This is a genomic window from Psittacicella melopsittaci, from assembly GCF_003585925.1.
Lineage (GTDB): Bacteria > Pseudomonadota > Gammaproteobacteria > Enterobacterales > Psittacicellaceae > Psittacicella > Psittacicella melopsittaci.
Window position 1 is genome coordinate 1 of record NZ_NRJH01000001.1, and the last position, 55,712, is coordinate 55,712.

Below are 55,712 nucleotides of genomic sequence, written 5' to 3' on the forward strand. Positions count from 1 at the left end.
TTTGCTTTGTTTTGCTTAGCTTAGCTTAGATTAGCTATGCTTAACAGCAGTAGGCATAAGGCTTAACCTCTGCCTTAAGAGCAATCTGACTTTGTTTACCTAAGTAAAAAACCTACCTTATCTCGATAAATTAACTCTAGATTTGAGCTGTTTCTCGCAATACTTTTGCTGAGTTAAAAGCTTAACTACACCTCGATAGCATATTAAAAAAATAACTTTGGTTGTGAGCAGGTTTTTTGCTCGTAGTTTTACTCAATTCTATTTTTTTTTAAGAAAAAAAATCTATGCGTTTATCTTGGCTCAAACAATTATTTTGGGGGCTAAGTATCGGGTGTTTGCTTTTAACGGGAGTACAAGCTAACCCCACAGCTCAAGCCCAAAAGATCTTACAAGCGGGAAATAATCCTAACTCTCCCGAGTATCAAAGCTATTTAGCTTTGCGTAACGATCCTAAATTCATGCAGTTAATTACTCAACTCAATTGGCAAAACTTGCAAGATTTTAATTTTGCTAAGCTCACAAGTGCCCAACAACAGCAACTGGTTAAGCTAGTAGCAAGTATGCTCCAAGCTCCGCCAACTATAGTTGATCCTAGTCAACAAGCTACTTGGGATGCTAGCAAAGACTATGCCGAACAGGCTTCGGGAATAGCTTCACGCAGTCTTGCCCAAATGCCAAATCTGCAAATTACCCCAGAGCTTACCTCAGGCTTAGAACCTGGGCAAACCGCCCAAGTTAGCAAGCCTTGCTTTAAACAAACTAATAGTCAGGTTTCTTGTACGCAACCGCGCATTATTGTAGGTAAATGCATAGTACGTCCTACTTGGCAAGGGAGTAATACAGGCACTGGGGATATAGAGCAAACCCCAGCCTTTGCTAAGAATAATAAATCCTGTGGCAAAAATTGCTTTAGTACGCAAATTACGCTCACAGGCAAAGCTCGCTTTTATGAACAAAGCTTGGTAGTGTTACATGCCCTAGAAAAAATGCGTTTCACTGTCCGCCTTGTCGAGGGAGATGTTCCTGTGATTTACCAAGGACAGCAACTAAAGCAAAACGAAATTGATGTAAGTGAACATTATCAAGCTCGCAGTAAAACTCTGAGCCTAAAACTCACTAAACGTATAACACGAAATAGAAATCAAGATGTAACTTTAGAAGTACGAGGTTACTTTACGCGTGACTTAAAACCCACGCACATAGATTGGAACCTTGAATCCTGTCCATGGCAAAGATTAACCCAAGAGTTTAAACGTGGGCAGTTAAACGAGACAACCCATCTAGCTTCACTAAATATTGTCCCAGCATGGCTTATGCTCACGGGCATGGCACGTCAAGTTACGCCGCAAAATCTCGCCCAAGTGCCTTTAGTAGCTAGCACAAAACTTTATACAGCGCGTTGTTTAGTTAAACCAGTTGCTTTACCTACAGATAAAAAATCTTGCGTAAAAATTAATGGCAAAACCTATTGTCGGATAGCTAATCCTTACAACCCATATCTCGAAGCCAATGCTTTTTGTGAGCAAATCGAAATCACTTGGCAATACCCAACGCAAGTTAAAGCTAGTTGTAAAGATGCCTTAGCTCAAGCTCTCAAAGACAATCCACAGGGCAAATGCCAGTTAAAACAAACTACGTCTATTTACCAAACTAATCAAGTAGTAGCACAAGAACAAGATCCGTATAACTTGCAATATGCTCAAATAGAAAAGAACTATGCCAATAAAGGGCAAAGAGTTAGAGGAATTGTTGGTTATACCTACGAGTACCAGTGTAGTAAGATAACGCGCCAAGCTAATTGTGCCCAAGGAGTAGTGAGCAATACCGCTTATGACAATTGTCCTCTGGAAGTAAATGTAGAGGAGCTACAAAAAAATTACCGCATCTGGCGTACTGAAGTATGTGCCATGGGAAGAAATTGCCCGAGCTTTATAGTTTACGCCAACGCCAGTAAAAAACCTAAAGCTCAAGCTGCCAGTGCTACTTTTAAGCTCGAAGACTATTTGAGTAAACCAAGTTCGAGCTCAGGCACAGGTAAGGTAGTTTCTCTGCATAAAAACTGCCAAATTAGCCAACAAGATAATGACCTAATAAGCTATCGCTGTTGGCAACAGCAAAGCTTTACTACCTCGGTAGTTAAAACTCAAAGTAAATGTGCCAAATACACTTGTTCTCCTGGTGATATAGGCTGTGATCGCTTAACCCAAGCCCATGATGTAAGCAAGGCTTTAGCCTCATTTTCTCTACTTACGGGTTTACAAGAAGAAACTTCTTGTGATCCACGCACAGGCGTTTGTAGGCTCTTTGCGGGCAAGGCACACAGCTGTCGCTGTAGTGGCAAGGGCTTGGTTGATTGTTGTAATTTACCAACCCAAGCCTCACTCAATGACTATTTGAGTTTGGGATTTAAGTTAACTCAACTCAATGAGTATGCTTCGCGCTCTTTTGGTTATGAAAATCCTCTTGGCTCTTGGTCAAATTTAGGGGATCTAGTAAACCAAGGCTTTAGTAAAGCCTACCAGTTTAGTAAAAACAACCTCACTTCGCTTTATGAGAATTTTGTGGGTAATAGTGCAGCTACAAGTACTACTTTGGCTACTGCACCACAACAACCTCTGAGTCAACAGCAAGTGAAGTTCATGCAAAGACTATTAAACGGCGTTTACGCTTGGATAAAAGACAATCTGGGGGCTGAAGTAGCAGGACGCGTTTTTACTACTCAAGGTGCTAATGTAACTATTAACCCTAAAGTAACGCAAGCTTTTAACTATGCCATGTTTGTTTACACTTCCTACACCTTTGTCAAAAACTCCATGGAGTTAGCTTACGCTTGCGAGGAAAGAGAAGTAGAACTAGCCAATAAACGTAAACTGCGTTCGTGTACCACTGTAGGTACTTACTGCAGTCAACGCATTATGGGTTCGTGTATTCAAACTACCACTACCAGTTGCTGTTACTCTAGTCCTTTAGCCCGCATTCTCCAAGAGCAAATTCGTGCTCAATTAAATTTAGGTTTTGGTAGTGCTCAAGTACCTAATTGTGCCCCTCTTACTGATGCCGAACTAGAAAAAGTAGATTGGGACAAAATCAATCTCGATGAATGGATTGGCATAATGCTGGCTAACCCAGAGTTTGCAGCCTTAGGAGCAAAACTTGCAGATCAACGTACTCTCTTAAGTCGTACTACGCAACAAGGAATTTACGATCAACGTGAGGCAGGACAAAGAAACTCCGATCGTCTTTCCCATTTAGGCACTAATTTAACCCTAGATGCCTTTGTGAGTCGGGCGATAGAGTTTTTAATTAACCAACGTCCGTAAACCTAGAGAAGCTGGGGAGCGAGAGAAAACACTAACTCGAGTTCCCCATGTGTAAGCAAGTTAAATTAAGCCCAAGAGGCAAAGAACAAAAAAATCCTTCTAGTAAAACTACAAGTAGAAGGACAAAAAACAAAAAATCCTTCTAGCTAAACCACAAGCATAAGGACAAAAAACAAAAAAATCCTTCTAGCAAAAATACAAGCAGAAGGACAAAAAACAAAAAATCCTTCTGAGCAAATCAGCAGAAGGACAAAAAGTAAAAGATTAAACAGGCAAAAGCCAAAATAAAAAACTCTTTTGCCTAATCCAACATAACAGCCAGAATTACAAAATTCTTCTGGTTGATACAACCAGAAAAACAAAAAACACTTCTGGCTTATACCACAACCAGAACTTAAAAACTCTCAATAAACAACTTTCTCTAAGCCTCACTCTTCTTAGTGAGGATAAGAGAGGAGCACATGAAATACCTTTTTTCTCTTTTTTTTCTAATAAGCAGTCTAGCTTGGGGACAAACACCCCCAGCTGCTAACCTTATCTCTCCTCCAGGCCTTGTCTCTCCTCCAGGGTACGCTTACCCGCAAGGCAATGCCTACTTGCCAGGTCAGCCTTATCCTCAAGGTTATGGCTACCCTCAGGGCTATGCGTATCCGCCTAGCCATACTTACCCGCAAGGGTACGCTTTGCCACCTGGCTACCTTTTTTCTCCAGGCTATGCCTATCCTCCAGGATACGGCTATGCCCCAGGTTATCCTTATGTGCCACCCCAACCAAATGGCAATAACTTTTCTTATCAACCGCAAGATCAAGGTTGGTTCTACTACAACTGGGAACTCGAAGAAGATAAGCCCTTAAGCGAACTCCCTCAAGCTCTTCCCCAAGGCAAAATGACCTTGGAGCAACTACCCCCAGTTCCCGAACAAATAAGCGTCGCTTGGTTACGCACCAATTTACCAAAATACCTCGAGTTTGCTATGGACAATCCTAGCCAAGAAAATGTTCTTGCTTACTTGTACTTACAAACCTACGCTTCCCAGCAAGCTTCGGTGTTTAGTGAGCAAGCGCAACTGGTAACCCAAGGTAATGCCATTTTAGATAACAATGCCGTATTTCCGCAAAATGCCGTTGCCCGCCAATATCGCGAGCAACTAGCTGCTCAAATTCGTCGTGAGTTAATTCGTACCCATGCAGCCCAGTTAACCATGATCTTTACTATTTCAGGTGACTATGAAAGCAGGAACTTTACGGCCTTGGCAGCCAAGGCTGCCTCGAATCTGGGCATTAAAGTGCAAATTTACGAAGTAAATGCCCAAGTCTATCCCGAGCTTGCCCAATACTGGCATATGACCGATCTAAAAAGAATCAATGAGTTTATTAACTCCGCCCCAATCGAAATGGTACCTACGGTTAATCTCTTTAGCCCCACTGGGGGAGTTTTCTTAGTCGAAGGAGCTACGGATTTACAAGAATTTGAAATGCGCATTGTGCACTACCTCTATAAACAGCAGTTCATTAGTCGCGAGCAGTTTAATTTGGCACGGGGAATTATGAGCGAACGCTTACAAGACCCAGCTAAAGTAAGTGAGTTTATTAACCGTACTCTATTACAGCGAGAGTAATTATGAAGCACCTGCGTATATTTTTTCTCCTAATACTCCTGAGCACTAAAGCTCTAGCTCATCCTGGCAATCTTTACTACCTTTGGGCAAGCCAACCCCAAGAGTTTGTTTTAGTTAACTCCCCTTTGTTGCTGAGTGTAGAGCAAGAGCGTCAACTTTTAGCTGAGTATTATCAGCAACGTCAGGTAGAGCTAACACTTCTTAGCCAACTTGAACCTAAAATTGCCAAGCAAACTCAGCTTTGGCAAAGCTGGGTGCAAGAGCAAGATCCTCAAGCTCAGCACTTTGCTTTGTATAAGATATTTTCTTGGTACTACTTTAATTGGCAACTGCAAGCGCAAGTACTAGATAAGCATCCTAGCCCAAGTCAAGAGCTTGCTTCCTTACCGCCTGTCCTCGAACAAACTTGGCTTATTACCCATTTGCCAAGTTACTTTGAGGCAAGTATGCGTAGTCTGGCTCTAGACGATCTTATACGTACTTGGTATCTGCTCTGGGCAAGTGCTTATTTAGATGAGCAACCTGAGCTAGTACGTTTAACCTCGTTAGGCTTAATTGAGCAAGCTCTACGCCAAGCTGTATTAGAAAAAGCCTGCCAACATGTGCATTTAAGTTGGCAAGGTAAAGTAGAGCGCGAACAAATAGCTTTAGTGCAAGAGATCCAGAGTCAAGCTCAAGCTCTGGGCTGTAAGTTCGAATTAGTTGCCGAGGCAAGCCCTGCTTGGGGAAGACTCGATAAACTGCAAGTGCAATTAGGGCAAGCCCAACAAAGCTATAATCCGCAATTTTACAAACGCTCACTCGGCATGCGTTCTTACCAAGGACAAATGCAAGTTTTTTATACTCAAGCCCTGGAAATTATCTTGCTCGATTTTCTTTATAACCAAGGCCTCTTAGGCGCCTCACAAGTAAAAATTCTCTTAGGGCAAGGACAAAAGGTTGATCTCCTAGCCTTGTCCGCAGAGTTAGAGGAGGTTAAATAAATGTATAAAACTCTTTTTTGTTGTTCATTGTGGGCTCTGAGTTTAGGAGCCCTTGCCAATAACTTTAACAACTCCTTAAATCGCCATCTCAATAGTACTAGCAATACCACCAACCCCGCCCGCATTCAAGCCCTAGATCGCAATGTCTATTACGGAGGCAGTTTTATGCTCCGCAATCAACTGTTTAATACCCAATTAATCAACTTTGATGCCCCTTATATAAATGCTGGCTGTGGGGGCATAGACCTCTATGGCGGAAGCCTGAGTTTTATTAGTAAAGAGCAATTCAATTTGCTCTTAAAGTCCATTGCCTCAAATGCCGTGGGCTATAGCTTTAATCTAGCTTTAACCCATGTTTGCCCTACTTGCAGTCAAGTTACCGAGTCCTTACAACGCAAAGTACAAATGCTCAATCAGTACCTAGGCAACTCTTGTGCTTTGGCACAAGGGATAGTTAACGATACAGTTTCGGCCATAACTGGCTCTACGAACAATAAACTCAGCCTCATGGCCAATATCAAAGGCTTTGGGGATAGTTTTGCTAGTTTTTCTGGGCAAGCAGTACAAGCTAAACAAGAGGTAATCAAAGACAATAAAGTTAAACAAAACTTTTATGGCAATTTACTTATGCAAGCCATGCGAAAAGTTTACAAAAACGAGTTTAGTCAAGAAAAAATTCTTAGCATGATTTCCTTAACGGGAACGGTAATTGCCTTACCGCAAGCCAAGGGAAAAACTAGCGAAGACAACCTCAAGGTTTATGCAGGGCAATTAATTTCTTTTAGTCAAGTGCTCAATGGCGGAGCTATTTCCCAATATGCTTGTAGTGACAGTAAATGCGAGAACTTAAAAATAGTTACCGTGAGCCAAGAAAGTATTGCCCAACAAGTTAAAAAACTCTACCTTGGCGGAGCAGAAAATAGCCCTGACTTTTATGGGCAAGGGGTAATAGGCATGTACGAAAGTAATCGGGGTAGTTTAAGTGCAAGTCAAAAACGCCAACTTTTACTAATTGGTGAGGGAATTAATAGCCAAATTAAAACCCTAGCTTTACAAAGTCCAGCTGCTGCCCGTGATTTTGTTAACTATGCTGCCAGCTATATTGCCTACAAGTATGCCGTACAAGAAATAGAGTACACTTTTAGGGTGGTAATTACGGCCATGGAAGTTATGAACCAAAACCCTGCTTACCAACGCTTGCTCGAAGTAGTACAACGCAGTTACCAAGCCTATGCCGATGTAATTGCTACTTACTCAGAATTAGCAGATCCTAAAGCCGTAGTCGAGTACTACAATAACTTGCAACTGCAACTTAATCCGCATTATGGGCGTATTACCCCGAAATAACGAGGAGTTTTTATGTGGGATATTTATGTAATTGGCGATGTAAGGTTCTTAGGAGCAATCCTCAATGGCATAGCCATGATCTTTGCGGGAGATAGTATTTGGGTAGCTGCCAAAATCTTCTTGCTTTTAAGTGTGTTACATCTGGGCATTAATGCGGTGTTACAAAACTCATTTATGCAAGTACAGTATTTAGCTATTAGCTGGATGCTGTTAAGTGCTTTATTTGTGCCGCGTGTAGTAGTTAATCTACACGATCGCGAGAGTTTACTGAGTCGACAAGTGGCAGGCGTACCCATTGGCTTGGCAGTTTTTGCTAGTTTTACTAGCAGCATGGGCAAGCAAATGGCACAGATAATGGAGCAAGCTTTTACCACTCCGCAAGCTAACTCAACTACCCCCGCCGTAACCCAAAGTTTTGAGCAACTTTTACAACTGCGAGCTCGGGTGTTAGAGTCCATGCTCAGTAGCGGGAAAAAACCGCATTTGTACTATAGTTGGAATCAATATCTCGAACATTGCACTAATGTTGCCCTTGATTTACCAAGTAATGCCCAAGGAGCACAAAATTTAGCAAGCTTGCTAGGCAAAAGCCTGCCTGAAGCTTTGCGTCTTAATTCGGAAATTTATTATGTGCGAATTCGCAATAACGACGGACGCGAACAAGTGCTCAGTTGCAATGCAGCCTTTAATTACCTCAAACAACAAACGCTAGATCTAAGCCGGAGCTTAAGTCGGCAAGATCGCCAGAAAAGCTATAATCTGACCAGCTTAAATCGCGATATTACCAGCTTGTCAAATGGTCATCTCGATGCACAAAAATACATTATGGCTCTTTCTATGGCACAAATTATGGCACAACAACCTGATTACACTAATCTAGGGGCAGCTGTACTCAGCCAAAGTCTAGCCGACCTCTATAGTCAATGGAGTTTACAAGGGAATATTTTTACGAATACCGTAAAACCCTTACTCACGTTTTTAGAAGGCTTTTTCTATGCCATAGTCCCTTTTGTTTTTTTATTACTCATGCTAGGGCAATTTGGTTATCGCATGCTCGGTAAGTTTATTATGCTTTTGGTATGGTTACAAATGTGGCAACCCATTATTAGTGTAATCAACCTATATTACCAACAGAGTATAAGTCGCTCAATGCTCGAGTTAGAAAACTCTTATATCGCCGTAGACAGTTTTTGGGGTATAACTCTGTTCAATCAAAAGCTCGAAGCCTACTTGTCTACTTCAGGTATGCTTTTATCTTCGGTTGGCAGTCTAGCTCTCTTTCTCGTTTACGGTGGTGCCGTTGCGGCTACGAGCTTGGCAAGTAAACTTGCCCCAGCCGTACCTAGTGCCTCGGCAACTTTAACCCCAAGTGTAGTGCAAAGTGCTCCCGTAGTACAAGCGAGCTCAAGTTATACCTCGAGTGCTTATGAAGGAACACATAGATCTGGGGCTCAAGCTGCCGTTGGGGTCATTGGTATAGAGAGCTCACGCACGTTATTACAAAATGCCCAAGAGACCTTAACGCAAATGTCACGCTCCAGTTTACAAACTAGCAGTAGCCAATCGCAAAACTTTAGTCAAACGGCGAGTAGTTACAGCTATCAAGAGCAAGGGCAAGGCTCGCTCTATCAAGAAAGTAGCAATAAACAAGAGAGTATGAGCCAACAAACTACCCTAGGCTCTAACTCGGGCTATAGTTCGAGTACGAGTCATACAACCAGCAATAATCTGGGCTTAAGTGGCGGAGCGGGTCTAGGGAGCATGGGTGGCGGTAGTGGCGGCAAAGGTGGCGTAAGTGCAGGCATGAGTCAAGTTGGAAGCAAGGCAACTGCACATACAAGTGTTGAGACAAATACTAACAACCTGAGTAAACGCCAAGAACAAAGCACAGGACAAACTACTACTTCTCAAAGTCAAACTAGTTCGGGCACTAGTGCTAATCAAGGACAAGAGTCTCGCACGCAAGCAAGTCATGGACAAACCTATTTGACCGATACCAGCAGTCAATATGCTCAACAAGCGCAAAACTTGCAACAAACGCTTGACCGCCTTGGAGCTAATCAAAATCTTTCGGTGCTATCTCTTGCCCAAAACCTGAGCCAAAGTCCGCAAGCGGCTGCCTTTGTGCAAGAGTTAGTGGCAAGTAACGCGAGTTTGGCACATACCGCTCTGGCAAATCAACAAGCATTACGTCAACTGGTACCAGATAGCCAACAAAGACAACAGGCTGCCAACCTACAGGCAATCTTTGCTGATCGCTCAGAGCAAGGGGAGTATTATCGTGCCGTAGCTCTTTATACCGCTCTGAATGGGCAAGCGCCAACTGGGCAAATGCTTACGGCAATTCGTCAAGCAAGCAACCTTTACGAGCAAACTTCGCAAACCTTTAGTCAAGTTTGGCAAGGACAAAGTGAAGTAGGAGCCCAAGCCCAAACTAAACCGCAAGCTCCCCCTGCTTCTGATAACAGTGTTTATTATGTTAACCAAACCTCAGCAGAGAATACTGCTAAGCGAGGAAGAAAATAATGTTTAAAAGTACTTGGCAAACTCTCACAGGTACCTTGCCTCATACTTGGGATGAGGCAAGGGCAACCTTGTTTATTCTCCCTGAACAGCTTCCCCTTGAAAGGCAACTGCCTAAAATTATTGCTGCTGTGCTCGTTACTTGTTCTTTTTCTTTAAGGGTTTACCTCAAGCAAGAGCAACGCCAAGCCGTTTATGCTTATTTAAGTTGCTATTACTCAAGTCAGGCTTTTAGGGTACAAGGGAACCTCAAGGATCTAACTTGGTATCAACTTTTAACCCCCGAGCAAGTGCTTTGTAGAGTAGGAGAGCAAGAGTTAGAGAATAGCTTTGATAGCTCGGAGCAAGTAATTTGTTTAGCCGAACAACTTGCAAGTTTTAAGCAGATTCCAGCTAAGCTAGTAGTTTTTGTTAGAAAGCAAGAACTTGTACAAGTGCAAGAACTCCTAAGCGCACAAGGCATGCCTTTTAGAGTAGAAAACTGGGACGCCAGAGAAGCTAATCGCTTTTGGCAAGAGGTATATGCTCAACAAGCCAATCTCCTTGGCTACAAAGCAAAACAACTTCTTGCCCAAGTGAGTGAAGCTCAACCTGGCTATTTACTTCCTGCTTATTTACCTCTGGGACAAGAGTATTTACCCGCGGTTCCTGCTCAACTTGAACTTCTTGCCTTACCTAGCTGGGGACAAATGCGAGCTTTGCGTTTTAATCTCTTGCCAAGTTTTAATTTAGCGACTTTAGCTCCCAGTGAACTAGCTCTTGCCCATCAAACGCTAGGCAACCTCTTGGCATTAGAGTATAACCAGCAAGTGGTCAATCTCTATTGCTATAGCTCAGTGCCAACGCAGGAAACAAGGCAAGATAAGCCTGAGCAAGAAAGGCAAGGTGAAGGAGAAAGGAAAATAAAAGCAGAGCTCAAACTCGAACCCCAAGAAAAAACCGAGCTCAAACTCGAACCCCAAGAAAAAACCGAGTTTGAACTTGAACCTAAAGGAAAAACTGAACTCAAACTCGAACCGCAAGAAAAAACTGACTTCGAACTCGAACCCCAAGAAAAAACAGAACTCAAACTAAATAACTCAAGCGAGCCTGAGCTCGAACAAGTAAACAACCCAAAACTCAAGGCACCAAGCCAATCCCAAGTACAAGCTGAACCTCTAACAACGAACCCAAGCCAAGGCAAGACTTTTGCTGGCAAAGCGCAATTGTCGGAGCAAGATCCTCGTGTCCAACTTTTATTGCAAATAAAACAGCAAACTTGGCTAGGGCATCAACAAGCCCATTGGCAACAGGTTTACCAAGTATTGGAAAGATGGCAACAACAGCAAAGCAATAAACTCATAATAACCGCTCGAGTGCCTGATCTCCTAGACCTTACCATCTGGCAAGAGTTGCCTCTAGACTTTGTCCCGCAGCAACTCAAACTACATTGGTGGCAAGGGCAATTACTTCTCCCTGAGCAAGAGGAGCAAGATTGGTTACATCCTCAAGCCCCAGCTCGCACTTGGCACTGGCATCTCAGTCAAGAACTCTATTTAGATACTTTAGTAACTCAGTTGCTCACCGATTATGCTCAAGAGCTAGTTCCCTTGCTTTTAGCTGAACTATATCAGAGTCAAGAGCAAGCCTATTTAAAAACTCTCAGCTCTTGCTTAGCTCCACAAAACCTTGCTCAGGTTTTTTCGCATCAAGAAGAGTTGAGCCAAGAGCTTTGGCAAACGCCTTTGTTTTATGTAAATTGGGGCACGAGCATTGGGCAAAGAGTGGTTAACTATTTAAAAGCGCATGGCATTGCTTATCAGGATTTAGCTTTAGATTTTAGTTTACAACGCAAAAACTGGCCAGAGTACTCGACCCTAAGTAAAGACAAGACAGAGCAAGATCATTTATCTTCGCCCCTAGCCTGTCCATATACTCAGCACGAACTGCAAAACTCTCTTAGTGCCACTTGCTTCATGCCCCAACTCTGGCAACAACTTGAATCTAGTCATCTCGTACCCGCTTGGGGACAAGTCGAAGTCTACTTACCAAGTGCAAGTTTATTAGCCTTGTTTCCCGAGTTATTAGCAGCTTGCCCTTATCCTCAACTTGCACAAAACTTTATTGCTGTGTGGGATAGGTTCAAGCAACTGCTTAAACAACAAGCTTGGCAACAAGACTTTGCCCAACAATTGCAATCTCAGGCTACTTGGGTTGTACTTGGCAAAACGCCTTGGCTCAGTACCACTTGGCAACAGCATTTTCTTGCAGATTCCCAGCGTGCCCACAAGAACTTGCAGTTAAGTTCTGCCTATAACCAAGAGTTTGCCCTCTTGGGCTTAGAGTTATTAGAGCTTTTTCACAAAGTAAAACCACAGCTTTACAGCCCAGCCAAAGTAAACCTAGCCCAAGCTCTTGCTTATGAGCCTCTCGAGTTGTTTAATTTGGCTTTAGCCCAGTTACTCCAAGGGAAAAAAGCATCTCAATCTTCTTCAGGACAAGTAAGCTGGCAAGAGGTAATTAACCAACTCGAACAAGGAATTAGTTTACCTTGCAAGCAAGGCAAATACACCAGCTATGCTCTTTCCCATTGTTCCCCTGAGCTAATGGCAGGTAAAACTATTCTCTATCAAGAGGACTTTTTTACTAGTACTGCCTCAGTGCCTTTAACGCCATTACCTAGTTTAGTGTTACGCTGGCTAGACTTTAAGCTGGCGCATAGCTATCCGCAATACTTTCCTCAGTATATTCATCTCAGTCAGGTTGCTAGTTCCTTTGAGGTAAAGTACAGAGCTTGGCAAGCTCCGCTTGCCATGCTCCAACAAAGCCAACATCTTTGGCAACTAGCAAGGATAAAGCATTTTAGTCTCGAGCAGGTTAAGCCCAGTTTTATTACTTGGGTACATCTTATACAAAAACTGCAAGAGCTAGGGCGCGATCCTTGGCAAGCTCAACTTTTACTAAGTGCTTTAGAGCAAGAGAAAAGAGTTTGTTCTTGGTCGGCATGGGGACAAAAGTTCTTTGCCAAACCAGAGACTGAAAGTTTAGAACAAAAGTTGTTGTTTTATTTAATGCAATATCTTGAGGCTATTTTTCCCAGTAACTTTACAAGTTGGTTGGAAAACTACTGTAATGAACTGACAATTGCTTGGCAAAAGCAAGATATAACCTTGACCTTTACGAGCCCAAGCTTGCCCGAGCCTAACCAAAACACTATGCCCTTTACGCAACGGCATACTTGGCAAGAGCAACGCAAAGCTTGGGCACGTGAGCAAAGCCAACAAGTTTTACGCCAGTTACTTGATTGGGATAAGGTCTTTAATAGTGCTCAACTTTGCCAAGCTTGGCAAAAAGAACAAGTAAGGCAAGATATAGACCTCAAGGCTTGGCAAGCATGGCAAGGTACGCAGTTATATGCTCAGCTTGCTCCCTTGAACATAGATCTGTTAGCTTGGCAACAACTTTATCAAGACTTTTTTCTCTATCGCAAGCTTTTACTGCGTTTTCTTAAAGCCAAGCAAATTAGCTTAGCTCGGGGAGAGCATCTAGCTTGTTTAAGTTGGCAAGATAGCCACAGCCAACTACTTTCTTTACCTTGTCAATGGCTCGTCTACGATCCGCAAAAACTCGAACCCTTTGCTTATTGTGCCGAGCAACAACTTTGCCCCCAGCAAATTTGGGCATACTTTCTTTGGTGGCAAAGAAAGCGAGCTAAGTTAGAGCAAGATTGGAGTTTAAGAGAGCAAGCTCCTCGTGCTTTTGTGCAACAAGAGTTAGGCATCTACTCTCTTTCTCAGATTCATGCTCAGCTAACCCAAAGCTATTATCGCCGGGTACATCACCGCAGTAAAAGTCTAGCTCGAAGTTTTTTTACTAGTAAAAACTGGGTGGATTATCTGTACCAACAAAATAATTTAGCTAGCTTGCCTGTAAGTCAACTCTATCCTGAACATGACTTTGCTCAAGTTAGTAAGTACTTTACTAAGGAACCTGAACAAGGTTCACTTTGGCAAAGGTATGCAGGAATTGCCGAACACCTTGCTCAAGCTCCTCAAGTTCAACACCAAGTAGCAGGGATAAAGGACAACTTTCTCTGGTGGGCTTGGCAAGAACGTAATTACGCTAAGCTAGCTTGGCTTAACCCACAAAAGCTTCGCACCAACTTTGTGAGTTGCTTAGTTAAAGTCCAAGCCGAGCAACTAAAACAAGAACCTTTGCTAAGGCAAGAGCTAGAAGCTCAGTTCCTTACTCCACAAGCTTTACCTCGTCTTCTCAGTTTTACAGCCATTCAATGGCAGTATAAATACGCATTATTAAAAATTCATCACGAGCGTAATTTACTTCCTCTTGAGGTTTTACAACCTCACTATGACCGTTTAGTTGCAAACTATGGCTTGGGTTCAGAACCTAGCTTGATTGCACAAATTCGTACGGGCTTAAGTCGGGAAGGGTTACGTTGGTATAAGCAAGAGCAAACTCTAGCCGAAGCTGATTTAGAGCGAAGCAAAACTCCAGCCGAGACTGATTTTATGCGTGCTCAAACCACAGCCGAAGCTGATTTAATGCAAGCTCAAACTCCAGCCGAAGCTGATTTAGTGCGTAGCAAAACCCCAGCCGAAGTTGATTTAGTGCGTAGCAAAACCACAGCCGAGGTTGATTTAGTGCGTAGCAAAACCCCAGCCGAAGTTGATTTAGTGCGTAGCAAAACCACAGCCGAAGTTGATTTAGTGCGTAGCAAAACCACAGCCGAGGTTGATTTGGAGCAAGGTAAAACTCCAGCCGAAGCTGATTTGGAGCGTAGCAAAACCACAGCCGAAGCTGATTTGGAGCGTAGCAAAACTCTAGCCGAGACTGATTTAATGCGTGCTCAAACTCTAGCCGAGGTTGATTTAGTGCGTAGTAAAACCACAGCCGAGGTTGATTTAATGCGTAGCAAAACCTCAGCCGAAGCTGATTTGGAGCGTAGCAAAACTCTAGCCGAGACTGGTTTAATGCAAGCACAAACTCCAGCCGAAGTTGATTTGGAGCAAGGCAAAACCACAGCTGAAGATAATTTGGAGCGTGTTCAAACCACAGCCGAAGTTGATTTAATGCGTAGCAAAACCACAGCCGAAACTGATTCAGTGCGTGCTCAAACCACAGCCGAAGCAGATTTAATGCAAGCTCAAACTCCAGCTGAATCTGATTTAGAGCAAAGCAAAACTCCAGCCGAAGTTAATTTAGAGCAAGTCAAAACCACAGCCGAAGGTGATTTAGAGCGTAGCAAAACTCCAGCCGAAGTTGGTTTAGTGCAAGCTAAAACTCCAGCCGAGGTTAATTTGGAGCGTAGCAAAACCCCAGCCGAAGCTGATTTAGTGCAAGCTCTAACCCCAGCCGAAGCTAATTTGGAGCAAGACAAAAACTCAGCCGAAGCTAATTTAATGCGTGCTCAAACCACAGCCGAAGTTTATTTGGAGCAAAGCAAAACCCCAGCCGAAGATAATTTAGAGCGTAGCAGAACCCCAGCCGAAGCTAATTTAATGCGTAGCAAAACCACAGCCGAGACTGATTCAGTGCGTGCTCAAACCACAGCCGAAGCTGATTTAGAGCGTAGCAAAACCACAGTAGAGGTTGATTCAGTGCGTGCTCAAACTCCAGCCGAAGCTGATTCAGTGCGTAGCAAAACTCCAGCAGAAGCAGATTTAGAGCAAGCTAAAACCACAGCCCAAGCTAATTTCGAGCCTGACAAAACCTCAGCCTCAACAAATTTACCTCTTTCTTCTCAATCTCATAAAACAACCAAGCTAGCAGAACCTCGGCAAGGCTTTTGGCAAAGAGTTCTCCTCAAAGCAAAAAGCCTCTTCCCCCAAAAAGTAAAAGCTAGCTATCCTACTTCTACGCCAATAGAGCCCAGAGCTCTAGCTCATTATTGGTATGACTTGCGTGAAGATACTTATCTTACTTATTTACGTTTACAAGAACTAACGCCAGTCAAACAAATAAAGCTAGAGTTGGATTTAACTAATGACACTTCCCCTTGGCAATTACAAAACTCACAAGGCTTAGTTACCAGTTTAGCTTGCTTGCAAGTAAAAGAAGATCTTACCGAAGAGCAAGCCATAGCTCAAGCCTTTGCTCATATTTATAGTCCAGCTCAGATTCTTGCAAGCCAAGGTATTAGCCAAGAGCAGGTTCCAGCTCGCACCCCTGTCAGCTTAATTAGCCAAGATCTCTTAGCCTCAGGAGTTTATCTCGAACAAGTACAAACTCTCGAGCCTGAGAACTTGTCTCTGGCTAATACTTATTTAGAGCAAGAGCAAGAAGTATTAGCACCAGATTGGTTTTTTACGCAAATGGGAAGTGCTTTGCCAGAGCATGCAACTAATTGTCCCCCTGGTATTTACCTCAATGCTTTTGAGGGGAAACAAATAGCTTACAGCTATTTGTTTGGTCAAGCTTGTTACTCTATGCAGTTTGGTTATGAGAATAAGCATTTTATGCAAGCTTTGGCAGATGCTTATATAGATCCTCAGCTGGTGCAAACAAATTTTTGGGGAAAAGAGCAACAAGAGTACTTGCAAGTGCTTACGCCAGAAAAAGATCCGCAAGAGAGTTTTGCTTTTTATCCCCAAAGAGCAAGTCAAACGCGAGCCATGTATCAAGTGCAGGCTCAGGCATTAACTTCTGAAGTTAAAGTCCCCTTAAAAAGCGAACTGCCTTTGAGTGTAGACATGCACTTTGCTCGCTATCGCGTCAGCCATTTAGATTTGCATCTTGCCAAACAAAAACCTGAGCTCGAAGTTAATCAGCTCATGAGTAGAGCAAGGTTCTATTATCTCTTTTGGACTGATTTGCTCCCTCGCTTAAAAAACTATCATGCTTGTTTGGTGGGAAATATGGACTGGCAGTTTTTTGCTCCAAGTTCGGCACAACAACTTTCCCAGCTCTATATGTCCACCTACAGTGTGTATCATCTCAGTGCTGAGCAAGCAGAGCTTGCCCAGCAGTTAAGTCAAACTAGTCAAGCTTATGCTCAGTACTATTACCACTGGCGCTTAAGTCAAGTATTAGTACAACGCGAATAAGGAGGTTTCCTTGAGTGAGAAAAATATTTATCTCGATTTCTTTGCTTTAGATAATTTAGCCTTACACAATCCTGATTATCTGGACAGTAAAAGGTTATATGCCGTATCTGCCTTACATTTGCAAAAGGTAGTTGCCAAACCTCTTGAAGCTTTACGTCGCACCATGGCTCTAGAAGCGGTGATCGAAGTAAGCTTGCTAGATTCGATGCTCTTACGAGCACAAAGGTTTTTCTATACTTTACCTTATGCGGAAAAAGGAGAGTTTGCTCATACTTTAGGGGCATATCAATTTTTTCTCTATTCTAGTGAAAAAGGATTTGGGCATTATCTTGCTAATGCCCCTAAAGTAACTCAAGCTCGTACGGTAATTGAACGCTTTGCTAATGGCATTCTTTTTGTAGCTGCTAATTTAATTACTCTGGCCTTAGAAATGAGTCGCAAGGTTAGTTTGAGTTATAACCAAAAAAGCTATAGCGAGTTTGGTGTGGATTTACAAACTTGGGTTGAGGACTTTAACTTACAAAGCAAGTTAACCTCTTATATTCCTCTAAGCTGGCATCAGCCTAATGATTTAAGCAAGGGAGAACTAACCCAAAAATTCAAAGTATTTAAAGACGCTTTATTTCCTCCTGGCTTACAAAGTTATTTAACTTGCATCTACCCAAATTGGGAAAAAGCCTTGTTTGCGATATGCTCCCAGCAAGGAACTGACTTGTTGCAAACAAGTTTAGAGTATGGACGCAAGGCTGCTATGCAAATTTGTCAAACGCAATTGCGTCCGCAAGAGTTAAGAAAAATCTTTAAAGAAAGTCAGCAATTATTTGCAGCTAACTCTTACGCTCTAGGACAAGAAATAGTAAGACAAGCTAGTCAGTTGCATGGCAATCAACACCTTGCCTGCTATTTACAACAAAAAGTGGCTTTTTGGCAATTGCATTTAGCTTCACGTAACCTCAAGCATCAAGAGGTCATAGACCTCTTGCGTTGGGGCTGGGTAGCTGACTATTTAGATTTGCATTGGCAAGAGCTCAGTGGTTTGGCTCTCAAACAAATGCTCCAAAAACTGTGCCAAGAGTATAAGCAAATGGATGCCACTAAAAGTCAAGCGAAAAAGCAGTATATGAGTAAAGCTGGTACCCATGCCTCTTACTCTTGTATCGATGATTAAGATGAGGAGACCTAGAGATGGCAAAGAAAAAAGAGAAGTACTCTTATACCCCAATAGGGCTAGAGCTTTTATATGATGAAGTGCTAGAAGGGGAAGGGAAGGCAGAGTTAGAGCAAAGAGGACAAGACACAGAAAAAGAGACAAGGGCGAGACAAGCAGAGGTAAACTCTAGCCAGAGTCAAGCTCAAGGAGGTTCTCAAGAGCAAGAAAAGTCTTGCTCCAATGCAAGCTCAAACTCTAGCCAGAGTGCTCAAGAGCAAGAAAAAGCTTGCTCAAGTGCGAGCTTAAACTCTGCTAAGAACTTAGAAGAACAAACCCTTGCTAAGCAAGAGATTGTCGAAGCTCAAGCTGAAGAGGCAAATGAGTTCTGGCAAGAAATGCTCACTGATATACCGCAGTATACCAGCCAACAGCTAGAAGAGATGTTTGCTTATTACCAAGGCTATGAGGGAGAAATGATTCCTGAGTATGGAGAGCTAGAACCGCCACCTGAGTGGGTAGAGCAAGAACTTGCTGTAACTCCTGAAGATATTGCCTATTACGAAAACTATTGTCAAAGTGTTAATTTTGCTCAAGAGGAACTCGAAGCCTATTGGCAAGGGCAAGAAGTAGGATCGTCTTATTTTGTAGCCGAGTTAGAGGCAGGGAGTGAAGCTGAATTAGAGTTTGGGAGAGAGCCTGAGTTAGAGTTTGGGTGCGAGCCTGAGTTAGAGTCTGGACGAGGTTCGGAGTTAGGGGCTGGACGAGGTTCGGAGTTAGAGTCTGGACAAGGTTCGGAGTTGGAGTCTGTATCTGCTTTTAAGGGAGATTCTGATTTAGCCTCAGGATCTGCTCTTAGAGAAGATTGCGTAGAGTCTAGGCATGATCTTGGTGCTGATTCTGGAGTTAGACCAGTTGCTAGTCCACTAGACGAGCAAGCTCAACTTAAAACAAAAAGCACCACTCCCATTTGGAAAAAAGCTCAAGCTTTAGTGCACGAACAAATAGATAAAGAGCAGGCTCGGGAACATATTCAAGCTCGTATTCAAGCCAATAATCAAGTTGCTCTGACAAGTTTAGAGAACCTACCCGAAGCTGATAAAGAAAAAGAGTGGTTTGAGGATTTAGAGCAAAACATTGAAAGCATGGCACAACGCTATCAAGATGAGCAGGTCAGTGATCTAATTGCTTATTTAGCACAACAACCGAGCAAACCACCTCCTGCCAGTCAGACCTCTTATCAAACAAATGTTCCTCTGAGTCCCAAAGAACGAAATATTTTAGCTTGGCGACAAAAGAAAGACCAGCTCTATCAACACCAACTTGAAACTAGTAAAAGATTGCAACGTCGTCCTTTGCTAAATCGCATTCATGCTTTATCTAACCTCAGCGAGTTAATGCATATGTGCGGTGATCCTGCTATTTTAAGTCACAACTTTAAATTACGCAGTAAGTATCTTTTACATCTGGTACAGCAAGGCTCTTTTGCTCCTGCTAAGTTTATGGCACAAAACAAATCTTTGTTTTTGGCAAATATGGTCAAGCAACTGGCAACTTGGCAGCAAGTAGCCCCGCATTGGCAAGGACAAGAGGATCCTGCTTGGCAATTATTTGCTCAGGCACAACAAGTGGATTTTGTTGACTGTGATTTTACTGAAGTAGATTTAGATTTAATCGCTTCTCTATACCAAAAGAAAAACTCTAATCTTTGGCAAGAGCAAGCAGCCCGTTTGGTGTTGCAATGGCAACTTTTTGAAAAGTTTGCTGCTCTAGCAAAAAATAAAGCTCAGGAGAGTTAGTTATGTATGACGATGATGAAGATCTAGACCAACCTAATGCCCTCAAATCTTTATTGGATTTGTATGATGTAATGCGGGTAAGGTGGCAAAAAGAAAACCCTGGTGTGCATATTCCCACACGCCAAGAGTTTGTGGAAAAAATGAATCGTGGGGAAACTATTACTTGGCAAACTCCAGAACCGCCAACTAAATCTCCTCCAGTAAAAAAAGCTAGTAAAAAGGGGCAACCAGTTAAAGCTTATCAAGAGCTTTCGCAAGTAAGACTCGATGAACTTTTTTATAGTTTTGAGCAAATGCCTGAGTCAAGTATGGTAAAGGGAATAAACCAAGACAGCAGTTGTCGCCGCATCAATAACTTGCGTAAAAAGGTTAGTGACAATATGACCCCACCCGCACAAGAACCAGCAGTAAAAAACCTCGCTCGTTATGATTTTGCTCGCTTAGGGCAAGAATTGTGTCATAGTCCTGAAGGACGAGCTGTACAACAAAACTTGGTAGAGCAACAATTGCATTTAAAGAGTCAGGACTTTTTACTGCTCGAGATAATGTCGGTGTTATATGACTTTAGTGTAAAACAGCTCGAACAGGATTTTTCTCCCACCAAGCTCGAAAGTTATTTACAGCAGTATGGTTTAGTGCATGGCGAACAAAACACCAGTGTTTTTTTAGGGCAAGGGGCTTTTGTTCCTTTACGAGCAAGTGGCTATACTGGGGCTGTTAAATCTGAAACTAAAGCCCGAGCGAGCCTTGATTATCAAGCTTTGCTTGATTATTTAGCCGAGCACTTACATCCCGATACTTGGGCGTATTTGCAACTTAGTCAAGTTGAACGCTATTTAGTGCAATTGCTTTATCAACCCCAACATAGTTTGCAATATGATGCCCAAGCTCAGCAAATAAACTATAGCTATTTTTTAGATTTGCCCATTTTGCATCTGCTCGTGGAAATCTATGGTCAACGCGAGGAACATTTATGAAAAAATATTTATATTGTCAGTGTGGACTAGATTACTTTTTTCCGCAAACTTGGCAAAAGTATTTGTTGGCAAGGTACGCCAAAGAAGATGTGTCTATTCATTGGCGCGAAAACTATGAGCAGTTATTAGTTAACCTTGCCTTGGGACTAGGTGTAGGTTATTGGGGCTTGGGGTGTATTTTGGCTTTGTTTAACTACTTGCCAGGCAGTTGGGTAAGTTTGTTTTTTGCGTTGGCTTGTTTTTGTTTGAGTTTAAGTCTTTATCCCCAAGCCTTATTTAATCGGCAATGGCTCGAACAAAGATACACGCGTCCTCTGTTACTAACTAACTCTCTTGCTTTACAGCAAGAGTTAGATCCGCAAAAATGGTGGTTGGGCAAGGGCTTTTACTGGGATGCACGGCATAGTTTTAAACAGCAAGCTATTCAACAAAAGTACAAGCTTTCCCAACACCAAAGTTATATTTCAAGTTCGCGCATGGGGTCATCTTGGTTACATGCTCTAGAGCATCAAGAACACAACCTCTATCTCGATTGTGAGCATACGAATGGTCATATGCTCATAGTTGGAACCACAGGTTCGGGCAAAACTCGGGCATTTGATTTGTTGATTCAGCAAGCGATTATGCGTCAAGAAAGTGTAATAATTATCGATCCTAAAGGAGATCACGATTTACGCCAAAAGGCTTTGCATACATCCTATCGCATGAACTTGGCTACGCGTTTTTTAGCTTTTAGTCCTGCTTTTGCCCAACAAAGTATTGCTCTGGATTTATTGAGTAACTATGCTAAAACTTCGGATCTTGCCCAACGCATAATTTCTTTAATGCCCAACTCGGCTCATGCTGCTCCGTTTAAGGCTGTTTCTTATCAGACAGTGCTAACAGTAATTGATGCCTTAACCCTACTCAATCACAAGATAACCCTTGCTAAAATTTATCTGAGTCTAACCGTGGGCTTAAAAGATCTAGTTATTCAAGTAATGCTTTATGCCTGTAAAACCTATGACATTCCGCAGTATCTTGAAATTCTTGCCCAAGAAAACCTTGATACTCGTGCCTTAAAAAATGTCCTGCGTGCCTACATAAAAAACTATCATCCTTTAGTTAAGCAAGAAGCGATTTTGAATTTAATTGAGTTATATAATCATGACTCTACTCATCTTGGGAAAATGCTTGCCACTTTACTGCCTGGGTTACAAGTTCTAGCTACTCCACCCATGAATGAGTTAATTACCCCCGAACTTGAAGTAAGTGGGCAAAGAATGGTGTTTAATCTCCAGAGTTTAACCAGTACTAACTATATTCTCTATATTGGCCTCGACAGTTTGTCAGATGCCACTTTATCGGGCAATATTGGTAGTTTACTTCTTTCGGATTTAGCCGCTTTAGCAGGTTCAATATACAACTACAAGGATATTAAAAAGCCGATTAACATTTTTATTGATGAGGCAGGTGAGGTAGTAAATGACGCCTTTATTCAAATTCTCAATAAAGGTAGGGGAGCAGGCTTGCGCTGTTTTACTGCCACCCAAACTATAGCTGATTTTAATGTGCGGATCGGAGATAAAGAAAAAACCCGACAAATGCTAGGAAACTTTAATAACTGGTTGGCTTTGCGGACTACCGATTTTGAGACACAAAAATACCTTGCTCAATCTTTACGTCAAACGCGCGTAACCGTAAAACAAAGTAACTATATGCAGCATGATGCCTTTACTAATAACTCTTATAGTGATGCTCTCAACCATGAAAGTACCCTTTTAGTGACGCCAGATATTCTTGCTGAGTTACCAAATTTTGAGTACATAGCTCGAGTAGCGGGGGGACAGGTTATTAAAGGGCGTTTACCTATAGTAACCGAGGAGTGAGTATGAGATATTTTTATCGTTTTCTCTTAGTTTTATTTTTGAGTAGTATGTTGGGCTTGTTTGTTTATGGTTTTTTAGCACTCAATCGTCAGCATCTAATTGAGGCAATAGTTCTAGCCTTTGCTAGGCACGGACCTGCACTACAAGAGTTTGCTAATTTAGTTGCCCAAGGAGATATAGAACCCTTGCCTAATTGGCAACTTTGGGGAGTAGAAGCTGATCCGCGTCCTTGGTCACAAAGATTGCAAGAAGGGCGTTGGCAAGAAAATCGCATTCACGAGTTTATGCTAACTTTAGATTTATACTTGATTCTCTTAAAACAGAGAGCTTGGAGTTTTTTACCTATATTGCTTTTAAGTTTACCGCTAATTGGCTTGCTCTTTTACTGCTTACGCATTAAACGTTTAATTCAACAAGACTATTTAGTTTACACTTCGCCATTGCAAAAAGGGATATATGTTTATGCTCTGGGAGCTAGTAGTTGGTTGTGGATGTTTCTTTTTGCTTTGCCTTATCCGCTTAGTCTTACTTATATAGGGGGAAGTTATTTACTGGTAGTGGTTTTAACTTACAAGGTAAGACAAATTGTTCAGGTGTCGGTACGGCAAAATGCTTTAACGGTTAATTAAGAAGAAACAAAAGTAAAAGCAAAAACAAAAGCAAAACTGAAAAAAAAGGTAGGTTAAGCAAAGCTAAAGCACAACTGCAAAATGGTAAGTTAAGCAAAGCTGAAACCAAACTGAAAAAATAGTAGGTTCAGTAAAGTAAAAAACAAAAACAAAAAAGGCAGGTTAAGAAAAGAAAAAGTGAAAAATTCTGAGATAAAATGAACTTAGAAGGTTTTTAGAAGGTTTTTAGAAGGTTTTTAGAAGGTTTTTAGAAGGTTTTTATTTTAAGAGGGAGATTTTGTCTTCCTCTTCCTTTATATGACAAATTAGTTGAGATTGAATAGTTAAACTGAAGAGATTGAACTTTGAAATATTCTTCTATACAAGATTGAACTTTGAAATATTCTTCTATACAAGATTGAACTTTGAAATATCCTTCGATACAAGATTTAGCTATGCAAGATAAGTTCTCGTAAGATTCTATGCACTATGTTTATAATAACTCTGTTTTAGTTAATTATTCATGCTTTGATGATTTAGGTTTTTAATATATCTGGATTTTAGTTGATTACTAATTTAAATAATTAACCTTAAATAATTCCCCATAATTTTGAGCTATGAAAAAAATGTCAGTGGTAATGGAAAAGCAGTAATGGCAATATTTGCATCGCCATTGATGACGACTAGCGTTAAAATAATCATTATGACATTTTTGACAACGAGTACAAATAACATGATGAAGATTATCACTTTGTTGCGAACGTTCTTTGATTAGCATTTTCAAAATATCAATATCAGACATCTCACTCACTTGTGCAATAGACAAGTGGCGAGCGTTTGCTGATAAAAGAAAATGCTGTGCCATAAAAAGAAATCCCTTTATTGAAATTCTGTTTAGCCTTTTAAGGCTTAAAGCAAAAATTCAATAAAGGGACTTCAAAATTTTTATGGCTTAAGTTTTAATTTAATACTGAAGTAATGTCAAATTATTTTTGTTTGTCAAGCAAATTTACAAAAATTTGTTTAGGTATTAATTCCTTGATTTTTGTGGTGGTAATATAGGTTTATTTGATTTATTTTTATAGGACTTATCTCATCAAAATATACAACTAATAAAAACTAATTGATATAATAATTATAATTTATTAAGTTGTTAAATCACCTAACTCTTTCACAACTTCTTGAATTTGACTAACAGCTTGCCATTTGCTATCCATTGCATTTTTAATTTTATTTGAGATCTCTAAAATTTTATTCCTATCATTATGTATAGGCAATTTTAATTCTTTCCAACGATCAGCTATATTAGGTAAAGTAGTTTCTATTAATATTTTATTTTTAGCTTGTTCTTGTGTGATCCAATGACTTAATAAATATAATAAATAATAAGGTGTTATTCCATATTTATTATTAGGTAGAACTCTTAAAACTAAAATTTCACGAGTTAATAAAACTTCTGTATCAAAAGGAGATATCATTGCAACACTTCCAATCCTATAGCTACCTCTCCTCACATATAATATATCGCATTCATGTAATGTTTTTTGCTCACTAAAAATTTCTTTATATGTGTTATATGGAATTTTTGATGTTGGGTCTTTATAAACTTCCCAATTCACTATATCTTTTACACGAATATATGGAATATCTCCTTTTCCTTTATTTTCAGATTCAGGTGAACCATGTCCATCAAAATGTTTTATAACTTTTGATGAAATTAATTCTTGAATAGAAATTAAAGATATTCCTTTTTTATCAGCATAAGTTTCTAATTCTTTTGTTTTTTCTTTCCAGTAATATCGAGGTACATATACTTTTGTTTTTTTTACAATACTAGAATCTACTAAAAAAGAATATCTAATATTATCACTAAATTCTTCATTATTGACAAAGGTAGTCCAATTACCCCCTTTACCTTTTAATTCTTTCAGTTCATTAATTTCACTGTTTATGATCTTTATATCATCCCAAAGTTCATTTGTAGACTTATGATTGGTATAATCCCATCTAAAAATCTCTTTACCTTGATGATCATGCCCCATTTCTTCAGCTACACACATTAATATTTTATCTTGCTGTTTTGTGTTTTTTTCAAGAAATACAGCAATACATTTAGCATTATTATGAGGTCTAAATGTATTATGAGGTAAATCAATTAAGCAAAATATATTATGTTTTGCCAGAAACTCCATTACATATTGAGCTCTTGGAGCATGAAAGTAGGTTTCAGGAATAATCAGCCCCATTCTTCCCCCATCAATAAGCAAATCCAAACATCTTTCAATAAAGAGAATTTGCGGAGGCATCTCTGTATTTAATTTATTTGTTTCAATATAATAATTACCATTCTTTTTCCACTTTTTAGCTAGCTTATATTGTTCTAGTTTTTCTCTTCCTTTAATTTTTATATCTTTTCCAAACGGCGGATTAGCGAGTAAACAGTCAAAAGAATTTAAATGTATACTTTGTTGAGTTTTTATACACCAATGAGACGGTAATTCAAGACTATCTTCACAAAAAATACCTCCTTTTCCATCTCCTAATATTGCCATATATGCTTTAGAAACTTTAGCTAATAATGAATCTTTTTCTATTCCATGAACTAATGTCATTGCTGTTTTTTGTTTTTCTTCATTAAGAGCTAAGTTATTCCATCCTAAATATTTTGCATCTTCCTCTAATAGATTCCATAAATAACGTAGTGATTCAACAAGAAACCCACCTGAACCACAAGCTGGATCAATGACTTTTTCATCAATACCTTGATTCAAAATATTAACCATCAATTTAATCACATTTCGAGGAGTAAAGAATTGTCCCTGAGGACCTTTTAAAGCATAACCAATAAAGGTTTCAAAAGCATCAGCAACAACATCTCTTTCAGCATCAATTAAACAATAGTTTTGTAATTGCCCAACAACATAATATAAAGAATGATCATCTAAAGTTATTTTATCATTCGTATCAAAAACTTCTTTATATTTTGATTTTACTGATTGAAATAATTCATTAATTCTATAGGCAACATCTTTTTCTGATTCATTTACCCCCGCTCTAAATTTAACAACTTCATTGGGAGGAGTAAATTTTTCATCATAAATTTTTGTAAATATAATATTAATTAATTGTTTTGCTAATTCTTCATCTCTAGTTGTTCCAATAGCATTACCAGCTAAATGATTACGTAATGAATTAAAAATAGCTTTTAAATTATGCGGAACAATTAAATCTTTTCTTTTATATAACCCAATATCTTCTAATCTTTCTCCTCTTTTAGGTATATTAGGAATCTGTTTAAATACTAATCCATTTTCAGTTATTATTTTTTGCAAATAAACGGGGGTATCTTTTCCATTATACCAAACACCTAATTCAGCAGATGACAGAGTCAAATAGTCTTTTAGCTGGGATATCCCTTCCTTTATCATAGATTGTTTACATTCAACTATAATATAAAGCTCATTCTCTTTTTTTTCTGATGTTTTAAAGACTGCAATATCAATGGGGAAGCTACCACTAGTATCTGATGGGGATTTTTTTACAAAAAATTGAGGTCTGGTAATAATTTGAGATTTCTCATAATTATAATCATTTACTAGAATTTGAGAAAATGGTTGGGTAGCCTGAATTTCTTCAGGTGTGCTTTTAATATAGATGTTAGAAATATAATCTAAAATATAACCTTCTCTTGATTCTACTATTTCAGAAGATATAGATTGTTGGCTCATTTTTATCCTTTTTGATTAAATATAAAATAATATTTATTGTTTTTCTGAAATTTCTTTAAAAGAAATTGAAAAAGCATCTTTTAATTTTTTAGGCATCAAACGATAGTCTGTAATCAATTTTTTTCTTGCCCTGTAATCGAACTTTCTAGCATTGCTGTCTGAAACATCAATCCATTTCTAGAGAGCAACCAAGTTACATTTACAGAAAGTCCTTTATGAATTTTTATTAAAGCCTCCTCGTTTGGATCTCTTCCTTCTTTTAAGTAATTCATTGCTGAACGATAAGAAATTCCAGTCACGTTAGAAAATTCAGTAACAGCCATATTCTTAACTTCTAACACCTGTTTTAAACGATCACATATGCACATTATTTCATATTCATATAGCATATAAAAGTTTATTCATATTTTAATTTGGTTAGGGTAAAACTGCAATTATGGCTCAACAATTTTTACTTTCATCCAAAACAAAAACTCTTTCTATTCGTCAAGTAGTGAGCTTGACGGATGAACAAGCATTTAATTTGCTTTGTGAAATAAGATGGGGAAGTCATACTATCGTCACTTGTCCTCAATGCGGTTGTGTTCATCAAGCCTATTTTATTGCTACTCGTAAGCAATTTCGTTGTAAACATTGTCGCCATACCTTTAGTCTTACATCAGGAACTATTTTTGCTCATCACAAATTATCTATACAAATCTATTTATTAGCAATAGTGTTATTTTTTAATGCGGTTAAAGGTATATCTGCTTTACATCTATCACTTGATTTATGTGTGCAATATAAAGTCGCTTATGTACTTGCCAATAAATTACGCAAAGTCTTACTAGAATAACGAGAATTAAGAGTATTACAAGGTGAAGTGGGGATAGACGGTACTTACGTCCACACAGCTCCACGTAAAACTAATAAAAAATCTGACCGCATTGACTATCGCTTGAAAGAAAATCAAAATCATCACAAGCGTTGTGTTATTGTTGCTTGTGAACATTATACACCAGTAGAAAAATCAGTACATAAGAAAGGGGCAAAACATACACAAGTATTAATGACTTACGCTGAAACAGCTAACGTTGTGAAAAAGTTTATTCAAGAACAAACTAAAATTAATACGGATGAAAATTGTGCTTATGAAGTTTTAATGCCATTTAATAAACTTTGCACCGTAATTCACAAAGAAAAATATTGCATTTTCTCCATAGAGAATAATGAATATACTCCCTCGCAAAAGAACTTTGATTCTATTCGTAAACAACTTAATAAATTCCATAAAGATGGAATTATTACTCGCATTCAAATAGATTTTAAGACTGTATATTGGCAGTGGAAAAACTAAGTGTAAAGTTTATTTAATCGCCCAAAAGCCCTACCGCAATTCTGAACTCCCCTTGTTTTTTAATCCTATATAAAATTCGTTTTGTTGCTTGATAGTGCTTATCTCCCACATCTACAAAGATAGACAGTCCTTGCGAATTAAGCACCTTTTTCGCGATTTCTTCACACATCATCCAATGTTCATGTTGTCGTAAAACTTGTGCTATTAGTCTTGAAGTAATCAGGCGAGAGGTTTTAGCTGTTTTGTCGTTATCATTAGGGATGAAATAAGAAAGTAAAGTATCTACTTCCTTGTTTAAAACATTCATTTGCTCCACATTATTTCTTGCTTTTTTTTTGTATCTTGATTAAACTTGCTATTAACTCGGTTTTGTTGAGCTTTTGTGCCATAATAAAGTCCTTATTGTTAAATTAAACTAATAAGGACTTTAACAAAATTTAATGGAGTGAGTTACCTTAGCTAAAGTGTGGAACTAATATATATGAATGACAAAATTGAATTAAGAGATGCTAGTGCTTTAATTAAACAAAAGCGCAGTAACTTGCATTTAACTGCCAAAGAATTTGCTGATGCTCTTGGAATGGGAAAGTCTGGAGAGCGAACTTTAAGAAGTTGGGAAGCTGGGGAGTCTACACCCTCTCCTTTGCAGTTACAAAGGATATTAGACTTTGCCCAAAAGGCACCTTTTGTTTCTCGTGCCGAGGCACCTTTTAAAGTAATAGATCTTTTTGCAGGTATTGGCGGGATTAGATTAGGTTTTCAGCAAACAGGTAAAACCCATGTAGTCTTTAGTAGTGAAATAGATAAATTTGCAGCTAAGACCTATCGCCTCAACTATGGGGAAGAACCTTGTCGAGATATAACCCAAATCAGTAATGAGCAAATTCCTGAGCATGATATTTTACTAGCTGGTTTTCCTTGCCAAGCTTTTTCTCAAGCTGGGAAAAAATTAGGTTTTGCTGATACTAGAGGTACCTTGTTTTTTGAGGTAGCAAGAATTTTAGAAGCTAAACGTCCACGTGCTTTTTTACTTGAGAATGTAAAAAATCTCGTTTCCCATGATCGAGGTAATACTTTTAAAACTATTATTAGAGTACTCGAAGAATTAGACTATCAAGTTTATTATCAAGTACTTAAAGCTCGAGATTTTGGCGTACCACAAAACCGCGAAAGAATTTACATTGTTGGCTTTGATAAGCAACAAGTAAAGGCTTGTCGTGATTTTACTTTTCCGCAAGCAACAGGAAAAGTAACACGAGTAGGGGATATTCTCGAAACTCAGGTTGATAGCAAGTACACTATTTCCGATAAGCTTTGGCAAGGGCATCAACGTCGTAAAGCCGAACACCAAGAAAAAGGTAATGGTTTTGGTTATAGTTTATTTGATCATGAGAGTCCTTATACTAATACTATTTCTGCAAGGTATTATAAAGACGGTAGTGAAATTCTTATTGCTCAAGACAAGGCTAATCCACGTAAGTTAACTCCTCGTGAAGCAGCAAGACTGCAAGGTTTTCCAGAAGAGTTTATTATTCCTGTAAGCGATATGCAAAGTTACAAGCAGTTTGGTAATTCGGTATCAGTACCAGTAATTAATGCTATTGCCAAACAAATCTAGAGATCTTAGAAAAGAAAAGTTAGTTTTGGCTTCACTACCTGAGAGTAAGTTAGAGAGTAAATTTACTTGAGGGGTGTAAGGCAAATAATTAACCACTATTTACCTCGGCAAAAATTGCTTTTTGCCGAGGTAAAAACTGTTAGAGAGTAACTTGTGGAGCTAAAATTTAGGGATAAGCTTATTTGGGTTTGTTTGGTTTAAAAATATTGCTAATTAACAATCTCTAATCTATTTTAAAAAGTAAAATCACTATTTTACTTTTTACAAAAAATCGGGGTAATACCTAAAAATTGTAGGTGAATCTTTTACAGATTTCAAAGTTATATCTGTTTATTTATCATGGTTTTGTCCGCTTTAATAAGATATCTTATTGAGTTTTAGTACAAAAACAAAGACAATTTTTTGCAAATAATTTGTAAAGTTAGTAATATATAGGTACAGTCTTCTGGTAAAAAATTTAAGGCTCGTTTTATCAGAAGACAAGGATATCTATAACCTTAGCATAGATATTTTATCTGTTTGTTAGGCTCACTAACTTAGTGAGCCTATTTTAGGCACAGCCTAAAAAATTAATTCTTAGTAGTTTAAGCAATAAATCAAAACCTCTAGAGACTGTCTAGAGGTTTTTTTGTAAACGAAGAGTTTTTTGGTTATCTTTAACTTATGGCTGGTGTTTGCCTCTAAGTTTAGTGTTGATTTTTTTTGTTGGTTTGCTAGCTTTGTCTTTGAGCTAGAGATTGGATTGTTGGTTTTGTCTTGGAGCTAGAGTTTTTTTGGTTAGTTTTGCGTTGGATCTAGAGTTTGGCTTGCTAGTTTTGCGTTGGAGCTTGGGTTGCCTCCTAGCTTAGCCTTTTACCTTCTATTTCTTATTTATTGGCAATTTTAAGAACAATAACTCCACCAATAATCATAGCTACTCCTAGCCAACTTAAAAATGTACTAGGTTCTCTAAAAGCTATAACTCCTAAAACAAAAGTACCTGCAGCCCCTATACCTGTCCATACAGCATAGGCTGTTCCCATAGGAATAGATTTTTGTGCCATGAATAAACAAAAACCACTGAGACCAATACAAATTGTTGCCATTAAAATGCCAAGTAAGCGATGTTCGGCAGCCTGAGCAAGTTTAAAGCCAACTGGCCAGCCAATTTCACAGATTCCTGCCGCGATTAAAAAGAGCCAAGCGACCATCTTGGTAATTCTCCCTTATGTAAGTTATGCAAAAAAATAAATGAATTATCGAATGTTAGTAAATTAAATAACGAATGCCAATAATTGCATTAGCAAGTGCTGACAAATGCATTATCTATGCCAATAAGTGTATTATCGAATGCCGATAAATGGATTATTGGTTTTTTTAATTTGTAATATCCATTAGTAGTTTTCTAAAAAAGTGTAGCTAATCAAATGTAATGCTCTAAAAAAGAAAAAGCTCTAAAAGATAATATTCTCTAAAAGAGAAAAGCTCTAAAAAAGTGAAGCTTAACTATGGGAAATACTAAAAAGTAAAGCTTAATTTTTCTGTTACTTTGGAGGCAGACCTTGCTAAGTAGAGCAAAAATTAAAAGCACTAGATCTTGAAAGGATCAAGAGCCAGAGCTTTAAAAAAGAGAAAGAAAATATAAAAAAGCTAAAGAGCAATATCCTGTAGTAATTTGCAAGAAAATACAAAAACAATTGGCAAAATGCAAAAACAATTGGCAAAATGCAAAAACAATTGGCAAAATACAAAATGTTAAAAAGTTTTATCTACAAAATGTAAAAAATTTCCTGCAAATTATAAAATTACTTCCTGTAAATTGCAAAATTCTGCCTGCAAAATGTGAATTTTTTGTATGTAAACTGTAAAAATCCTTGCCTGTAAACTGCAAGCTTACTTTCTGCAAATTACAAAATCTTTACCCACAAACAAAAAAATTACCACACATTAAAAAAGTGTGTAGTTTTGGCTAAACTACACACTGCTAAACTTCTAAGAATAAAATAATATACTAATAAGATATATATTTGATATAGCCTTGAGGCGATTCTCAAGGTATCATTTTCTATACTCTATATATTAGCACAAAAAATGTAAAATTCTAGTTCTTTTAGTAAAGAAATGTAAAATTTTATTTATTGATTTTTGTTAAAGACCTGTTTGTCGATAATTTTAGGCACTAACTTTACCTTAAGGCACATTTTCTATGTGGTTATTAGGACAAAAATATACTCTGAGCCCTAGCTCAGAGTTATGTTTTAGCGAAAGTTTTCTGGGTTTAAATCTTCGTAAGCAAAAGCATAGCCTTCTTTTAATGCTTTAACTATACGTTGAATTTCCCCAGAGGAAATTCCGCGATCTTTTAAATCGATTTTGGCACATTCAACAAGGTAACGACAACGAGCGTAGAACTTACGTCTTTCTAGTTCATCGATTAGTTCACGACGGTCAGCACTTAAGTAAGGGTATACCGAGTTAGAATCAATTACTTGACGTGATTCTTCTAGAGTATAACCTGAATATTGAGTTTTAGCACGACGTGATAATAGCGAGTAGTGTTCGGTTACTAAACAGCGGTAACGTAAGTGACCTCCTTCTCTAACAACCATTGGCGTGCCAAGTTGATATTTTAATTGGCGAGTATTAATAATGCCATTTTTATCAGGAATGTGTGCAGTAAAGTTAATTACCAGCTGAGAACCGTGCTTGGCTGATACAAAAAGATCGCCATATTGTTTATAGAAGTTGTCGCTATCTAAGTCAATTTCAACCGCAGGAAAGTGTGTACGGTCAATAGATTGATTATGTTTTCTAATCATACGTTCACGCTCTTTAATGCGTTTGTGCATTAACTTAGGTCTACGATTATAATTTCTAACACTAGTTAAATCATCTGAATTAACTTCTTGCACCATAATTGGTGCGGTTTTTGTCTTAGCGGTCATAAATATGCTTTTCCAACCCTAAAAAGATTAACAACATACAAAGATATAACAAGGCTTGTTATATCCCCAAGGGTTCAAGAAAATAGTCATTGCTTGGGGCGAGCTAGCTCACGCTAATTCTAGCAAGCAAAGCCTGCTTTGAGTTCAACAAAAAACCTCAAGTAAAACTAAACATAATACTTCAAACTCTCCCAAACTTTGCACGGGGAGAACATCTGTCAACTTCACGAGAAATTGAAGTTTTACTTAAGCCAACTTGCTGAAAGACTACCAGGGTCATGCTCAAAGTTCTTGAACAAGATTAAGAACCAGAGAAATTACCAAGCTCATTTAAAATAAGTGAGGCAAATGTTTACTCTTGCCTTAATCGTTTTATTAAGTAAAAGCGAGCGTTGAACTTAGCTTGCTTTTTCCTAAATAAACATTTTTGTTGAGTTTAGCTGGGCTAAACTTAATAGTTAAAATAAAAAGCCAAAAAACTATATAAATTATTATTTTGTAGAGTTTAGCTGGGCTAAACCTCACAGTTAAAATAAAAAAACCAAAAAACTATATAATTATTATTTTGTAGGAAAGTATCTGAATTTATACTTAAAATGGGATATAAGTGTCTTTATTCAATCTAAAAGCTATTTGTGCATTTAATCCATTTTCTAAAAATTAACATTTTTACCAAAAAGAACTAAAAACAAATAGTTGTGGAAAAAATAGAAAAACAAACCTCGGTTATCTTTCTATAATATCTAAAGTCAATTAAGAATTATCCAGCGAGAATCTACTCAAAGCCGTAGGAAAAAACCAAACTCTTAATTTATTTAGAGACGGAAAAGAATTGTTAATTTTTTTAAGTTGTAAAAAATTTGGCAACTCTAAATCAATAGGTGCACTTAAAATCTCTTTTTTTACAAAAAATTAACAATTAAGAAAAGTAACATTATAAATATTCTTACTTTTCAGTTTGAATCAGTTGTGCTTTTGCTTTATGCATAATTATATATTAAATTATTAGCGTAAAGACAAGGGGAGCGGAAAAAAATTTTTCTCTTTTAGTGAGGAGAGAAATTTTTGCTTTTCTTAATCTAAATAAATGAGTTTTTTATCTTAGCAGTAAAATTACGAGCGAGATTTTTTTAATGGAAAAAATTTATAAAACTTTATCATAAAAAATGTAAATACAGATAAAAGTTTAATAATTTACGTCTTTGGCTTTGAAACTTGATTTAAGATTGAAAAATAATCCCAAGCTGAGCTTTACTCTGGCAAGAAAAAAAGGAGATTTTCTTGAGAATTATTTAACCCTTACTAATTATAAGGTTATTTTGATTTTTTAGGTACACTTAAATCATTTTTGCGATAAATTTTTTGGCGAGCAACTCTTTTTAGGGATAACAAAATATACTTTTAGGGGAGAGCTAATTCTCAAATCGGGGAGAATTTTACTTTACAGGTAAAGAGGACTTAAAAAAAGAAGAGTAAAATTATGAAATTATCTTATATTTGTCTTTGCAATTGAACTTAACAAAATTATGAAATGAACTTAAAAGTTTTCTTTGTAATTGAGCTTAAAAAATTTTTTGCAAATGAGCATGAAGAAATTATGAAATGATCTTAAATTTTTCTTTGCAAATGATCTTAAAAAAAATTATGAAATGATCTTAAAAAAATACTCAAGATGATCTTAAAATGATCTTAAAAAAACATTGTAAAACCCCTCTCTAAAAATCTTTTTTAGCCTAGTACTTTCCTAGTTTAAAGATATTTCCCCAGTTATACTCAGGAAAAAATTTAAGTATAGATATAGCGAGTGCTATATCTTTAATTTTTATAAATTTTTTTCTTAATATGAGCATGATTTTTACTAAAAAAAATGTTATAATAACTGTTGGAAAAAAGTGTATATATTATTTTATTTTTATTCACTTAAGATTAAATTTAGTAGTCAAAATCCATGGTTGACTAATACTTTTTTTAATCTGGATCTTAGTAGAACCTGCAAGCGTTTTGGCAAATGCATTACTAGGTTTTTTGGCAGCTAGGGCAAACAATGTGAGGCGGGCTATATTTTTTATTTTTTTTAGAATATTGCCTAACATGTATTTAGGTTAGATTTTTAAATCTTTTCGTTTGAAATCTTTCTTGGCAGAAAGAAACATTTCTTAAATCACTTCTACTATTTTTATTTTGTCGCGTACAAATCTACCTTCATTCCTTATTTTGACATTCCCCTTCTCTTGCTATTTTAGATTAAAAATGGTTTTATCAACCTGTTGGCTACGTTACCTTATTATTTAGCATTCAACAGATTATGAATAAAATCTACAAATTGAAATTTAATCGTAATACTCTTTCTCTTGATGCTGTATCCGAAATTGCAAATAACTGTGTTACAGGAACTGTAAGCGATAACAGCGTACAAGCAAACGAAAGTATTCGATTTGGCTTTAACAAAGTAAGTAGAGTTCTTGGAAGCTTACTTATTCCAGTAACTGTTGCAGGAACAGCTTACGCTGACTCCCTCTCAAACCCAAATGTAATCAACGGTAAAGTTGATATAGTTACTAATGGCTTAGTAACCACCATTACCAACAGTAATGGGGCTATTATTGAGTGGGAAAAATTTAATATAGGTACGAATGAATTAGTTAAATTCATTCAAGAATCAACCAACTCCGCAGTACTTAACAGAGTGCTGGGCGGAAGCGTGTCCCAAATTCTTGGTACTTTAGAGTCTAACGGTAAAGTATTTATCGTTAACCCTGCAGGTATCGTGTTTGGGACAAACTCAGTTGTAAACGTACAATCTTTAGTTGCTTCGACTTTAGATATTAGCAACGAAGATTTCCTTAACGGCAACTACGTATTTAATCAAGATAAAGATAAAGCTATTGCTAATGTACTTAGCCAAGGTTTAATTAAGGTAAACGATGACGGTACTATAGCTTTAGTGGGTGGTAAAGTAGTAAACACAGGCGTACTTGAAGCTAAAAACGGTACAGTTTACTTACTGGCTGGTCAGTCTATTACCATTCAAGATTTAGATAATCCATTAATTTCTTACAAAGTTACTGCCGACAACAAAGCAGTTAACCTTGGGGAAATTGTTTCTAAACGTGCGTACTTATTAGCAAACAAAGTATCTCACGGTTATTCAACAGCTGAACAATTTGCGGATGTAATTTCAAGTCAAGATTCAGCTCGTAAAGCAACAATTACCGCTTCTGGTGAAGTGGTGCTTTATGGTGCTTCAGAAGCTGATAGCATTCATACTACCGCTGAAAATAATAGCCAATTAACATCTGGTAACCACACGCTTAATAGTTTTGTGGTGAGTAACGGAACTATTAATACTTCAAATGCTACAGGTAAAGCTGGGGATGTTAAGGTTCTTGGTGACAATATTTATTTAGTAAATAGCTCTCACATTAATGCTTCAGGTCAAACTGGTGGTACAGTTTACATTGGTGGTGACCTCCAAGGAACTGGTGAGATTAAGCTTTCCAATGCTACTTATGTAGGTGATGGTTCGGTTGTAAATGTATCAGGAACTGGTGTAGGTGATGCTGGTAAAGTGTACGTATGGGGTAATAGAGCTTATACCTCAGGTACATTCTTAGCAACTGCTGAGCAAGGAAATGGTGGTTTTGTTGAGACATCAGGTGATATTATCGATGTTTCTGAGAATATCATGGTTAATGCTAGTTCTTTAGATGTAAATAAAGCTGGGCAATGGTTAATTGACCCTGTAGATGTTTATATTGTTGATCAAGGTCAATATGGTTCAATTATAACCTGTACCTCACATGAATATTCTTGGGCGTCTCATACACAAAGTGATAAAGCTACAATTCGTAGTAGTACGATAAATAACTCGTTAAGAAATCAACGTGTAGTAGTTAGTACAATTAAAGCAGGTCAGACAATAGACCCTAATACAACTAGTGGTGGGAATATTACCGTTGATAATATAACTATTGAAGCTGCTAGTGGAAGTCATTCACTGCAGTTAATAGGTAATAATATTCTAATTCAGAACTCTACTCTTAATGTATCAGACTTTAGATCTGCTGCGTTAAGTAACACTACTATAAAAGACTCATCAATAAATACTTGGAGAAATTATAATGGTGATATCCTAATAAGTAGTGGGGTTTACTGGGCAAATCGAACTGCAAATTACTCTACAAACTATAGGATCTTCAGAAATAATTCACTTAATACGACAATTGATAACTCTACACTTCAAGCTACACGTTGGTTAACGTATGGAGCTCTACCTATATATGAGCAGAATGGCAATATAAGTCTTGGTTCTGGTATGTATGATTATAGAACCGAGGGGTTTTATAAGTTAAATGTGGCTAATGGTAGTTATCTTTCTGGTGTAGTAGTACAGCTGTTTACTAACTATGACTCAAATTTCACCGATTCCACAATTTCTGCCTGTATTACGAGTATTACTGGTCCTGGTTCGGGAGTTGATACAGGTCTTACGACCACGCCTTTCGCTAGTCAAGGTGGGATTAGATACTACTTCAAGAACATGAAATTCATTGATTACTGGGGGGAATCAACTAGAGTTTGGATAGGTTCTGAAAGTCAATACGGTACCAAATATTTTTACGTTTTTGACAATACAACGTTTAATTACACTAATAGCTCTAAGGCTACTGATATCACAATTGTAGCTAAAGAGGGAGGATCTGGTTACGCTAGAGTAGAATTTTTAAATTCAAGTGTTAATACTGCAGGAAATATAAAAGTTGATACTCCTATTAATGTGAGTGGTTCAGGAAATAAAATTTCTAACTCTACTTTTGTTTCTACTCAAGGTTCTGTTAATTTAGTAGCTAACTCTCAAACAAATATTTCAGGTATTAACATTACTGGCCAAACAGGTGTTAACTTCACTACAGATACAAATACTAGTATAAGAAGTGGAGTAAGATCGGGCAATTTAGTTATTGAAAACACTAATGTATCTGCAGAAACAGGTAATGTTAGTGTTAATGTTGCTCAGACTGGAGCGTTAGTAATAAATGGCTCTTCTAACTTTACCTCAAAAGTAGGTAATGTTACGATCAACTCTACTCGTGGATCTAAAGTTGAACTTGATGATGTAACGATTAACACTCCAGAAACCTCTTCGATTAGCGGGGGTTCAGGTACTGCTGTATCTATTACAAATGTAACAGCAACAACAGCAAAAGATATTGCTTGGGGTGCAACTGGAGCTGCAACAACCGTAAGTAAATCTAATGTTAAAGCTTCTAATAACGTTGCTATAGGTACCTCAACTAGTACTTTATCTATTGATAATACTACTACGACTGCTGGAAACAACACTACGCTAAGTGGTAGTGATGTAACCATCAATGATTCAAATGTTAACTCAACTAGTGAAACTTTAATTAATTCCAAAGGTTTTATTAAGGGTTCTAACGCGAACATTGCTGCTAGTGATAATTCAGAAATCACTCTTACTGCTTCTAAAGAAATCACTTTCACTGGCTCGAATATTACAACAGCTAAAGGTTTCAATGCGACCTCAACTGGTGGTGCAGTAAGTTTTACTAATACTACTATCGGAACTAAATCTGATACTGCAGATATTAAATTACAAGGTACTTCAACTACTCTTGATAATGTTAAATTAGCTGACAACATCCAATCTCTAACCTTAAACTCTACCGCTGGTAGTGCAAACATTAAAAATACTAATGTTAATACTAGCAAAGACGTTAAAGCTTATGCTGTAGGTGGAGATGTAAATCTAGAAAATGCAACCGTAAATGCCACTGAAGTAAATCTTACAGGGGCAGGGGTAGTAGTAGGTAATTCTACAGTTTGCTCAACTGTTGGGGCAGTTAACTTAACTGCAACTACGAATGGTGTAACTGTAAACAACTCTACTCTTAATGCAACTACAGAAATTAACCTTAAAGCAGTACAAGATATTTTAGTTACAAATGGAACTAATCTAACTGCTGTGGGGGGTAATGTAACTCTAGTTTCTACAGCGGGGTCAGCTTCAATTAAAGGTAGTAACATTACTACTTATACCGAAGATGCAGTAGTAAATATTAGTGCTTCAACAGGTATTACTATTGATAACACTAATATCACCAATCCAAAAACTTTAGAGATTAACTCTGAAACTGGTCCAGTTGCAATCACAAAAACAGTACTTAATGCAACTAACACCCTAAATATTACGGGTGGTCAGTTAAGTTTAGATAATGTTTCTGTAACTAAAAACATTAAAAACGTAACAGCAACAGCTAAAACAGGTACTTTAACTTTAAGTAATGTATCAGCTAATGCAACTGACACGTTAATTCTTAATGCAGCTGGTGCTTTAACCGTAGAATGCTCATCAGCAATTGGTACTAACCGTACGCGTTACCAAACTGGTGAAACCTTAACAGTTTCTAATATCAAAGATGCTCCTGCAACAGACAAATTAGAATATGTAGGTAAGAAAGGGGTTACGGTTACTAATGCGAACCTAACGGTAAAAAATGGAGTAGAAATCTACTCTGAATGTGGTACTGTAGCTTTAACTTGCTCTACAGCTAAAGGGCAAACAACCAATATTACAGGAGCAAATGTTCAACTAACTAATAGTGAAGTTAATGCAACAGCAAGCGGTGTGGTAGTTAACGCTACTACAGGGACTGTTGTGGCTAATAATGCAACTATTTATGGTCAAGACTCAGCTCTAGTTTCTGGTAAAGGTGGCGTTAATTTAGGTAATGGTACTAATGTTACAGCTAACACTGGTAATTTAACGGTTAAATCAGATGCAGGCTCTATTACTTCTGATGGTGCTAACCTTACCGTTAAAAATAAAGATGCTAATGTAAGTGTTACGGTAGCTACAGGCATTAACCTAAATAACACTAATATTACTAATCCGAAAAATCTTGAGATTAAATCGGAAGCTAACGAAGTTAAAGTAACTAACTCAAGTCTAAGTGCAAGCAATAACCTCTCGGTAACGGGCGGCAGTGTTACTTTTGCGAAAAATAAAGTACAAGGTGAGTTAGAGAACGCACAAATTACCGCAACTGCAGGTGATGCAAATGTATCAGACACTAACTTAACTGCTAAAGGTAAAACCTCTGTTACTGCAGCTCAAGGTGAAGTTAAAGTTGAAAATGCAACTCTTGTAAGTACGCAAACTAAAGTTGCAGGTCAAGGCGTAAGCATTACTAAATCTAATGTAAATTCAACTACAGGTGATTTAGAAATTACCGCAACTGAAAATAAAGTTAGTCTTGCTCAATCTAACATTTCAGCGCAAGGTAAAGTTGCAGTTACCGCAAAACAAGACGTAGTTCTAGGTAATGGTACTAATGTTGCTGCTACAACTGGCAATGTAGGAATTACTTCTGAAGCAGGTAAAGTAGAAGCACAAGGTACAAATATTACCGTTAGCCCACAAGCAAATGTAACTGTAACGGCAGCTACAGGAGTAAGTGCAAATAACTCTAATATTAGTCACGCTAAAAACGTAAGTTTAACTACGACTTCAGGTGAAGCTAAATTAGATAACTCAACGGTTAAAGCAACTAATGACTTTACATTAGTTGGGGGTTCTGTAACTGTTTCTAACAACGCAAAAGTTGAAGGTGCACAAAACGCAACCTTAACAGCAACTGATGCTACAGGTTCTCTAACTGTAACTAATGCCGATATCCAAGTTAGCAAAACTCTAAATGCAACCTCAAAAGGTAGTGCAAGTGTAACTGACTCTTGCTTCTCAGGTGCTGCAGAAACAAAAGTTAATGCAGAAAAAGAATTAACTATTTCTGGTGGTACGGTTAACTCAAATAAAGTAGATTACGCAGGTAAAACAGGCGTAACCTTAACTAATCACCAAGTAGCTTCTAAAGGTGAAGCTACCGTAAAAGCAGAACAAGGTGCAGTTACTTTAGATAACGCATGTGTTTCAGGTACTACAACTACAGTTTTAGCTCAAGACGCAGTTACTTTAACTAACGCTAATGTAACTGCAACTACAGGTGCATTAAATGTAACTTCAACTGCAGGTAAAGTAGAGTCAATTAACTCTAGTCTTGCTGGTCATAACGGGGTTAATATTAGTGCTCATACTAATGTTGAACTAGATAATGGCACTAACATCTCAGCTCAAGCTGGCAATGTAGCAATAACTGCTAAAACAGGTGCAGTTACTGCCAAAGGTACAAATATTACTGTTAGCCAACAAGCAAATGTAACTGTAACAGCAGCTACAGGAGTAAGTGCAACTAACTCTAATATTAGTCACGCTAAAAACGTAAGTTTAACTACAGCTGCTGGTGAAGCTAAATTAGATAACTCAACAGTTAAGGTAACCAATGACTTCACTCTTGCAGGGGACTCTGTAACCCTTAAAGATGCTAAAGTTGAAGGAGCACAAAATGCTACTTTAACTGCAGATAATGGTGCTCTTACTGTTACTAACTCAGACGTTAAAGCTAGCAAAAAACTTGATGCAACAGCTACTGGTGATGCGAGTGTAACTAACTCTTGCTTCTCAGGTGCTACTGAAACTAAAGTTAATGCAGAAAAAACCTTAACTATTACTGGTGGTGATGCAATTAGCACTGGTAAAGTTGATTACTCTGGTAAAACAGGCGTAACCTTAACTAATCACCAAGCAACAGCAACGGGTGACTTAAGCGTTAAAGCAGAAGAAGGTGCAGTTACTTTAACTTCTACTTGTCTATCTGGAGCAACTGCTGATATTAGCGGTAAAAACGATATTACATTAAATAACGCTAATGTAGCTGCAACTACAGGTGCATTAAACGTAACTTCAACTGCAGGTAAAGTAGCGTCAAATAACTCTACTCTTTCAGGTAATGACGGGGTTAATATCAGTGCTACAACAGATGTTGAACTAAATAACGGTACTAACATTTCAGCTAAAACAGGCGATGTAGAAATAACCGCTAAATCTGGCTCAGTTAAAGCCGAAGGTACTAACATTACTGTAGATAAGGATGCAGCTAATGTAAGCATTACCGCAACTTCAGACATTACTGTAAACAACACCAATATTAGTAATCCAAAAGATGTAACTATTAAATCTACAGGTGGAGTAACTAAACTTGGTAATACAAGTATTGAGGTAAGCAATAACCTCAGCGTTGAAGGTACTACTGTTTCTTTAGATAGAACTAAAGTTGCTGGTGGAGTGCAAAATATTAGCCTTACCGCTTCAGAAGGTACTTTAACCTTAACTAATACTACAGGTACAGCAGAGAAAAATGCTTTCTTAAAAGCAAATGAGTCTATCTCTACAGAAAACTCAACTTTATACGGTAAAGATCGTACCCGTTATGAAACCAACGCTACTTTAACTATAGGTAAAGGTGGTGAAGACCTAGATACCAACCAATTAGAGTATGTAGGTAAAGAGGGTGTTTCTGTATCTTGTCAAACTGTTACTGCTAAAGAAAACCTTGTTATTTACTCTGAAAATGGTCAAGTAGATATCACCAGTGGTTCGATTAAAGCTAAGAACACTAATGTTACAGGTGGAACAGTTACTTTAACTAACTCTGCAGTAGAAGCAACTGTAGGTGATGCGGTAGTTTCTTCAACTAAAAATAAACTAACAGTTAATAACTCAACTATTGCTGCTAACCAAAACGTAACTGTTTTAGGTTCGGCTGGTATTGACTTAAATAACGGTACTAAGATCAATACTACTGCGGGTAATGTAACAATTTACTCATCAGCAGGAGCAATTAACGCTCAAGGTACTAATATCTCTGCCTTTGGTAGTAATACAGGCGTTAACCTCACGGCATCTAAAGATGTAACAATTAACAACACTAATATCACCAATCCAAAAGAATTAGTAATTAGTTCAATTGGTGGTAATACAAGTGTAAGCAACACTAAACTTGGCTCTAAAGGTAACATCACTGTAGACGGTAACAATGTTTCTCTGACTAAAACACAGATTTCAGAGGAAGTTGCTAATGTTACAATTACCGCTAAAACTGGTACTTTAACGCTAGAAAGCACTTCTGGTAAAGCAACTAATACCGCAATCTTAAAAGCAGAAAAATCTATTTCTACTTCAGGTTCAACTTTATCAGGGGCAGAGCGTACGCGTTATGAAACTAATGCTACCCTAACAGTTGGAGCTGGTGGTGATGCTATAGATACTAAACAGTTAGAGTATGTAGGTAAAGAAGGGGTATCGGTAGATAGTCAAGCAGTGACTGCTCGTGATAGCCTTGTAATCTACTCTGCTGAAGGTACAGTTAACCTTAACAATGGTTCGGTTAAAGCTAAGAACACTAATGTTACTGGTGGAACTGTTACTTTAACTGACTCTACAGTGGAAGCAACAGCAGGTAATGCGGTAGTTTCTTCAACTAATGAGAAACTAACGGTTAACAACTCTACTATTGCAGCTACAGCAAATGTAACTGTAACTAGTGCTAAGGGTATTGAGTTAAATAACGGTACTAAGATCAATGCTACCGCAGGTAATGTAACTCTTTACTCTTCTGAGGGTGAGATCAAAGCTGAAGGTACTAATATTTCTGCCTTTGGTGATTCTTCAACAGTTAACTTAACTGCATCTAAAAACGTTACTTTAAATAACACTAATATCACTAATCCAAAAGAACTCTTAATTAGTTCAACAGATGGTGATACTAAGATTACTAACTCAAACTTAAGTGCAAGTGGAAACCTCAATATTTCTGGTAAAGCAACTACTTTAGAAAAAGTTAATATTCCAGAAACGGCAGGTAACGTTGCTATTGAAGCGAAAGACGGTTTATTAACCTTAAGAAACACAACTGCAAATGCATCTAATACTTTAATTCTTAAAGCATCAGATAACATTGAGGTTACAGGTGGTGCTCCAATTGGTAAAGAAAGAACCCGTTATGAAACTGGGGCTAAACTATCAATTGAAAATATCGAAAAAGCACCAGCAACCAAAAAACTTGAGTACTCTGCAAATACAGGTATTACCATTACTAACGCTAACTTAACGGTAGAAAATGGGGTAGAACTCTACTCAAGAAAAGGTGCAGTTGATGTAACTAACTCAACCGTTAAAGGTGATACTGCTAACATTACTGGGGCAACAGTTAACTTAAATGAATCTGTAGTTAACGCAACCTCAGGGCAAGCTGTAGTAGAAGCAACTGAAAACGCTTTAACAGTTACTAAGTCAAGAATTGACGGGGCAGCTGGCGTTAAAGTTGCAGGTAAAACAGGGGTTACTTTAACTAACGGTACAAATATCTCTTCATCTGCTGGTGATGTTGAAGTTAGCTCACAAGCAGGAGCTGTAAATGTTCAAGGTACGAACATTACCGTTACTAAAGACCACAATGTATCTATTACCGCAGCCACAGGCTTAACAGCAAATAACTCAAATATTAGCCACGCTAGAGATGTAACTCTAAGCTCAAGCAATGGTGATACTAAATTAGGTAATCTAACTGTTAAATTAGATAACAATCTCACTGTTGCAGGTGGCACAGTTGCTGTAGACAATACAAGTATTTCAGGTAACGTACAAAATATTAGCTTTACTGCTACTACAGGTACTTTAACCTTAACTAATACTTCAGGTACAGCAGCTGATACTGCGATCTTAAAAGCAGATCAATCAATTTCTACTTCTGGCACTAGCCTTTCAGGTAAAGAACGTACGCGTTATGAAACCAATGAAACCTTATCTATTACAGGTGGTGGTAAACCTATAGATACAAATCAATTAGAGTACGTAGGTAAAAAAGGCGTAACTGTTTCAGGTCAAGAAGTAACCGCACAAGAAAACCTTGTTATTTACTCTGAAGACGGTAAAGTAGATATCAACAGTGGTTCGGTTAAAGCTAAGAATACTAATGTTACAGGTGGAACTGTTACTTTAACTGACGCAACAGTAAATGCAACAGCTGGGGATGCGGTAGTTTCTTCAACTAAAGAGAAACTAACAGTTAACAACTCTACTATTGAAGCTACAGCGAATGTAACTGTAACTAGTGCTCAGGGTATTGAGTTAACTAACGGCACTAAGATTAATACTACGGCAGGTAATATTACTCTTTACTCTTCAGATGGAGCAATCACTGCCGAAGGTACTAATATCTCTGCCTTTGGTGACTCGTCGGTAATTAACTTAACCGCAGCTCAAGACGTTACTTTAAATAACACTAATATCACCAATCCAAAAGAACTCTTAATTAGTTCAACTGAAGGTGATACTAAGATTACTGGTTCGTCTTTATCAGCAAAAGAACAACTTGTTGTTAAAGGTGATAACGATACAAGCTTAACTAACGTTAAAATTCCTAATACCACTAAAAACGTAACCGTAGAGGCAACTAAAGGTCAGTTATCTTTAGATAATGCTAACTCTGAAGCTACAGATACCTTAATCTTAAAAGCTGGCGGTAAAATTAACGTGGTTAACTCAAGTGCAGTGGGTGCAGAGAGAACACGTTATGAAACAGGTTCTACTATCACGGTTGACGGAGCTAAAAACTTAGCAACCAATAAACTTGAGTACTCTGCAAATGCTGGTATTACCGTAACTAACTCAGACCTTACTGTAAGAGATGGTGTTGAGCTTTACTCTAAAGACGGTAATGTTGATGTTACTAGCTCAACCGTTAAAGGTAAAAATACAAATGTAACTGGGGCTACAGTTAACTTAAATAACTCTAAAGTTAATGCAACCGAAGGTAATGCAGTAGTTTGTGCGACCGAAGGTAAGTTAACCGTAACTAACGGTACTATAGCTGCTAAACAAAATGTTCAAGTTGCTGGAGCTAATGGCGTAGAATTCACCAATGGCACTAATATCAGCGCTGAACAAGGTAATGTTGCGATTTCTTCATCTCAAGGCAAAATTGAATCTGAAGGAACAAATATTACCGTAAGTGGCGAAAAAGCAAATGTAAGCCTCACGGCAGCTACAGGAATTAGCTTAAATAATACTAATATTACCCGTGCTCATGATTTAAGCATTAAATCAGATGCAGGTGATACACAAATTACTAACTCTAACCTAAGTGTAAGCAATAACCTAGCAATTACAGGTGGCGAAGACTTAGTTCTAAATAACGTTAATATCTCTGAAGGTGTACAAAACATAGAGTTAACTGCTTCCCAAGGTGAGTTAAAACTAACTGACACTACTGCAACAGCAGAAAAAGCAGCAGTGCTAAAAGCAGATCAATCTATCTCTACTGCTAAATCTCCAGTTATAGGTAAAGAACGTACACGTTATGAAACTAATGCAACTCTAACTATTTCTGGTGGCGGTAGCGTACCAGAAACCCAACAACTTGAGTATGTGGGTAAACAAGGTGTTTCAATTAGTGATCAAAGTGTAACCGCAAAAGAAAAACTAGTAGTTTACTCTTCAGAAGGTAATGTAGATATTAGTAAAGCTAAAGTAGAAGCTAAAGACACTAATATCTCAGGTTCAGTAGTAAACTTAAAAGATGCAACAGTAAGTGCAACTGCTGGTGATGCTGTAGTTGAAGGTAAAACAAGTGTTACTGCTACTAACTCAGTAATTAAAGCTGATGGTGGCAATGCGACAGTTACCACAACTGCAGGTAAAACCTCTCTAGATAACACTACCGTTTCAGCAAGTAAAAACGCTACTGTAACTGGTAAAGAAGGGGTTAAAGTTGATAATGCTTCACAAATTAAAGCAACTGAAAATGTAACTGTAACTTCAGAAAATGGCACGGTAGAAGTAACTGGCTCGAATGTAAGTTCAGCGCAAGGTACTCTTAACCTAACTGCCAAAGAAAACGTAACTGTAACTAACAGTAACCTTGCAGGTCCTAAAGGCATTAAAGTAGACTCAACTAATAGTTCGGCTAATCTTGATGCAACTAATGTAACTGCAGAAGAAGGTGCTGTATCTATTACAGGTAAACAAGGGGCTAACCTTGGTAATGGTACTAATGTAACAGCACAAGATGATGTAACTATTGCTTCGGCAAATGGCTCAGTTAACATTACGGGCTCAAATGTTACAACTCATGCTGGAGAAGTAAACATTACTGCCCATGAAAATACTACTATTATTAATAGTAATATCACGGGTAATAAAGGGGTTAACCTAACTGCAACTACAGGTGTAACTACCGTTAAGGCTTCAAATGTTACTTCAGAACAAGGTTCAGTAAACGTTACTGCAGGTAAAGAAGTACTACTAGGTAGCGGAACTAATGTAACCGCTAAAGAGCAAGTTAACCTTGGCAGTGCAGCTGGTAAAGTAAGCGCTACAGAAGCTAACATTAGTGGTAAAACGGTTGCGGTTAAAGCAAACGAAGTTAGCCTAAGTAAAACTAATGTTTCTGCGAACCAAGAAGTTAGTATCGACGGTACTAATGATGTAACTCTTACGGATACTAAAGTTAGCTCAGACACCGCAACTACTAAAGTTAACTCAGCAGCAGGTACTACAACCCTAACTGATGGAACTCAAGTTACTGGGGCAACAGGAGCAACTGTAAGTGGTGCTAATGTTGTAGTTAATGGTGACTCACGCGTTGAAGCGAAAAAAGGTGATGTAACTGTAGAAGCTACTACAGGTACAGCAACTGTTGAGGCTTCGAATATTACTGCTCTTGAAGGTAACGCAACTGTTTCAGGTGCTAAAGGCGTAGTATTTGGTAATGGTACAAATGTTACAGCAAGCAATAACATTAGTGTAACAAGTAGCGAAGGCTATATTCGTTCGAATGGCACTAATATTACCGCAGGTAATAGCGTAGCTCTAAATGCTGCTGAAGAAATTAGTCTTGTTAACACTAATATCTCTGGCTCTAAGGCGACAACAATTGAAGGTACAACTGGTGTAACCTTAGATAACACTAAAGTTAACTCTGCTGAAGGTAACACTAAAGTTAACTCAGCGTCAGGTACTACTAACTTAACTAATGGCTCTCAAGTTACAGGTAACAAAGGAGCAACTGTAAGCGGTGCTAATGTTGTTGTAGAAAAAGACTCACGCGTTGAAGCTAAAGAAGGTGATGTAACGGTAGAAGCAACTGCAGGTACAGCAACAGTTAAGGCTTCGAATATTACTGCTCCAAAAGGTAACGCAACTGTTACTGGTACTAAGGGAGTAGAACTAGGTAATGGTACTAACATTACTGCTGAGCAAAACATTACTGTAACAAGTAGCGAAGGCTATATTCGTTCGAATGGCACAAATATTACCGCTGGTAATAGCGTAGCTCTAAATGCTGCTGACGAGATTAACCTTGTTAACACTAATATCTCTGGCAAGAATGCTACAAGCATCGAAGGTAAAACTGGTGTAACTCTAGATAACACTAAAGTTAACACTGCTGAAGGTGCAACTAAAGTTAACTCAGCAACAGGTACTACTACCTTAACTAATGAATCTCAAGTTACAGGTAAAACAGGAGCAACTGTAAGCGGTGCTAATGTTCTTGTAGAAAAAGACTCACGCGTTGAAGCTAAAGAAGGTGATATAACTGTAGAAGCAACTGCAGGTACAGCAACAGTTAAGGCTTCAAATATCACTGCTCCAAAAGGTAACGCAACTGTTACTGGTACTCAGGGAGTAGAACTAGGTAATGGTACTAACATTACTGCTGAGAAAAACGTTGAAGTATCAAGTTCAGCTGGTGATATTAACAGTGTAGGTACTAATATTACTGGTGATACTGTAACGCTAAAAGCTGCTGAGGAAATCAGCCTAGTTAACACTAATATCTCTGGTACTAAGTCTACAAGCATTGAAGGTAAAACAGGCGTAACCTTAGATAACACTAAAGTTAACACTGCTGATGGTGCAACTAAAGTTACCTCAGAATCTGGTACTACGACCTTAACTAAAGGTACTCAAGTTACAGGTAAAACAGATGCAACTGTAAGCGGTGCTAATGTTGTAGTTAATGGTGACTCACGCGTTGAAGCTAAAGATGGTGATGTAACTGTAGAAGCAACTGCAGGTACAGCAACAGTTGAAGCTTCGAATGTTACTGCTCTAAATGGTGACGCAACTGTTAAAGGTACTCAGGGAGTTAAACTAGGTAATGGTACTAACATTACTGCTGGTCAAAACGTTGAAGTATCAAGTTCAGCTGGTGGTATTGACAGTATAGGTACTAACATTACTGGTGATACTGTATCTCTTGATGCAGCTGATACGATCAGTCTTGTTAACACTAATATCTCTGGTACTAAGTCTACAACTATTGACGGTACTAATGGTGTAACCTTAGATAACTCTAAAGTTAACACTGCATCTGGTGCAACTAAAGTTAACTCAGACCAAGGCACAACAACTTTAACTAATGGAGCTAAAGTAAGCAGTGCTACAGGTACTACAGTAAGTGGTGTAGATGTTGTAGTTGAAGGTGACTCTTTAGTTGAAGCTAAGAAAGGTGATGTAACTGTAGAAGCAACTGCAGGTACAACAACTGTTAGCGCATCTAACATTAGTGCTAAAGACGGCAATGCTTATGTTAAAGGCTCTAACGGCGTAACATTCGGTAATGGTACTAACATTACTGCTAGCCAAAACGTTGATGTATCAAGTTCAGCTGGTGGTATTAACAGTGTAGGTACTAACATTACTGGTGAAACTGTATCTCTTGATGCTGTTGATAAGATCAGTCTTGTTAACACTAATATCTCTGGTACTAAGGGTGTAACTCTTGATGGTACTAATGGCGTAACTTTAGATAACTCTAAAGCTAATGCAGCCGAAGGTAACACTCAAGTTACCTCTGCAAACGGTGAAACTAAACTTACTAACGGTAGCTTAACGCAAGGTAAAAACGTTGAGTTAACTGGTACTTGTGTAACTGTAGAAGGTAAATCAGTAGTTAAGGCTAATGAAGGTAATGTAACTGTATGTGCAACTAATGGTTTAGCAACAGTTAAAGACTCTACAGTTTGTGCAACTAACAATGTAAGTGTAACTAGTGATAAAGGTGTAGTTCTCGGTAATGGTACTAACCTAACCGCGAGCAACCATGTTGAAGTTTCAAGTACATCAGGTAAAGTTGATAGTACAGGTACTAATATCACAGGTAACACTGTAAATGTAGAAGGTAAAGAAGTTAGCCTTGTTAATACCAATATTTCTGGTAAAGCAGGAGCTACAGTTGAAGGTACAGACAGTGTAACTCTAGATAAAGCTAAAGTTGTTTCAGAAAATGGACAAGCAAATGTAACTACAACTAGCGGTAAAACAACTGTAACTAACGGTTCTAAAGTAGTTGGTGGTACAGGAGCTAGCGTAACTGGTACTGATGTTTTAGTAGACAAAGACTCGGAAATTATCGCTAAAACAGGTAATGCAGAGGTTGAAGCTAAAGGTGGTACGGCAACAGTTAACAACTCAAATGTAACTGCTGAGTCAGGTGATGCGAGTGTTAAAGGTACTAAAGGCGTGGTATTTGGTAATGGTACTAATGTAACTGCAAGTAACCATGTTGAAGTATCTAGCCCAGAAGGTCGTATTGACAGTAACGGTACTAACATTACAGGTAACTCTGTAAATGTAGAAGCTAAAGAAGTAAGCCTTGTTAATACTAATATCTCTGGTAAAACTGGAGCTACAGTTGAAGGTACAGACAGTGTAACTCTAGATAACACTAAAGTTGTTTCAGAGAATGGACAAGCAAGTGTTGCTAGTGACAATGGTTTAGCTAAACTAACTAATGGCTCGAGCGTAACTGGTGCTTCGGCATCTGTAACAGGTCCAAGCGTAACTATTGAAGGCAAATCAAGCGTTAAAGCTACTGAAACTACAGCAACAGTAGACGCTACTAATGGTAAAGCAACTATTAACGACTCAAGCGTTGAAGCTAAAACTGATGCAACTGTTAAAGGTACTCAAAGCGTAGAACTTGGTCAAGGTACTAATATCACTGCTGCAGGCAAAGTAGAAGTATCTAGCCCAGAAACAGTTACCGCAACCGCAGCTAACATTACGGCTAACGAAGTTGAAGTAACAGCTAAAAACGTTAACCTCAACAACGCAAATGTTACAGGAACAACAAGTGCAAATGTTAAAGCTGAGCAAGACGTGACCCTAGAGGGAGCTAAAGTAGTTTCTCCAAACGGTCAAGCAAGCGTAAGCTCAGAAACAGGCACTACTAAAGTAACGCAAGGTTCAACTGTTGAAGGGGCTTCAGTAAGCGTAACTGGTCCAAGCGTAACTCTAGATGGTAAATCTAAAGTTAATGCAACCGCAACAACAGCAACCGTTGAAGCAACTGATGGTACTGTAACTATTAATGACGCTAGCGTTAATGCAAAAACTGATGCAAGCGTAAAAGGTAAAGCTGGAGTAAATTTAGGTAATGGTACTAATGTATCTGCAGGTAATCGTGTAGATATCTACTCTGCAGAAGGTGGTATTACTGCCGAGGGTACAAACATTACTTCTAATGCTCCTGATGCAGTTGTTAATCTAACTGCGGCTAAAGACATTAGCTTAAATAACACTAATATTACTAATCCAAAAGAATTATTAATTGATTCAACGGGTGGTAATACAACAATTACTAACTCAAGCTTAAGTGCAAGTGAAAATCTTAATATTTCTGGTAAAACAACAACTTTAACAAAAGTTGATATTCCAGATACAGCTGGTAACGTTGCAATTGAAGCGAGAGAAGGGGTATTAACCCTAACAGATACAAGTGCAAATGCATCGAATACTTTAATTCTTAAAGCAGCCGATGACATTAAAGTTTCAGGGGAAACACCAATTGGTAAAGAGAGAACTCGTTATGAAACTGGGGCTCAATTAACCATTTCTAATGTAGAAAAAGCTCCTGCAACTAAAAAACTTGAGTACTCTGCGAATACAGGTATTACGATTACTAACTCTAACCTCACGGTTGTAGATGGTGTAGACCTCTACTCAAGAGATGGTGAAGTAGCTATAACTGGTTCTACAGTTAAAGGTAATACTGCGAATGTAACAGGGGCATCAGTTACTCTAACTGACTCAGAGGTTAACTCTACAGTTGGTAGTACAGTAGTTTGTGCAACTAAAGAAAAAGTAACCGTAACTAACTCTACCGTTACTGGACAAGAAAATGTTCTTGTTGCAGGTAACAAGGGTGTAGCATTAGAAAATGGTACTAATATTAGTGCTCAAACTGGCAATGTAACTGTGTACTCTCCTGAGGGAACTATTACCTCAGAAGGGACAAATATCTCAGTTTGCACAACAACTTCGCACGTTAACTTAACGGCAGCTGGAGACATTACCTTAAATAACACTAATATTACTAACCCGAAAGAATTATTAATTGATTCTACAGGTGGTAATACTAAGATTACTAACTCAAGCTTAAGTGCAAAAGATAACCTCAATATCTCAGGACGTAATACTACTCTTGAGAAAGTAGTTATCCCAAGTACAACAAGTAATGTAGCTATTGAAGCAACTGAAGGAGATATTTCTCTAACAGAAACTAAATCACAAGCTACAGATACTTTAATTCTTAAAGCCAAAGGCGATATCCAAACTAAAGACTCGGCAGCGGTAGGTGCAGAGAGAACGCGTTATGAAACTGGTGGTACTATTACCGTGGAAAACGAAAACGCTCCTGCTACCAAAAAACTAGAGTACTCTGCTGACAAGGGTATTTCGATAACTGGCTCGAACCTCACTGTAACCGAAGGAGTAGATCTCTACTCTAAAGACGGTACTATTGATGTAGTTTGCTCAACTGTTAAAGCAAAAGAAACTAACGTTACAGGGGCTATAGTTAACATTAACAACTCTACGGTTAATGCAACCGAAGGTGATGCTGTAGTTTGTGCAACCAAAGGAGCACTAACTGTAACTAATGGTACGATTGAAGCTAAAGAAAACGTGCGTGTATCTGGTGATCAAGGCGTGAACTTTAACAATGGTACTAATATTACTGCTGATAACGGTAATATCGACGTAGTTTCTCCAAATGGTAAGATTATTTCTGAAGGAACTAATATTACTGTTAAAAATGACAACGAAGACGTAAGCTTAACCGCTGCTACAGGCATTAGTTTAAATAACACTAATATTACGCGTGCTCGTGACTTAACAATTAAGTCAGATACGGGGGATACTTGTGTAACTAACTCGAGTTTAGAAGTAACTAACAACCTCTCAATTACAGGTGGGGACAATCTAACTCTTGAGAATACTAAGATTGCTGATGGAGCGAAAAATATTGAGCTTACTGCTGAGTCAGGTGAGTTAAAACTCAAAGATACTACTGGTAAAGCTGAAAATACGGCTATTCTCAAAGCTGATAAGGCTATTTCAACCGATAACTCTTCGGTATATGGTACAAATCGTACCCGTTATGAGACTAATGAAACTCTAACAATTAGTGGTGGTGACTCTCCTGAGACTAACCAACTTGAATATGTTGGTAAGAAAGGAGTAAGCATTACTGACCAAACGGTGAAAGCAAATGAAAAACTAGTAATTTACTCACCAGAAGGTACAGTTGATATTAATAAAGCAACTGTAGAGGCTAAAGATACTAATATCTCTGGTCAAATAGTAAGCTTAAAAGACTCAAGTGTATGTGCAACTGACGGCAACCTCGTTGTTGAAGGTACAACTTGTGTAACTGCAACTAATAGCAACCTTACAGCTAAAAATGATCTAACTGTAACTTCAACAAAAGGTTCAGTAGAGGTTACAGGTTCTAACCTAACTTCAACACAAGGTTCGGTTAACCTAACTGCTCAAGAAAATACTCGAGTTGTAAACAGCAATATTGCTGGTAAAGAAGGAGTTGAGGTAGGAGCTACTAACGGCACAACTACTATTGACGCTTCTAATGTTACAACTGATAACGGTTCAGTTAACATTACAGGTAACCAAGGAGTTAACCTTGGTAATGGTACTAATGTAACTGCCAAAGATGATGTAGCTATTGTTTCACCAAATGGAGCAATTAGCATTATTGGTACTAATGTTACTTCCTTTGAGGGTGGTGTTAACATTAGTGCTAAAGAAGACACTACTATCGTAAATAGTAATATCACTGGTAAGAAAGATATTGAGATCAGTTCTTCTGAAGGTAACACTACTGTTACTGGCACAAATGTAAACTCAAGTGCAGGTTCAGTTAATATCACAGCTAAAGAAGATACTACTGTAGTTAACAGTAATATTGCAGGTAATAAAGGAGTTAACCTAGGTTCTACCAATGGTACAACTACAGTTAACGCATCTAACTTAACTGCAAGCGAAGGCTCAGTGAACGTAACTGGCGACAAAGCGGTTTACTTAGGTAATGGTACAAACGTTACAGCTAAAGACGATGTAACTGTTGCTTCACCTAATGGTTCAGTAAGTGTAATTGGTACTAATGTTACTTCCTTTGAGGGTGGCGTAAACATTAGTGCTAAAGAAGATACTACTATCGTAAATAGTAATATCACTGGTAAGAAAGATATTGAGATCCGTTCTTCTGAAGGTAACACTACTGTTACTGGCACAAATGTAAACTCAACTGCGGGTTCAGTTAATATCACAGCTAAAGAAGATACTACTGTAGTTAACAGTAATATTGCAGGTAATAAAGGAGTTAACCTAGGTTCTACCAATGGTACAACTACAGTTAACGCATCTAACTTAACTGCAAGCGAAGGCTCAGTGAACGTAACTGGCGACAAAGCGGTTTACTTAGGTAATGGTACTAACGTTACAGCTAAAGACGATGTAACTGTTGCATCACCTAATGGTTCAGTAAGTGTAATTGGTACTAATGTTACTTCCTTTGAGGGTGGCGTTAACATTAGTGCTAAAGAAGATACTACTATCGTGAATAGTAATATCACTGGTAAGAAAGATATTGAGATCAGTTCTTCTGAAGGTAACACTACTGTTACTGGCACAAATGTAAACTCAACTGCAGGTTCAGTTAATATCACAGCTAAAGAAGACACTACTGTAGTTAACAGTAATGTTGCAGGTAATAAAGGAGTTAACCTAGGTTCTACCAATGGTACAACTACGGTTAATGCATCTAACTTAACTGCAAGCGAAGACTCAGTGAACGTAACTGGTGACAAAGCGGTTTACCTTGGTAATGGTACTAACGTTACAGCTAAAGATGATGTAACTGTTGCATCACCTAACGGTTCAGTAAGTGTAATTGGTACTAATGTAACTTCCTTTGAGGGTGGCGTTAACATTAGTGCTAAAGAAGATACTACTATCGTAAATAGTAATATCACTGGTAAGAAAGATATTGAGATCAGTTCTTCTGAAGGTAACACTACTGTTACTGGCACAAATGTAAACTCAAGTGCAGGTTCAGTTAATATCACAGCTAAAGAAGATACTACTGTAGTTAACAGTAATATTGCAGGTAATAAAGGAGTTAACCTAGGTTCTACAAATGGTACAACTACAGTTAACGCATCTAACTTAACTGCAAGCGCTGGCTCAGTGAACGTAACTGGTGACAAAGCGGTTTACATTGGTAATGGTACAAACATTACTTCGAACGAAGACGTGAACGTAGTTTCACCGAATGGTTCAGTAAGCGTAATTGGCTCGAATGTAACAGCACCGGGTACAGTTAATATCACAGCTAAAGAAGATACAACTATCGAGAATAGTAATATCTCTGGTGTTAAAGGTGTAGACATTAGTTCAACTAACGGTACAACAACTGTTAATGCAACGAATGTAACATCTAAAGATGGTTCAGTTAATGTAACTGGTGACAAAGGCGTTTATGTTGGTAATGGTACTAATATTACTGCTAAAGACGATGTAACTGTTGCATCACCTAACGGTTCAGTAAGTGTAATTGGTTCTAACATCATTACAGAACAAGGTGCAGTAAA

The 55,712-nt window shown here is 38.1% G+C and carries 20 protein-coding genes and 1 pseudogene; 15 read left to right on the top strand and 6 right to left on the bottom strand.

Features of this window, described 5'->3' with window-relative positions; genetic code table 11:
• Positions 1-284: 284 nt before the first annotated feature.
• The 11 genes from traN (at position 285) to CJP74_RS00055 (ending at position 23,255) form a co-directional block, all read left to right on the top strand.
• Positions 285-3,320, top strand: coding sequence for a conjugal transfer protein TraN (gene traN, locus CJP74_RS00005; RefSeq protein ID WP_119496225.1), 3,036 nt, complete (start codon positions 285-287; stop codon positions 3,318-3,320).
• 461 nt (positions 3,321-3,781) lie between these two features.
• On the top strand, positions 3,782-4,939 hold the full coding sequence (gene traF / locus CJP74_RS00010) for a conjugal transfer protein TraF (RefSeq protein ID WP_119496226.1): 1,158 nt from the start codon (positions 3,782-3,784) through the stop codon (positions 4,937-4,939).
• A gap of 2 nt (positions 4,940-4,941) precedes the next feature.
• A complete protein-coding gene (locus tag CJP74_RS00015) occupies positions 4,942-5,922 on the top strand; it encodes a hypothetical protein (protein WP_119496227.1) in 981 nt (326 codons plus the stop codon).
• Positions 5,923-7,269 (top strand): conjugal transfer protein TraH, encoded by a 1,347-nt coding sequence (locus tag CJP74_RS00020; protein WP_119496228.1) that lies wholly within the window; start codon positions 5,923-5,925, stop codon positions 7,267-7,269. It begins immediately after the preceding gene.
• Between the two features lie 12 nt (positions 7,270-7,281).
• The gene (locus tag CJP74_RS00025) at positions 7,282-9,795 is read left to right on the top strand and encodes a conjugal transfer protein TraG N-terminal domain-containing protein (protein ID WP_119496229.1); all 2,514 of its coding nucleotides are present in this window, start codon (positions 7,282-7,284) and stop codon (positions 9,793-9,795) included.
• The gene (locus tag CJP74_RS00030; protein WP_119496230.1) at positions 9,795-16,835 is read left to right on the top strand and encodes a flotillin family protein; all 7,041 of its coding nucleotides are present in this window, start codon (positions 9,795-9,797) and stop codon (positions 16,833-16,835) included. The genes CJP74_RS00025 and CJP74_RS00030 overlap by 1 nt, the downstream gene beginning before the upstream one ends.
• A gap of 10 nt (positions 16,836-16,845) precedes the next feature.
• Positions 16,846-18,003, top strand: coding sequence for a hypothetical protein (locus tag CJP74_RS00035; protein WP_119496231.1), 1,158 nt, complete (start codon positions 16,846-16,848; stop codon positions 18,001-18,003).
• 17 nt (positions 18,004-18,020) lie between these two features.
• Positions 18,021-19,781 carry a hypothetical protein gene (locus CJP74_RS00040; RefSeq protein WP_119496232.1) on the top strand — a complete coding sequence of 587 codons (1,761 nt, stop codon included), beginning with the start codon at positions 18,021-18,023 and terminating at the stop codon, positions 19,779-19,781.
• Between the two features lie 2 nt (positions 19,782-19,783).
• Positions 19,784-20,758 carry a hypothetical protein gene (locus CJP74_RS00045; protein WP_119496233.1) on the top strand — a complete coding sequence of 325 codons (975 nt, stop codon included), beginning with the start codon at positions 19,784-19,786 and terminating at the stop codon, positions 20,756-20,758.
• The gene (gene traD, locus CJP74_RS00050) at positions 20,755-22,626 is read left to right on the top strand and encodes a conjugative transfer system coupling protein TraD (RefSeq protein ID WP_119496234.1); all 1,872 of its coding nucleotides are present in this window, start codon (positions 20,755-20,757) and stop codon (positions 22,624-22,626) included. Before CJP74_RS00045 ends, traD begins: the two co-directional genes overlap by 4 nt.
• A 2-nt stretch (positions 22,627-22,628) precedes the next feature.
• On the top strand, positions 22,629-23,255 hold the full coding sequence (locus CJP74_RS00055) for a hypothetical protein (protein WP_119496235.1): 627 nt from the start codon (positions 22,629-22,631) through the stop codon (positions 23,253-23,255).
• Between the two features lie 550 nt (positions 23,256-23,805).
• Here CJP74_RS00055 and CJP74_RS07995 read toward each other — a convergent pair.
• The 3 genes and pseudogenes from CJP74_RS07995 to CJP74_RS00065 form a co-directional block, all read right to left on the bottom strand.
• Positions 23,806-24,099, bottom strand: coding sequence for a hypothetical protein (locus CJP74_RS07995; RefSeq protein WP_147397024.1), 294 nt, complete (start codon positions 24,097-24,099; stop codon positions 23,806-23,808).
• A gap of 280 nt (positions 24,100-24,379) precedes the next feature.
• On the bottom strand, positions 24,380-26,962 hold the full coding sequence (locus CJP74_RS00060) for an N-6 DNA methylase (protein ID WP_119496236.1): 2,583 nt from the start codon (positions 26,960-26,962) through the stop codon (positions 24,380-24,382).
• Between the two features lie 33 nt (positions 26,963-26,995).
• Positions 26,996-27,330 (bottom strand): annotated as a pseudogene (locus CJP74_RS00065) (helix-turn-helix domain-containing protein).
• Between the two features lie 68 nt (positions 27,331-27,398).
• Here CJP74_RS00065 and CJP74_RS00070 point away from each other — a divergent pair.
• Positions 27,399-27,797 (top strand): transposase, encoded by a 399-nt coding sequence (locus tag CJP74_RS00070; protein ID WP_119496237.1) that lies wholly within the window; start codon positions 27,399-27,401, stop codon positions 27,795-27,797.
• A gap of 27 nt (positions 27,798-27,824) precedes the next feature.
• On the top strand, positions 27,825-28,298 hold the full coding sequence (locus CJP74_RS00075) for a transposase (RefSeq protein ID WP_119496238.1): 474 nt from the start codon (positions 27,825-27,827) through the stop codon (positions 28,296-28,298).
• A gap of 13 nt (positions 28,299-28,311) precedes the next feature.
• On the opposite strand, the gene CJP74_RS00080 is transcribed toward CJP74_RS00075, so the two are convergent.
• Complete coding sequence (locus CJP74_RS00080; RefSeq protein ID WP_147397025.1) at positions 28,312-28,605, bottom strand: hypothetical protein; 294 nt, start codon at positions 28,603-28,605, stop codon at positions 28,312-28,314.
• 174 nt (positions 28,606-28,779) lie between these two features.
• Here CJP74_RS00080 and CJP74_RS00085 point away from each other — a divergent pair, with 174 nt between their 5' ends.
• Positions 28,780-29,916: a DNA cytosine methyltransferase gene (locus CJP74_RS00085; RefSeq protein WP_119496240.1), complete on the top strand. Its 1,137-nt coding sequence runs from the start codon at positions 28,780-28,782 to the stop codon at positions 29,914-29,916.
• A gap of 866 nt (positions 29,917-30,782) precedes the next feature.
• On the opposite strand, the gene CJP74_RS00090 is transcribed toward CJP74_RS00085, so the two are convergent.
• Both CJP74_RS00090 and CJP74_RS00095 read right to left on the bottom strand, forming a co-directional pair.
• Complete coding sequence (locus CJP74_RS00090; protein WP_119496241.1) at positions 30,783-31,106, bottom strand: DMT family transporter; 324 nt, start codon at positions 31,104-31,106, stop codon at positions 30,783-30,785.
• A 1,047-nt stretch (positions 31,107-32,153) separates the two neighbouring features.
• Positions 32,154-32,840 carry a hypothetical protein gene (locus tag CJP74_RS00095; protein WP_119496242.1) on the bottom strand — a complete coding sequence of 229 codons (687 nt, stop codon included), beginning with the start codon at positions 32,838-32,840 and terminating at the stop codon, positions 32,154-32,156.
• A 2,305-nt stretch (positions 32,841-35,145) separates the two neighbouring features.
• Between CJP74_RS00095 and CJP74_RS00100 the strand changes: the two genes are divergently transcribed.
• Positions 35,146-55,712 (top strand): ESPR-type extended signal peptide-containing protein (locus tag CJP74_RS00100; protein ID WP_147397026.1); only part of this gene is annotated, 20,567 nt, incomplete at its 3' end.

Excerpts from the sequence above, each read along its gene's own strand:
- CJP74_RS00060 (WP_119496236.1), bottom strand. The coding sequence starts at position 26,962 with ATGAGCCAACAATCTATATCTTCTGAAATAGTAGAATCAAGAGAAGGT.
- traN (WP_119496225.1), top strand. The coding sequence starts at position 285 with ATGCGTTTATCTTGGCTCAAACAATTATTTTGGGGGCTAAGTATCGGG.
- CJP74_RS00095 (WP_119496242.1), bottom strand. The coding sequence starts at position 32,840 with ATGACCGCTAAGACAAAAACCGCACCAATTATGGTGCAAGAAGTTAAT.
- CJP74_RS00080 (WP_147397025.1), bottom strand. The coding sequence starts at position 28,605 with ATGAATGTTTTAAACAAGGAAGTAGATACTTTACTTTCTTATTTCATC.
- CJP74_RS07995 (WP_147397024.1), bottom strand. The coding sequence starts at position 24,099 with ATGGCACAGCATTTTCTTTTATCAGCAAACGCTCGCCACTTGTCTATT.
- CJP74_RS00085 (WP_119496240.1), top strand. The coding sequence starts at position 28,780 with ATGAATGACAAAATTGAATTAAGAGATGCTAGTGCTTTAATTAAACAA.
- CJP74_RS00070 (WP_119496237.1), top strand. The coding sequence starts at position 27,399 with ATGGCTCAACAATTTTTACTTTCATCCAAAACAAAAACTCTTTCTATT.
- CJP74_RS00040 (WP_119496232.1), top strand. The coding sequence starts at position 18,021 with ATGGCAAAGAAAAAAGAGAAGTACTCTTATACCCCAATAGGGCTAGAG.
- traD (WP_119496234.1), top strand. The coding sequence starts at position 20,755 with ATGAAAAAATATTTATATTGTCAGTGTGGACTAGATTACTTTTTTCCG.
- CJP74_RS00020 (WP_119496228.1), top strand. The coding sequence starts at position 5,923 with ATGTATAAAACTCTTTTTTGTTGTTCATTGTGGGCTCTGAGTTTAGGA.
- CJP74_RS00030 (WP_119496230.1), top strand. The coding sequence starts at position 9,795 with ATGTTTAAAAGTACTTGGCAAACTCTCACAGGTACCTTGCCTCATACT.
- CJP74_RS00025 (WP_119496229.1), top strand. The coding sequence starts at position 7,282 with ATGTGGGATATTTATGTAATTGGCGATGTAAGGTTCTTAGGAGCAATC.
- CJP74_RS00055 (WP_119496235.1), top strand. The coding sequence starts at position 22,629 with ATGAGATATTTTTATCGTTTTCTCTTAGTTTTATTTTTGAGTAGTATG.
- traF (WP_119496226.1), top strand. The coding sequence starts at position 3,782 with ATGAAATACCTTTTTTCTCTTTTTTTTCTAATAAGCAGTCTAGCTTGG.
- CJP74_RS00090 (WP_119496241.1), bottom strand. The coding sequence starts at position 31,106 with ATGGTCGCTTGGCTCTTTTTAATCGCGGCAGGAATCTGTGAAATTGGC.
- CJP74_RS00015 (WP_119496227.1), top strand. The coding sequence starts at position 4,942 with ATGAAGCACCTGCGTATATTTTTTCTCCTAATACTCCTGAGCACTAAA.
- CJP74_RS00045 (WP_119496233.1), top strand. The coding sequence starts at position 19,784 with ATGTATGACGATGATGAAGATCTAGACCAACCTAATGCCCTCAAATCT.